We start from the raw sequence: 57671 nt of genomic DNA, 5'->3' as shown, positions 1-57671 counted from the left end.
TCTGCGTTAGGGCCAATAAAGGTTAAGCCAGCTTTTTCACATGCACGTGCGAAGTCAGCATTTTCTGATAAAAAGCCATACCCAGGGTGGATAGCGTCTGCCTGTGTTTGAATTGCAGCGTTTATCACTTTTTCACTGTGAAGATACGACGATGTAGGATCGGCAGGGCCAACGAAAACAGCTTCATCAGCTTGCTGAACGTGTAGCGCGTTGCGGTCTGCCTCGCTATAAATAGCAACGGTAAAAAAGCCTAGTTTGTGAGCGGTTCGAATAATGCGACAGGCTATTTCGCCGCGATTAGCAATGAGTATTTTTTGAATGTTTTTCGTCATAATGTGTTCACTCACACCAAGAAGGTTTGCGTTTTTGAATGAAGGCTTGGGTTCCTTCTACCCCTTCTTCAGACGTCAGCGACTTAACAAACGCCGTAGCAGCGCCGTCAAGGATCTGTTCAAGTGGCGTGTTAGTTAATCCCAATAACAACCGCTTGGTATTTGAGTTTGCTTGCGGTGCGCATTGTTTTATTCGGGTAATCTCTTTGTTTACCTGTTCGGAAATGGCGTTTGTTTGACAAACGCCATGCACTAAACCCAAGCGCAATGCTTGTTCGGCATTTAGCTTTTCACCAGTAAGTGCCAATCTTTTCGTTTGCTCAATCCCAATGCGGCTAGCGACAAATGGCGCTATTTGTGCGGGAATAACACCTAACCCTGTTTCAGGAAGTGCGAAAAAGGCGCTGTCACAGGCAATGGTAATATCTGCTACACAAGCTAGGCCAAAACCGCCGCCAAGTACCGCGCCTTCAACAGCAGCAATGACTGGCGTGGGAGAGTGTTTTACTTGAGTAATCATGCGACCGAAACTACGATTGAAGTGCCAAATAGTGTCGTCTCGTTCAGATTCACTTAACGACGATAAATGCATGTCAGAAATATCGCCGCCAGCGCAAAAGTTGCCATGGCTTCCTTGTATTACGACGACCCGTAAATTATTCATATCTTCAACGCGTTCAAAGCACTGCATAATCTCTTCAACCAACGTTAAATTCATGGCATTTTTTTTATGCGGACGGTTAAACTGAATGTGTAATACGTTGTTAGTAAGTCGTGCGGTAATTTCTTTGAATACCATTGATTCTAAGTGGGGCATCCTGTTGTCCTCTTTAGTCAAATTGAGGCTTATAGCCTGCCTACGCCAAAGCTAGTAGGGTGAAGTTGCTTCGTTTTAGCGTGCTGGCAAATAGAAAGAACGAAAGCAACAATAGAGCGGGTATCTCTTGGATCTATAATGCCGTCATCCCACAAGCGAGCAGAATTAGCGAGGGCACGTGATTTAGCTTCCATTACCGTGACGGTATGTTGCTCTAGTGCGGTGAGCTTTGCCTCATCTACGCTACCGCTTCGCATCATTTTGGCGTGAGCAACGGAGCGCAGCACGCTACCAGCTTGGGCAGGGCCCATCACGGCGACCACTGAGCGGGGCCATGAAAACATAAAGTCAGGCTCGATGCCCCGTCCAGCCATGGCGTAGTTCCCTGCGCCAAATGAACCCGCTAGTACGATGCTTATCTTGGGAACGGTAGCATTGGTAACTGCTTGAATGAGTTTTGCGCCGTGCTTAATAATGCCTGCGCGTTCAGACTCGGTGCCCACCAAGAAGCCGGTGGTGTTGTGTAAAAACAACAAAGGAGTGCCAGCTTGCTCACACAACTGGATAAATTGTGCTGCTTTCGCTGCGCCTTTCGCAGTAATAGGCGCATTGTTGCCTATAACGCCACACGGTTGCCCTTCAATGGCCATGTATCCGCACACGGTGCCCATATCAAACTCGGGTTTAACGTCAACAAAATCCGATTTATCAGCGATACGGGCAATGACTTCGCGCACATTAAAAGGGGTCTTGGCGTCTTTAGGAACGATGCCAAGCAATTCATCTGAAGTATAAACAGGGGCAACATCGCAAGGTGTTGTTGCTTCGGAAAAATCTTTATTCCAGTTCAACATCTCCGTAACTTCACGGGCAATGCGAATACCATCGGCATCGCTCTGAGCAATGAAATCTGCTACGCCAGAAACCTCACTGTGCATCTCTGCGCCACCTATTTCTTCGTCAGTGGCTATTTCCCCTGTTGCGGCTTTTAGTAAAGGCGGGCCTGCAAGGTACACTGTAGATTGATTGCGTATCATAATCACGTAGTCTGACAGTCCAGGCTGATACGCACCGCCTGCTGTGGCACTGCCATGAACAACCGTTATTTGCGGAATACCTGCGGCCGACAAGCGGGCCTGCATAGCGAAACCTGCTGCAGAGAACCCAAACCAATCACCCAGCGAAGTAAGGTCGCCGCCACCGCTTTGCGATAACGCTATCACCGGTAATTTTTGCTGAAGTGCAACGTGATACAAGCGCAGCCGCTTTTTGCTACCAAGTTCGGTTATGCTGCCACCTTTAGTGAGGTAGTCATCAACCATAACAATACAGCGAGTGTTAGCGACATAACCAATGCCGGCTATTACTCCACCACCGGCAGCACTGCCGTCTTTGTCGCCTTCTTGCAGATATCCACATAATGTTGAAAGGGGAAGAAACGGCATGTTGGGGTCAAGCAGTAAGGCCAGTCGATTGCGTGGTGACAGTAGCCCTTTTTCTTCGTAACGCGGTGCTTTTTCTTGCGCGTTTCGAATGACGTTTTGCTCGATAGTGCGAAATTCGGCAACGGCGTCTTCCATAGCGGCGTAATTGTTACTAAACGATGTACTTTTAACGTCAACAGTAGAGTGAAGAATGGCCATGACTTAGCTTCCTGCTTGCGCGGATTGATATTCCGCAACGTGATTAAACAATGGCGTTGTGGCCGCTTTATTGTATTCACCTTCAAGTTGTTCTATCAGGCTATGTACTGATATCACTGAGCGAATACCACTTACGCCATGCCCTGCGCTCCACATATCTTTCCACGCGTTACTGCCGCCTAAGTCTAAGTCGACATTATCTTTACCCTCAATCGACGCTAAGTCTACGCCAGCTCGAGTTACAGAGGGTTTTAAGAAGTGGCATTTGACGCCAGTGAAGGTGTCAGTAAACACAAGGTCGTTTACGTTGGCGTTGACCAACATGGTTTTGTAATCAGGGTCAACTTCGGCTTCGTTCGTTGCTATAAAGCGTGTGCCCATATAGCTGTAATTAGCGCCTAAAATCTCTGCGGCTCTAATTCCGTAACCATCATTAATAGCGCCAGCAAGTACCAGTGGGCCTTGCCAAAACTCTCTCACTTCACGCAGAAGCGCGAAAGGGTTTACCTCTCCTGCGTGCCCGCCAGCACCAGCGGCAACTAAGATTAGGCCGTCTGCGCCAGCTTCAATGGCTTTTCTCGCGTGGGCTACAGTTATTACGTCGTGAAAGACAATACCCCCCCACTGATGGACTGCATCAATAACAGGTTTAGGGTTACCTTGGCTGGTAATAACAAACGGCACTTTATGCTTTTTGACTATCTCGAAGTCGGCATGAAGGCGCTTGTTCGAGGCGTGCACCACCAGATTCACAGCGTACGGCGCCACTTTTGCTGCTGGGTTAGTTCGTTTTTCTTCATCTAAGGCTGCGGTGATGGTGGTCAACCATTCATCTAACGCTGCTTGAGTGCGAGTATTAAAGGCGGGAAAACTACCTACAACGCCATTTTTACACGCGTTAATCACTAAGTTTGGGCTAGAAACTAAAAACATGGGGGCGCAAATTACGGGTAGCCGCATATTTTTGTTCAGCATATCTTGAACTGTTTTCATCATAAAAATACGTCGCTATCTACGTTTTGGGAAAATGTCCATGTACTTTGCAATAATCCCGAGCATCATTTCGTCGCTTCCGCCTGCAATAGATAGGATTCGGGTATCGCGATATGCACGCGCAACAGGGTTGTCCCACATAAACCCCATACCGCCCCAATACTGAAGGCAGCCATCGGTAACCTGTCGCCATAATCGGCCGCTTTTCAGTTTTGCAATTGACGCCAAGTAAGTAGCATCTTTTCCTTCAATATGATCCTGACAAGCCTGCCACGTTAAAGCGCGTAGAGCCTCAATTTCACTTTGCAATTCAGCTAATTTGAAATGGACGGTTTGGTTGTTGATAACAGGCTGACCAAATGTGTGTCGGTCTTTTGCCCACTCGATAGTGTCGCTTATAATGCGTTCCATTCCTTTCAGCGCACTGGCTGCTGCATACATGCGCTCTTCTTGGAATTGCATCATTTGCATAGTGAAGCCTTTGTTTTCATCTCCAATTAAAAAGCGCTTTGGAACGCGTACGTCATCGAAGAAAATTTGGCCAGTGTCGCTGGCGCGCATACCCAGTTTGTTTAACGGCTTTGAAATGGTTATGCCTGGGGTGTTAAGTGGTACAATAATTAATGATTTATTAGCGTGCACTTGCCCGTCGCTTGTGTTCGCTAACAAGCAAACCCAGTCTGCTTGGGTGGCATTCGTGATCCACATTTTTGTGCCGTTAATAATGAAGTCGTCACCATCTGTACGGGCTGTGGTTTTTAAGCCTGCAACATCTGACCCCGCTCCAGGTTCACTCACTCCAATACATGCAACCATGTCACCGGCAATAGCGGGCGCTAAAAATTCACGTTTTAGTTCATCACTGCCAAAGCGCGCTAGGGCAGGGGTGGCCATATCGGTTTGAACGCCGATAGCCATAGGAATAGAGCCGCCATACGCTCGACCTATTTCTTCAGCAAATACCAGATTGTAACTGTAATCTAAACCCGCGCCGCCGTAGGTCTCTGGCTTTTGTATACCTAATAGGCCTAAATTCCCCATTTTTTTAAACAGGCTATGAAGGGGAGCAATGCCTTCGTGCTCCCATTCATCAATGAAAGGGTCCATCTCTTGATTTACAAAATCGTGAACGGTTTTTCTAAGCGCGTTGTGCTCTTCAGTAAATTGCATTTTTCTATCTCTACGAAATTGTGACTAACTTCATAGTAATTTTGTGAAAATAATGTTAACAGTGTGAGTTGGGACATTTGATTGGCCAATCGGGCCAAAGTGGCGAGATCAAAATAGCGAGCTTGAACAGGGAAAGACCATGCTTAAACACGTAACCTTATATGCCAGCGAAAACACCATGGGGCTTAGCATGGGCTTAACCCATGACGTGCTGAAATTTGCGTCAGACCTTCAGCATAAACTGCTAGGAAACGCGATAACGGTAAAGCTAGTGACAATAGACGGTAATCCTACGACAACGTTTAGTGGCCTTGCGATTACCCCAGACTGTGCGTTGGCAGATATTGATGAGACTGACTTGGTAATACTGCACAGTGTGTGGGGTGACATGGAACCATTACTGGCACAACAAGCCGCTCTATACCCAAAGCTACGGCAGTGGCATGGCAAAGGTATTCCAATAATGGCGGCAGCCACCGGCGCTTTTTTTCTCGCACAGGCAGGGCTGCTAAACGAGAGAATGGGCACCACTCACTGGCATAAACAATCACACTTTGCGCGAGCTTTTCCCAAAGTAAACCTTAGGTCTGACAGATTCATTACTGCCACGGGTGAGCTGTATTGTTCTGCAGGGCTAAATGCTGCGTTAGAAATAATTGTCTTTCTAATATCGCGTTTGTCGTGCAAAGCGGTGGGGGAGGCTATAGAGCAGGCGTTTCTGGTAGACTTTCGCCGTGGTGTTACGTCAGAAGCAACGTCGCTCAACCACCAAACCTATCATCAAGACGACGATATTTTAAATATTCAGCAGTGGTTAGAGATACACTTTGCAGAAAAAGTGACGATAGGTGAAATGGCGGCGCGCATCAATATGACCGAACGCACTTTTAAACGCAGGTTTAAAGAGGCTACGGGGGAAACTCCTCTTGGCTACATTCAACAACTTAGAATAGAGCAGGGGAAAGAGTTTCTTAAACACAGCGATAAGAGTGCAGAAGAAATTGCATGGGCAGTGGGCTATCAAGACCCCGGGCATTTTAATCGGCTTTTTAAACGAACTTTTGGGATGAATGTTTCATGCTGGCGAGATACTTATCAGCAAACAACGACTAGGCGTTAATGTAGTTCAGGGCGCTTGTTCAGCAATAACCGGTGAGCGGTTAATACCCCTATTAAACATGCTGCTGCGTGCTACAATAGGTACAGTGCAAACCACCTTAAAGCAGAGCCAAAACCTTGAGTATATTAGTTCGAAACTTACCAAAGACATTCACAAAAGAAGACCTTGAAGACTTGTTTTTTGAATTTGGCACCATAGCATCATGTGACCTTGTAATGGATGATGCCACGGGCTTATCGAAAGGCTTCGGCTTCGTTGAAATGAGCATGCAAGACGAAACCGACAACGCTATTAAAACACTCAATGCGAAAGTCGTAGACGGTAAGAAAATTCGCGTGAAGTGGTCAAACCAAGAAAAGAAACAAGCTGTTGCCTTCGAGCAAACACCAGCGCCTCGCCGAGAGATTCCAGACGATGTGTGGGGAACTGTAAATCGCAGTGAAGTAGACAGCAAAAACGATAGCGATTAATCGTGTTTGTTGATGGTTTTGGGATTTTGGGGCAGGTTAGTTAATATTCCCTTAAGAAGCGCATTTTCTTTAGGTGGCGTTGGCTGTCTTAGCGTGAGCAGGGCATAGAGCTGGCAACGTGAGGTATGAACTTAAGAAACCCTATACAGACGGAACTTCACATGTATTTTTTCACCGATTGATTTCATAAGTAAACTAGCAGCATTGGTGCCACCGCCTAGACTCAACCTTACTCGGTTCTGGTGACCGGCGCAGTATGGGGTGTTTGCGCCAAACAGCAATTTACGTGTGGAGGTCACGGCTTCAAAGCGTGGTAAGAACAGCCCTAGTTTAGCAGAACATCTCAAAGATTCAGATAAACCCTACCACGCTCGCAGTATGTCGTGGGCGCAGAGGCTCAACCGTGTATTCAACATCGATATTACCGAGTGTGAGTCTTGTGAAAGACCAACGTCAAAATTATCGCTTGTATTACCGACCCAACGATCATCTACAAGATAATAATGCATTTATACAAATTAGACTCTCCAATAATTGTCGAGCCCCGCCAGTTTTCGAACCCGTACAAACCTCTATGATTGACGACTACACCATCCAACGAGATTTTGACTTAGGTGCATAAATTACAAAACATGCGAGAGCTTGAGCATGCAATATGTGGAGGCAAGAACTTCCACAAATCTCATTTCGAATTTCAGTACCACAGTTCAGTTCACTTACTTATCTTGACGACAACTCATTTCATATTTTCAAAACACCTATCAGGAAGACGTACAACCAGACTCAAATACAGCTGCCATTATGCCTAGCCTTCAGCGTTAATGTTTTTTATACTCGGATAAAACTATGTCGCCAATAGTACCGAATACCACCGCCATCCCTAATATTGCTCAAAGTGCTTCCAACTTTGCGTCTCCTTTGCTCTTCCACTTTCAACTTACTGTTTAAAGTTATCGAATCAGCACTCAATTAAAGAGTAATAATGTCACAAAAAATTCTTTTACTTTGAATGGTTTTGAGAGGTTAGTCAATTATGGGTGGTGTTCGCGTCGGGTGAACGAGGGAACGCTTGTTTATGCAAATTTAATGGTGGATGTGAGGTGACAGAAAGCCCCAAAAATAATGGAGCTTTAAAATTGGATAGTCTAAAAGTGACTATCTAGCAATATAGCAGATTCTTTGCACCCTTGTATATCCAATTGGTCCAGTATAGCCAGATGTACAAGTTGTTGTGGGTACGGACTGAGAGTAGTCTACAATAAACGCCGTAATTGCGGTTTCGATTGCTGCTCTTTTACTATATTCATTAGGGTCAGTTGTATCAGCAGTAGCGGGGTACTCTACCGCCCAACCACCATCAATGCGAGTGAAAGTTACGCCTTTTACCTCTTCCACTATTTTATCTTCCACAACAACTTGAAATGATACGGGGTATCCATTTTCTGAACGCAGTATTTGGTAAGGTGAGTTTTGTGCGTTTTTATTATCTGAAATAAAGTCGAAAATAGTGTCAATAACCCTTGATCCGGTCTGTACTATTGCGGAGTTTACAAAGGTATTGAAGTAATCACTTTCTCGATCTTCTCTAACTTTTGCTTTGCCCGCGCCAGATTTACTCGCTTTCACTATGCTATCGCTGCCCAATGGCTGAATTGCTTCATCAGATTCCTGTGCTAATTGCAAGGAGGCGCTGCGAATTAAACTAAGGCTGGTATAACAGTCCTCACAGGGAGCTATATCTACATAACGATAGCCTTGTTTATCACGCGCCGCTCTAATGTATTCTTTAAAAACATAGGTGTCAGAGTGGCCTGAGTCGTTATATATCAAAAAGCGTGGAAACCCAGTTTCCCCTGTGATGTCAACTCTAATTTCTTGCCCGGTAGAGAGCTCAAAGTAAAGGGTATCTTGAATACGATTTGCGTTTGCGTTGCACGAGAGTGTTACAAAGAAGGTTAATATTACCAATCTAAAAAATGTCATTATGTTTCCCTACGTAAAATTAAATTGAGCACTCAATGCCCACTAAAATAGTATTTTGTATTTTAGGGAGTGTAAACCCCAAAAAACTAGTGGCATACCTTTTTAGAATTCTCCGTCGCACACTGAGCCAAGAAGGAGAACTCCTTATGGAAAAGTCCCGATACACAGAAACGCAGATCGTAAAGATCTAGAAGGAAGTGGAAGCCGGTAGGTTGGTCAAAGAAGTCTGCAGTGAATACGGCATTTCTGATGCCACCTACTACAACTGGAAAGCTAATACGGTGGTGTGGAGGCGTCGGACATCAAGCGCCTCAAAGAGCTTGAGGACGAGAAAGGGCGGCTGAAGTCGATGTTTGCCGATCTCAGCCTGAAACACCGGATACTCAAAGATATCGTTGAAAAAAAGCTGTAAAGGCAGCGATCATACGTCACTTGTGAATTATGCGCGAGAGCAGCATGGTGCCAGTTTGCGGATGGAGTGTCGCGAAGTTGGCATCAGTGACTCGGTTTATCGGTTTCAGCAGGAAAAAGCGCGCTACAGGCTTTCTTGCTGCTGGCGTCACCACTTTTTTGAAAGCAAACCCTTCATTGCTTCAACTTCCAAAATTTTGTCTGCCAGCATCTTTTTCAGCTTATTGTTCTCCAACTCTAATTCTTTGAGCCGCTTAGCCTCGTTGACTTCCATGCCCGCATATTTGCTTCGCCAGTTATAAAACGTACCGGACGATATACCCATTTCACGGCATATGTCGTCTACCTTGGCACCAGCTTCATGCTGCTTAATTGCCTTGATGATTTGCTCTTCGCTGTAACGTTTTGTCATGTTGAGATTTTTATCGTCTCCAGTTTATTGGAAATCTTTTCAAAGTCATGGTGTTACTTTTGAGGGAAAGGTCACTGGCTAACAATCAAAATTGCATGAAAGAGGTCTATAGTGATTGGGAAGTAGATGACATTACCTATGAGGTTAATGTTTTTAGACTTAGAACGGCTATACCTGAACCTGGTAGCCTTGCTCTCATCAGGATAGGCGTAAAGATGCATGAATTGCGAAAACGAGCCGAAAAGAATAATCAACTAGATAAGTATTGAGTTATTTTTAGCTGATGTGGGCTTCTAGGTCAAATTGAAGAAAGACCATATGACGCACTTTCTAGGTTACTAGCTCAAAACCTGTTAGTTGGCCTTCCTAAAGTAATACTCTCGATATTTAAGATATTGCTGTTTGTTGGAGGCTTCCATAAACACAATTTCTTCATTACGGCCGGGTACAAATTCAATGCTAAGCTCGTTTGGTTGCTCTCCGTTTAACAACGTACTTCGTAAATTACCCCAAGCTAAGTGAAAACTTCCGTCTTCTTTTTGGCTTACGGCAATCTTTCCCAAAGTATCGTGAACAAAGTTGCCGGCAAATTGCGTATCTAAATTATTGTTTTTAACTGGCGCAATGAGGGTTTTATTTTCGTAAAACTTTTTGGCGGCATCTTGTGCATACAATTGACGCTTTTCAACTAAGCTTCTAATCTCTTCTTCCGGCTTGTTTAATGCAATTGCGTATACAATTTTCTCAAGTGCATATGCCAAGTCACCTCCCCATTTATCTTGGTTGCTCAATACTACTAAGCCAACTTTTTGATTGGGTATAAAAGACACATAGGTACTTGCCCCTGCATAACCTCCTCGGTGCTCTAAAATACGTTCGCCAAAAATGTCGCGTAAAAACCACCCCCATCCATACTCTTGTTTAGACCCAAACATTGTGTGGCTGACTAAAGACTGATGAGATTTCTCTATTACCGCTTCTGGAAAGACTTGTTTTCCATTGAACTTGCCTTTGTTGACCTGCATGCGCACAAAATTTGCTAGATCTTTGGCTGTTGTGATTATGCCGCCTGCTGACTGCATACTGTCGTCAGTCTTAGTCAAATATACAGGTTCGGTTGGTTCGTGTGATTTCACCGAGTAACCGCGAGCAAGTAACCAATCGTTTTTCTTTGCATCGCTTATTCTGGCTGATGTGCGAAACATATTAAGCGGTGAGAAAATATTGTCTGCGAGTTGAGTTTGCCAGTTAGTTTCAAATGTATTGTCCATCCAGTGGCTGACAATATTGTAACCTACATTGGTGTAGTGGAATGTGCCCAGGGGAGCATTAGGGTTGATGTATGACTCTTGAATAATTCTTGAGAGCAAATCGTTGTCATGCTGCCCGGTATACGCAGTAACTTGAACAAGAGGCCAATTGTCTATTCCACTGGTATGGCGAAGCAGATCTTTAATAGTTACTCGGTCGCTTTGAAGTGCTGGCTGAAATGGAACAGCTGGGAACATACTGTGAAGTGTTCTTTGGGTATCAACTTTACCTTTATGCTCTAAAAGTAAAGTGTTCAACGCAAAGAAAGCTTTAGTGATGGATGCAATGTAAAACACCGTATTTTGATCAACAGGAGTTTGCTGTTGAATGTCTGCATAGCCAAAATAGCCTTCGTAAACAATTTCATCATCTTTTATCACCGCAACAGCAGTACCAGAATTGAGCTGGATTATTTCTTTGTTTTTGCGAATGTAGTCATCTACTTCACTAAATGAATTTGCCATCGATGAAGTTGACACTAAAGTAGTCAACAGAGAAAAGAATATTGCAGCCTTTTTCATTTTTTTCCTTAAATTTTATATCTGGCTTTTTACGGCTGAAAAACAACGTTATCCAAATCAGAAGACTGAAATAGTTTATCGAAATACAAGCTCACTTTAAGTGCTAAAAACTTCAATGCAGCGTGCTCGGTAATACACACTTTCCATTACCATCAATTTCTTTACTGGTTGCCAAAGGACATATGGAAAAAATAGGGCTGTAATTAAAGCTGAAATTCCAGTCATGTGGCTGACGTTCCGCTGTCATTTTTTTTCAATTATGTCTCATACTAACACTACTTTTTTGAAAAAAGCTTTATTAGTTTTCAACCAATATTTATCAAAAAAATTAGGCGTAATTTATTACGTTGGCCCCAGTATTATCATGCGGTGCGAATATTTTTCTTTTTTCTCACTAAATAAAGAGTTTGCTAAAAAACTTTTTAGTTGAAGAAGGTTTGCAACTTATTCTTTCACCTCTTTTTCACATCTATTGGATTATGTTTCACGCATCAAACTGTCAGAGAATGTGCTATGAAAAAGATATCCTTGTTAGACGTGCTATTTATACTTAACGGATGCGGTGAAATTGGAGGATGGATTCATGAAGATGTTGATCAAGAGTTCGTGCAACGAACGTTCACTCCTCAACAGGTTGCAGAGGTAATTACTACTTGATTGATACTATGGAAGCGAGACACCCTATTTTCAAAGAGCTAGCAGATGTAGAAGCGTTGAAAGCACTAGCTAGTGAACTTAAGTCAAACGCATTATTGCCTATGACACGCAGGCAAGTATTCAATCATATCGGTCAGCTGACGCCGCTTTTCAGAGACAGGCACTCCATAACTTAGCTGATAACGAAGATGGAGCGATAAACTCTTATCAAGGTATTTTGAAAACCATTCCTGCAGAATGTTTATTTGAGATGAAACATGTTTACCTTCATCTGTCTTTTTTTAACTGTAATCTGACGTTGCCCTACATACTGTATGAAAAATTAATGTAGATTGCTATTAGGGAAAAATGATCAAGCGTGGCAATGCTCCCTCCTAATTGAAAGAAAAAATATCTGTTAAGGTTTTTAGTATGGAAGGAAACAGATGAGATTAAGTTTAATTCGTAAAATTTGTATCAACTTGGCCTTAACGGTTGTGACTATCAAATGTTTTGCTAGTCAGACAATTATTTTAGCGAAGGATAGCGAAGCGTTCGATAATTTTGGTTACAGCGCTGTGGTAGATGGAAATACGTTACTGGTAGGGGCTTATAAAGCTGATATTGAAGGGGTGGCAGATGCTGGTGCAGCATACGTTTACGTACTTGGTGACCATGGCTGGACGCAAGAAGCTAAACTGGTAGCAAACCCACATTTCGCAGAAGATACATTGGGTGGAAACGTAGCACTGAGCAAAGATACTGCAATGTTGGGTGTGATGATGAGGGATGACAAGGGGAAGGACTCAGGGGCAGTTATTGCGTTTGAACGTGATAAAAAGGTTTGGGCCCAAACACAGATAATTACAGCACCTGACGCAAATGCTGGGGATGCGTTTGGCCAAAGTATATCGCTTACAGATAAATATCTTGTTGTTGGGGCTCCTAAAAACGACACGCTTGGTAACGACGCTGGGGCTGCTTACATATTTAAACGAGAGCAAAATGCGTGGCGTTATCAGGCTAAAATTGTTGCCAGCGATGGCTTAGCGGGGGATTTATTTGGTGTTAGTGTGGCCATTGACGATGACACTATTATTGTCGGTGCTGATTTGCATGACGAGATAGCGGAAAATGCTGGAGCTGTTTATGTTTTTAGATTAAGCGACAGTCAATGGAAGCAAGAAGCTAAGCTGGTGGCAGCCGATGGTGGAAAGACCGATATATTTGGTGTGAGAGTTGCTATCTCTGAAGACATCGCGATAGTGTCGGCGCGACGAGATGATGTTGAAGGGATTGGTGTTGATGCGGGTTCCGCCTATATTTTTGAGCGCAGTGGCACGACATGGGCGCAAAAAGCCAAATTGACATCGCCAGATGGCAAAGCTGACGACCGATTTGGGCGAGGTGTAGCCTTAGATGGAAATATGGCCATTATAAGCGCCATGAACCATGATGCTAATGGTGCCGATACTGGGGCAATTTATGTTTTCAAGAATACGGCCGAGGGCTGGAGTTTTAATTCGAAAATTACTGCAAAATTGAGCCTTCCTAATGATAGGTTTGGCTGGAATGTGGATTTGTCTGGAGACTTGGCAGTGATTGCTTCACCACATCACGATGGCTCAGGCGAGGATTCAGGTGCTATTTTTGTGCAAACCTTAAGTAACACTTCTAAATAGAATAGTTATTTGTGGAGCTCTGGGGGGGGAGTTTTTTACGTTTGCGCTTGCTTTACCTCATCGAGCCTAGCTGCTATTTCAGTCCCTGAACCTGCTGGTGTAGGTTTAATCGCTTTTGCTCTATTAATGTCTCGCAGGCTTATTAAGAAATGACAAATGAAAAGGTTTAATTCCAAAACAGTGTCGAAACTAAAATGATTAGTTTATGTCTAGAGTAATTAGTAAGCAAAAAAGGATTGGGCGTTTATGCAGAGTAAAAAGAAAACTATAAAGAATAGGCTAACTCTTGTATCTATGTTTAGCTCGCTTGCGTTGATGCTTACTGGTTGTACAAGTTCTGATCCAGAGTCTTTTGGGGAGCTTAGTAGGCAAGAGTGCATCAGCCTTTTAGCGCAAGGGATTTACTGTCAAGATGGCATATATTCATTGAGTGATTCGCAAGTGCACGAAGAGTACTTTGAGCAACTACAACCCATTTACCGGCGCTCGAGCATTTTAGAAATTGAATCGGAAGATTTTAATCGAGGCCGATGAGCGTTAGCCATCGCTCGATTTTGTAAACGCTATTGTTTGAATTTTAACATTTGAATTTAAACGCGCTGCCAAGGCGGGTAGCGTTCGTCTTTGGCTTGATCCTACCAATCGCTTCCCCGTATTGATATCACAGTAATTGCATGTGAACTTGCGACGGGAATTGCCATGAATAAATACGTTAAACGCTATGCAGTGGGAGCGCATTTGCTGCTGTTTTCATCATTAAGTGCTGCAGCAAATTTTGTATGCGATGACAACATCGATACCAGCACGCGAGCAGCAAAACAATCGCAAGTGTTATGGCAACAGACTCTGAGTTATTTGGAAGGAGTAAAAGAGATCCTCACCAAAAATCAAGGGTGTGAGGTGGGCCCATTGGCAATTACTGAAACGAATAACGGCAGCGATAACATTGCCAGAGACTGCACTGCCGACTATCACGATATACAAAAAGTGATTAAGCATGTGAGCCTGGTATTGGCCCATCCCGAAGCTGCAAAAGCCTGCTTCGACAGCCAAAAAAATTATGACGCGCTAGATTTATATACCGCCAATGAGCAGATAAAAACAACCTCAAAAGTGGCAGGCTGGCTCGACAGACCTACCTTAACAGAATTCTACAATAAGAAGACTGGTGACTTGAAAGAGGCGGGGTTAACCCTAGCCAATGAGTTCTGGCCAATTGTAACAAACAGCCAGATGCCAGATTATTTAAGTGCCGACATTACCGCTAACGCATTGCCGGAATTATGGGCCGCTGTTGGGTGGCTGCCTTTCTACGCCGATGCAGAAAAAGCTCACAATGCTCGTTTTCGTGGTGGTTACACTTACGCCGAGGTTATGGGGCCGTGGGGGCTGCTGCGTATTAAGTCAATTGACGGCGAAACGGTGGGCGCAGAAATTGGTATGACTATACAGCTTCAAGATACCTTCTACCCTTATCACTACCATCACCCTCAAGAGTTTTATTTGCCATTAACGGCGCCGTCTTGTGGAACGGAAAATCGCTTTTTTGCTGCGCACACCGATAGTGCTTTGTTCGAACATAATCACGAAGACAACTCATTTATTGTTGATGCTCACGAAGATACCGATCTGCCCAGCTGGTTTATTCAAAAATCGCCTAATGGCAATAATTTTACCTATTTTGAGCGCAATACCATTCATGCGTTTGAAGTAGCTAAAGGCTGTAGCGACGTCGTGTCTGGTATGGTGTCGGTGTGGGGGCGAACTACTGCGCGTGACAATGTGCAAACCACCGAGATTTGCGAGGTGATAGATCAACAAGGTGGCGAGCGTACCGCCGAAGCGCATTCGCGCTACCGCTGTACACCTTCAAAGTGGGAGTATTAGCACAGTAAAGTGCTCACCCTCGTATACCACTACATAACGCCTTTTAGGGAATAGCTAATAGGCGTTAGTGTGCCTTATAAAACGAAACAGCCCTTAAAGCAATTCCCAAATTCATTGCCATATTGGTATTATTCCTTGTATTCAATAGCTTGACGCTAACTCAGCACTACTGCAATTTGCCCCCGGGAATGACCACGGGCGTTTGTGCCTGACAATACAAGGAACATCAGTTTTTGGAAATTAGGAAACTTAATTCACTCAGAGCATTAGCGGCGCTCATCGTTTTCTTCACTCATTTTAGCGATGTAACGAATTGGCTTGGAGGGACTTTGGGGGGTGGCGCTGGGGCATACGGTGTCATGCTGTTTTTCTTGTTAAGTGGTTTTTTGATGTCTTACCTTTATTTGCATAAAGACTTCAATCAAACCACCGTTATGCATTATTTTTTGGCAAGGGTAGGAAGAGTATTACCGCTGTACTTGCTGGTGGTGTTTAGCTCATATTTATTGTCTTCTTCTGGGAATGACAGTCTTTACAACATTCCTGATACAAATACCCTGCTAGGCCACTTATTTTTTATTTACGGTGAGAGCGTGTTGTGGTCGATTCCACCTGAGATTCAGTTCTATTTTATTTTCACTATTTTTTGGGCGCTTGCGAAGAACAGAGCAGGATACATCTACCTTTCTATAGTGGCCGTAATGATTCTGTTGTTTCTAACTAATTTCCCCAGAATTTATGGAGATATTAACGGTATCCCATTCAATGAGTTCAGTGTTTTAAGAACACTACCATTCTTTTTTGTCGGCGCTATTTTGGGCATGCAATATCGCAGTCTAAATATACCAGCGTACCTGCAAAAACATGGGTTCTTACTTACGCTTTTTTTAATACCTTTGATGTACCCAGAGTTTAGTCCAGTAGCCACGGCCGATAAGTCAAGAATGTGGTTGAGCTATGAAGTGCTTTTGGTCATGAGTACGGTTTTCTTTTGTACAGTGTTTTTGGTTCCAGATCACAATGTATTGTTAGCTAATCGATTTGGTGATTTTATCGGGAAGATATCGTATTCGTTATACTTATTACATCTGCCAATAATCACGAAAGTGAATCAGTGGCAGTTACCCGTTGAGATTAAATTGTTACTTTCTTTCGGCTTAAGTGTGATTGCAGCTTATCTATCATATCGGTTCTTCGAAAAACCTATAGCACTTGCCATACGAAAAATGGCACCCAGCAAGCGAGTTCCCATAACCGCCAATTGATGCAAATCTTAGGGCCGACATTACTGGCCCTATGCCATTTCTTTAATTAAAAAATAAACAATTTTCTTGACTTTAAACTGTTCAATATATAGAACGTTCTTTAAATGGAACATTTTGAAGCGAGCCGAGTTTGAATCAATCAACGCTAAATACCCTTGGCAGACATCTACAGAAATTAAGACAAGACAAAGGTGTCTCTCTGTCTCAATTGGCAGCAGGTGCGGGTATTGCTAAATCTAATCTTTCAAGACTAGAGCAAGGCAACGGCAACCCAACGTTAGACACTATTTGGCGACTGGCTAAACAGCTTGATGTGCCATTTGGCGAACTGGTGCAGCCTTTAAGCGCAAGCGTTGGCGAAAATGGTGTTGAGGTTCGTTTGATTGAGCAGGGCAAAGGAACACCCAATGTGGATGCGTACTGGATGTCTGTAGCACCAGAAACATTTCGCGAAGCCGAGGCGCATGCCACAGGCACGCAAGAAACCATAACCGTGGTAAGCGGTACGCTAGAAGCTGGTAATGTTGGCACTACTCGGGTTTTGCGCCCTGGCCAAAGCGTGACGTTTAACGCCGATTTACCCCACATTTATAAAACACAAGATGAATGGGCAACTTGTCTTATTAGCATTGTTTATCACAAAGAGGCAAAGGAATGAGCACTTCTAAGCAAAGCAGTGGATGGAAGCAAGGGATCATTGATGGCTTACCTCTGCTTGGCGGTTATATTCCAGTAGCAATCTCGTTTGGCGTAATTGCAATTCAAGCAGGGTTTACAACGTTAGAAGCTACCCTAATATCGGTATTTATTTATGCCGGAGCGTCACAGTTCTTATTAGTTGCCATGGTGGCATCAGGTTCTCCATTGTGGTTAGCAGTAAGCATGACCTTACTGGTTAACGTGCGCCACGTGGTTTATGCGCCAAATCTAGTACCGTATTTACCAAAAAGCAGAGCATGGCCTTATTTGATGCATGGTCTAACCGACCAAATTTTTGCGCTAGCACATACGCGACTGCCAACAATGGAAGATGATAGCAAAGTAAGCTGGTTTAAAGGCGTATCAATGGTGGCGTGGTTAAGCTGGATAGCAGGAACCGCGTTGGGTGGTATTGCAGGTAACTCACTTACACAGAAGTGGCCTGTGCTTGATAGCGTAATGCCTTTTGCTTTGCCCGCCTTATTTCTTGTTTTATTAGCCCCCAAGTTTTCAAGCAAACTGTGGAGCTTTACATTGCTAGTAACCATGGCCGTTGCACTTTTCATTGCGCAGGGCTCATTCAAAAATGCGGCCATTCCGTTAGCGGCGTTGTGTGGCGCTTTGACATTTTATGCACTTACATCGCACGTTGAAAGGAAGCAGTCTCATGCAAACTGATATCTGGATAGCTATTATTGTTGCAGCGGTGGGTACTTACGCCCTGCGTGTTGGGCCGTTACTCTGGACACAACGACATTTTAATAAACACGAAGCAAACAATACCGAGGCGCGCTTACCCACATGGCTAAGTGTTTTAGGGCCGCTTATGATAGCCGCAATGTTAGGCGCATCGCTAATCCCTAAATCGCCGTCAATGGCCAGTTGGGTAGCAACCCTAGTAGGTACGCTTGTTACTGCGCTTATATGGCGCAAATACAAAACATTAGGGTTGCCAGTGTTTTGCGGCGTGCTGTCATTCGGCTTGGCGTTTGCTTTTATCGCTTAAACGCCATTTTTGGGCTAAGAAAGTCGTTTTACTTCGCAGCGGTTTCGCCCTAGCTCTTTAGCGCTGTAAAGCGCTTCATCCGCTCTTTTAATAACAGCCTCTAAAGACGTATCGGAAGGGTGAAAGTCTGTACAGCCCATGCTTACGCTTATTGGAGGCGCTCCTTCCATGCTCAATTTAAGAGAACGTAATCGCGCTTGAATACGTTCAAATACATTATTCATCACACCACTACTGCTATTCGGCAGCACTATTAACCATTCTTCGCCGCCCCAGCGTCCTAATGCATCCGTTTGACGCAGTTCTTTTGACAATTCACTGGCAACTAAAACCAGTACTTCATCGCCCATATCATGACCAAATCGGTCATTAAACTGTTTGAAGTGATCAACATCTATCATGGCAAAGCACAGGGGGCTATTTTTCTCGCGAGCAGTATCCATGGCTTTTTGCGCAAAAACGCTAATGCTGCGGCGATTTCGAGTGCGAGTAAGTTCGTCTAGTAAGGCGAGTTCTTTAAATTTTTTCTTAGTTTTAATTTGTAAAAATAGGCCAGTGATCACCGCTGCAAGTAAGCACAGCAAAAGAAGAGACACGATAATTAACAGCCACTGGCGAAACTCACGCGCCGCAAGCTCTGACTCTGCCAGTTTTTTCTGGGTGCTGAGAAGCTGATTTTCTGCCTCTGCTTCGGTTAATTCAAACATTGCCTGATAACGTCTTGTCGACTGTTCTTGCGTTGCTGTTAGCTGTTCGTCATTAAGTTTGACCAGCTCTTTGTAGTACTTTATCGATAAGTCTGGCTGATCTGTACTTTCATAAACTTGGGCTTGTGTTCTTACCAGCGCAATTCTGCGTTTTAATGTGGGGTTTTTGGTTAACAATGACGAAGCTACGGCTATATCTTCTTCCCACCCTGATATCTTCAATTGAGCTTTTACCCTTGCTCGTAATAAGTGATTCAAAATCAGCATGCTGGTTATGTTGTGACGCTCAAAAATGGGAATGATGTCATTTACTTGGGCAAGCGCTAGGTCGAATTTACTGGCTTCTTCATCTATATACGCTAATTCATAGCGTGCGAAGGCTGCACCAACAACGTCATTCGCTTGGTTAGCAAGCTGTAAAGAAAGCTCGGCAAACTCCCGCGCTTTCTGGGTCTTTTTCATGTTGCGATAGGTAAGTGCAATATTGTAATAAGTGATGGAGGCTTCGACGCGGTTTTCATTTATGTCGATAAGTTCGAGCGAGCGAAAATGGTAGTCTAGTGCTTGCTGTTGTTGCCCTAATTCATCATACATTAGCGCAATACTGGCAAGTGCCTCAGAGCGATTCTTATTGTCGTTCAAACGGGTAAATACATCGTTAGCTTTAACCATCACTTTCAAGGCGTTTTGAATGGCCCCAGACTCATAATAAACCTGGGCAGCGAGAAGCAACATTTCGCCATGTAAAGCGGTGTCGGGCGCTTTAGTCTGCGCCAAATACAACGACGTTTTAGTATAAGAGGTCGCTTTGTCTGCAAGACCTTCTCCCACCGCAGCAACCGCTAGAACACCCAAGAAGCGAGATTCATACTCAGCGTTGTCATTTTCTTTGGCAAGCTGTAAGCCCAATTCGGCCAACGGCGCTATATTGTCTCGCTGAGACAAGTGGTAATAAGCGCTCGCAAGAAGATAGCGGGTTTGAAGCTGCAGCATGAGCTGGTCTTCACTGGGAGCATCACTTAGAAGAGGCGTGAGTTGTTCAATTAACTCAGTAGGCGCTTTGGCCATAAGTGTTTGATAATATTCTGTGTCCAGCGCGTCATTGCTGAATACGGGGGTACTGAATGCTTGCTGACTGAAACTGAGTAGGCTGATAACAAGTACTACAATAACTCGTCGTACATACCACATGACTTCCACCACTTGTTATTGCAGGAACTTAGCAATGGAGGCCTGGCAAATTGTTCGGGGTGTTTTCCATAACGCTTGCTAGGTTCTCTATGCAGAAGCCTGCTCTTTTTTCCTTTTTGTTTTCATCAGCCTACTATTAATTCGCGTTAGGGGAAATATTTTTTCAGTATATTGGCTATATCAGCTTTTTGATTTACCCATAGCCCTGTCGCCCCAAATCTCTTCTAATCGTTGGTCACGGCCACAGTTCCATCTGTAGAATTTGTAACGAACGGGGCTTTTCTTATAAAAGTCTTGGTGGCCAATTTCATCACCCTTAATCGGGTAAAAAGTAGAGGCATCTAAAATAGGGGTTACCACTTTCTGATTTGGAAACTGAGCGACAACTGCAGCTTTTGTTTCTTCAGCAATGGCGCGTTCTTCGTCGTTTGCAACAAAAATTGCGCTTAAATAGCTTGGCCCTTTGTCACAGAATTGACCGCGGTCGTCAAAGGGGTCAATGTTGACCCAAAAATGGTCGAGAATATCCTTGTACGAAAGTTTGTTTTCATCATAGGTGATTCTTACGGCTTCATAATGCCCTTTGTGATTGCCGTTGTAAGTTGGGTTTGGAGCACTTCCACCAGTGAAGCCCGACACGACATCGGTAACGCCGTCTAATTTCTCAAAATCAGACTCCATACACCAAAAGCACCCGCCTGCCAAAATGGCTTCGTCAGCGTTGGCTAATGGAGTGATAGTGGCAGCGCCTACACAGGCACTCATTAAAAATGCAGAGACAATAGATTTCATTTTTTACCTTTATATTTTGCTACTAGTAGCAACGGGACGGTTTCACAACACATATACGGTTACCTAATAAAGAACGGTTTAGCGTAAAGATGATTTCATCATTGTGCTTCGCATTGATATTTAGTGTGTGAATTCAGCAACCACAATCACTCAGTTAGGCATTATTTGAAGTGCTGCGTAAAAATTTCATCTTACCCTGTAGTCTTCGCATGCTTTGCACAGGTCTGTGAAAATAAAGGTGTGTAAATCAAAAAAACACAGATTGACTAAGCAGCGTTAAAACTCAGTAACAATATCGTGGTGGCACTTTTTTCCTATTCGACTTACAGTTAGCTCACTTTTAGTCAGTTAAGGAAAGGGCATGTACACACTTTACGGTTATCCTAAAACTCGCTCAGTACGCGTAGCGTGGGCATTGGAAGAGCTTGGCTTACCTTTCGATTATAAGCTGGTCGATTTAAAACAGGGGCAGCACTTATCTGATGAATACAAGGCGATAAGCCCAGCTGCAAAAGTTCCAGCATTGGCAACACCTGAAGGTACGTTAACCGAATCTGCTGCAATTGTGACCTTTTTAGCCGAGCGTCACGGTATGCATGAATTTATCCCTGAGCCTAGTAGCTTTGCTCGTGCAAAGTACGAAGAAATGATGTTGTTTCTTACCAGCGAGTTAGAGCAACCAATTTGGAATATGGCCAAGCACACGTTTGCCCTTCCCAAAGAACATCGACTTGAGAAAATGCGCGAAGTCGCTGCGTGGGAATTTAATCGCGCGCTACTCGTGTTTTCTTCCATGCTAGCTGACAAAGAATTTGTGTGCGGCAATATGTTCACCATGGCTGATGTTATCGCAGGCCACATTTTAGCATGGGCAAAAGGCAGTAAACTCAACTTATCCCTAAACGGAAAAGCAGAAAATGTTGCTGCTTATGCACAGCGAGTGTTGGGTAGAGAGGCATATGAGAGGGCATGGCGAAATGAAATGGCCCATTTGTCCGAGTAAAAAATGTAAGTACCGTGGCAAAAAAAGTGCGCATAAGAAAAAAGTTAGGCGACTGACTTAACATGGTCCCCATTAAAATTTATTACGAAAACGACAGGCCCGAAGGGCAATAAAATAGGTATGTAAATGAAAGTATTTAAAACCCTACTGGTAAGTAGCGCAGTTACCATGGCTTTAGGCCTTAGCAGTGCTATGGCGCACGAACATAATCACACAAATGCGAATAACGCTAAAACAGCGTCGTCGGTTGCAAAAGAAGTGTCTGAGCACGACAAACTATTCGCATTGTTTGCAGCGGCAGATCAACGTGATATCGAACTAAGCCCTATTTCGGCTATCTTTCGCGGTGATATGAGCAATGCTGACAGGTTGGGCGACTTCCATACAGATGCACGCCGGATAGCAAGTAAAACGGCGACGCTGTTAAATTTATCAGAGCTTAAGCAAATTGACCGCAGCAAACTAAGCGATACCGATAAGCTAGCTTATGATGTGTTCAAATATAACGAAGAGCGCTCATTAAAAATGTCGTCAGACGAGATTGAAGCGTTAACCGATGTGCGACCTATAAATCATTTCAGTGGTTTTCACACATTCTACCCAACATTCTCTAGTGGCAAAGGGGCTGCACCATTTAACACGGTAGAAGACTACGAAAACAACCTGTCACGTCATAAAGATTACATTGCGATATCTGACCGCGCTATTGGTAAGTTTCGCGAGGGCATGGAAAGCGGTGTCCTTGAAACAAAGCTTACTATTGACCTTGTAATTAAACAATTTGACACGCAGCTGGCAATTCCAATTAAAGAGTCGCAATTCTGGGGACCTATCACCATGTTCCCAGACAGCTTCTCTGATGAAGATAAGGCGCGTTTAACCGAAGAGTATGAAGTCGCAATACAAGAGATTTACAACGCAACAACTCGCATGCGTAATTTTCTTCGCGATCAATACTTGCCTGTTGCTCGCGAAAGTATTGGCTTGAGTGACATGAAAGGTGGCGAAAAGTTGTATCAGCTTATGGTTGAAGGCTCTACCACGCTGCCGATGACGCCAGATGAACTTCACAAGCTTGGTTTAAAAGAAGTAAAGCGTATTAAAAACGATATGCTTGAGATTAAAGACGAAGTGAATTTTGAGGGTACCTTAAACGAGTTCTTCGACTATGTGCGTACCGATCCGAAATTTAAGCCGGAAAGCCGTGAAGCACTCACGCAGAGCTACTATGATATTGGCCGTGAAGTGGATGAAAAGATCGAACAGTACTTTTCGCTTCTACCTAAGTCAGAACTAAGAATAAAACCTTACGACCCCGCTATTGAGCAGTTTAGTGCTGGCGGTTCTTATCAGCCGGGTACACCAGATGGTTCACGCCCTGGAACGTTTTATTTTAATGCCTACGACCTGCCAAGTCGTTTAACCACGGGTAACGTAACCTTGTACCTTCACGAAGGGGCACCAGGTCACCATTTCCAAGTTAGCCTTGCTCAAGAAAATGAAGCGTTACCTTCATTCATGCGCTTCAATTTCTTACCTGCGTTTGGTGAAGGCTGGGCGCTGTATTCTGAAACATTGGGCTATGAAATGGGCTTCTTTGAGGACCCATGGAACCGTTACGGCACGCTTCAAGATGAACAGCTTCGCGCCATGCGTTTGGTTGTAGATACGGGTATTCATGCGAAGGGCTGGACACGTGAACAAGCAATCGACTTTATGCTTGATAATTCAGGTATGACACGCACAGAAGTGGTGGCAGAAGTAGAACGCTACATTGCAATTCCTTCGCAAGCGCTGTCTTACAAAGTTGGTGCGCTTAAAATTCAAGAGCTGCGTGCACGCGCTGAAAAAGCATTGGGTGAAAACTTCGATATTCGCGAATTCCACGCTCAGGTGTTAAATACAGGCGGTATTCCATTGGCTATTCTTGAACAGAAAATTGACCGCTGGATTGCAAGTCAAAAAAGCTAAAGAGCAAGAAATAAGAATAAATTTATTAGCTATCTGTGGACGTCTTAGGAAATCATAGAGTTAGCTGCTTATCTCGATAGATGGGCAGATAACATTCTTTCTATTTTCCGACAAAGAAGTCTTCAGCATGCAAGCATATTAAAGCCAGTAAGTGTTCAGCATTGCTGGCTTTTTTGTATTTGCGACCAATAGCAGTGATCTTGTTGTGCTGCTTTATTAGAGTAATAAACATACAGTATTTGCTGTGGTTTCAGCATGAAATAGGGAGTTTAACCGTGGAACTTGGGCTATTTTCGTTAAGTTTAACTGTGAAGGATATTAGTAAGTCGAAAGCGTTTTATGAAGCATTAGGCTTTGAAGCAATGCCGTCTTGTGGTTCGGTTGAAGATAAGTGGCTTATGATGAAAAACGGCAATACCATGATTGGGTTGTTTGAAGGCATGTTCGACGACAACATTATGACATTTAACCCTAGCGACGTTAGGGCGCTTCAAGCTCAGCTAGTTGAACAGGGTATTGCTTTAGAAGTACCAGTAAAAGGGGATAGTGGACCTGGGCATTTAATTGTTAAAGACCCTGATGGAAACGCGATTATGTTCGACCAGTTTTGATGAATAGTTTTCATTTTTTGCAATGTGTCGCTGTTGATTAGCGGATTTAGTTTAGTAAAGCGCAAGATGTAGTTGATAATCGCTACGGTAACTGCATTTCGCTTGCCGTACTAAGGCGAGGGTTATTCTGGGTTAGCGAAAGTTTACTTTATGCAAGGTAAGATGGTGCACGCAGAAAGTATGATGGAGAAGGCTGTGTCGCTTACGTTACCGTCTGAAAATCGAGAGCTCTACACTGCTACATTGAACGCTATTCAAAATAGCAGGTAGTGCTTAGGTAGGTTTTGCCAGTCAGCACGTATTAAATACGTGCTGCCAGCTCTGCCCCTTGGCGAATTGCGCGCTTAGCATCAAGTTCTGCCGCGACATCTGCTCCCCCAATAATGTGCACGGTAAAACCTGCCTCTTCAAGTGGCTGCTGTAATGGCTTAAATGGCTCTTGGCCTGCGCAAACAATCACATTATCTACGGGTAACAATTTTGGCGTGTCGTTTATCAGTACGTGAAGGCCCTCGTCGTCAACTTTTTCATAGCTCACGCCGTTTATCATTTGTACGTTGTGATGTTTCAACGATTGTCGGTGGATCCAGCCTGTTGTTTTGCCTAGTCCTTTGCCCACTTTCGATGTTTTACGCTGAAGTAAATAGACTTCACGCTCAGAAGGTTCAATTGCTTTTTCTTTAAGAGCGCCTGGCGCTGAGTATTCCTTATCTATGCCCCAATGCGCTAGCCACTTCTCTTTATTTTCAGCTAAGTGTTCATGCTCAACTAAGAATTCTGCTACATCAAAGCCTATACCTCCGGCACCAACAATAGCCACTTTCTTCCCAACGGGTTTATGATCTCGAAGCACGTCTAAATACCCCATCACCTTAGGATGGTCATGGCCTTCAATCGAAAGACTACGTGGGCGAATGCCAGTTGCTAATATAACTTCATCGAAGTCATTCCCCGATAGGCTGTCTACACTTACTTCAGCATTAAGGTGAATGTTAACGCCATAGCGCGCCAGCTGATTGCTGTAAAAGCGCAAGGTTTCGTAAAACTCCTCTTTGCCGGGAACCTGCTTGGCATAGTTAAATTGGCCACCAATTTCTGCGGCTTTATCGTATAAATGTACGTCGTGCCCACGTTCGGCTGCATACATGGAAAACGCGAGTCCAGCAGGGCCTGCTCCGACAACAGCCAGTTTCTTCTTGTGTTGTGCAGGGGTGAATGTGAGTTCGGTTTCATAACAGGCTTGAGGGTTAACCAAGCAGCTTGCGCGCTTTTGTTCAAATGCGTGGTCAAGACACGCCTGATTACATGCAATACAGGTATTGATAAGGTTTGATTCGTCGCGCATGGCTTTCGCAACAAAATGTGCATCGGCAAGAAAAGGGCGCGCCATCGACACCATGTCTGCATGACCATCTGCTAGTACCGACTCTGCAACCTCAGGCGTATTTATTCGGTTAGTTGTCACTAATGGAATCGACACTTCCTTTTTCATGCGCTGAGTTATCCACGTAAATGCTGCACGCGGTACTGATGTAGATATGGTCGGCACGCGGGCTTCATGCCATCCAATACCTGTATTAATTAGCGTAGCGCCAGCCTTTTCAATTTCTTTGGCAAGGTACACCACTTCGTCCCATTTGGCGCCGCCTTCAACCAAGTCCAGCATAGACAGTCGATATATAATGATAAAGTTAGTACCCACTTTCTCACGAACGCCTTTAACTATCTCGATAGCTAGGCGCGCTCGATTTTCTAAGCTACCACCCCATTCATCGCTTCTATGATTGGTGCGTTCGCAGAAAAACTGGTTGATGAGGTAGCCTTCAGAACCCATTATCTCAACGCCGTCATAGCCAGCATCCTGCGCCAGGCTTGCACACTTAACATAGTCTTTAATAGTGCTTCTTACGCCACGAGAAGAAAGTTCTCGCGGCTTAAAAGGCGTAATAGGAGATTTCATCGGTGAGGCTGATACCGCAAGAGGGTGGTAACCATAGCGGCCCGAGTGCAGTATCTGCATGCAAATTTTGCCATTCTCTTTGTGAACGGCATCAGTTATCACGCGGTGTTTCTTGGCATGACGGGAACGAGTCATTCTGCCAGCAAACGGCGCTACCCATCCAGAAATGTTTGGGCTTATGCCCCCCGTTACGATAAGTCCAGCGCCACCTTTGGCACGTTCTGCATAGAATGCGGCTAGTTTATCAAAGCCGCCTTTCTCTTCTTCAAGGCCGAGATGCATGGAGCCCATCAGCGTTCGATTTCTCAGTGTAGTGAACCCTAAATCAAGAGGGGCGAGTAAGTGAGGGTAAGGTGTTGTCATTATTGTTAGCATTCTTTGGTTTGTTTTACTTGATGCTAACACTAAATAAAAAAGTTGCCAGACCCACGAGATAGTCTGGCAACCGAAAAAGGGAGCCAGGGAACGGCCTCCCTTAACTGGTTCAATCAGTAAGGGGCGACCTTGCCGATGATTATTCTTTTGCTGCGTTTGATCAGAGAATAAACGGTGTCGAAGGCACCATTTATTTCGTCTTTTGAATATTTTTTACCGAGTGCTCGTAAGAATTTGACATCATCTTTCGTTCTGGAAAATTCAAACTGCTCCCCTGGGTTGGTGGCAGGGTAAATAACCATGTAGCCATATTCACCAGTCGTCATTGAGTAAAGCGTGGGTACTGGCACCTCGGCTAGCTTTGACCCTTCAATAAAATATTCAGTAACTAAGCTTTCAAATTTCTCTTCTTGCCCAGTTTCTACGTCAAAAAAGTACACCATTGAAAAGTCGGTAATATCGTTTTTTTCTGGCGCAAGGTTGTCTAGGTAGGCTTTCCATTCATCGCTCGATAATTCGTTTTCCTTGGTTTCTTCTTGTGAATATAGGCATGTGCTAAACACACTTAATAAAATTGTGATACCGCAAAATGTCGCAAACTTTTTCATGATTTTTCCTTTGGCTGTGTTCTTTTACACCGAAAAATTTAGTGCGAATTGGCAGTTAAGAATTGAAAAAAACATGAAAAAAAGTTGAATTCCGCCTTTTTAGACTGTTTTGCGAGCAAAGTGTGAGTGTTTTACGAAGGATGAATGTGTGTTTTAACAAAGCATCAATTTTGTATGGGTGCTTCACAAGCCAACCTTTAAGCTAGGTTAAGCCCGCAGCAAATAAGACACTACTTGTCAGGAATTTCTGTTAATAATTGATTTACGGCAGAGCGCCATGTTCTAAAATACGGTCATGAAAATGCTTAAGTGAGAAATTATCACCCATTCTCTCCTTCATTTGCTTTCGCCTTAAACTATTTATACTTTTGTGTAGTTGTTTAACTCCAGAACACTTGCTACTTTAGTATTAATAAAATCAAGACGCTACGCTCAGGGATGAATACTTCAAACCGACAATTTAGTATTGGTGCATTACTCATCGACCCATTAGCCAATACACTAAATTTCAATTCTCAAACTGAAAAACTCTCTCCAAAAGTAATGGAAGTATTCTGCACCTTGTATCAAGGTAATGGCGTTGTGGTGACGAGAGAACAGTTGCTTAACTCGGTTTGGGCAAACCGGTTTGGAGGCGACGAATCACTCTCTCGTGCTATTTCAGAACTTCGAAAGTCGCTATCTCGATTGCTCGATACAAATAAAAAGTTAATTACAACAATTCCTAAAAGAGGTTATCGCCTTGAGCTGTCACTTCTGACAGAACTTTGTCAGCTAGAAAGTCCCCTTGTTCCAGAAGTGCCTGTAATGTCGTTCTCTGAGCCAGCTCAGAGAACGAAACATCGTTCGCTAATCATCTACTCGCTAATTTTTACAGCGGTTTTCATTATATTTGTCACCGCGATATTTAGTAACATGAGTGACAACTCGCACAAGGCATATCGAGTGCTGGTTATCCCTTTCGACGTTACAGACAGTGATGATAACGACGAACGTACACTAGCGAATGGCCTACTTGAGCTGTCTCTGACACAATTGTCTCAAGTTGATAACTTTAAAGTAGCGAGTAGAACGTCGAGTGCTTACTTTAAAACTCACAAGCACAGTTTAAAAGAAATTCAATCGTTGCTGCCCGTCGACCTAGTTGTTGAAGGGGCTGTAAGGCGTGACGGAAACACCCATATTGTTACTTACAGGCTCATAGAGGTTGATTCGGGGTTTACTCTATTTTCTGATAGCCAAGACGTAGCATTGTTAAATATGCAAGATGCAGTTAGCAACCTAGTTATCAGTACAACTGCACACTTAGGAATTGAACATAAGCTAATAGCGCCTAGTCCTCAGTCTAATGAAGCCTACCGCCTTTATTTGTTAGCCATGGATATTCTTAATCGAAATTATAATCTTGAAGCGCTTCAAAATGCTCAAGCTTACCTTATTAGGGCCAATGCTCAATCGCCTGCAGACCCGTTAATTGTCGAAGCGATAACAAGTAATTATCTAGAGATGATGAATCTAACATCGGGTGAAGAGCAAAAAGTGGTAATTAACTCAGCTCAGGCCTTTCTTGAGCAAAGTCATGAGCTTGGAATTTCAAGTGGCACATTGTCTTTTTTCGAAGGTATGCTTCACATGCCGTTAATCAGTGATCCAACCAGAGGGAACACACAAAAAGCGCTAGAGCATTTTGCCAAAGCCAAGAAGTTGGGTGAGAAGAGCTTTAACTTTTATTTTAACTACACCTACTTACTCACAATTCATCACAAATATAAGATGGCGCTTGCAATAGCTGAAGAGGGGATTGTTTCTCACCCACTTTCCTACCGACTTTATGGAGGGCTCGCCTTCGTTAACTTACTGATGGGAAATGACCAAGTAGCAGGTTTAGTCTTCGAAAAAATGAATGAAATAGCGCCTCAAGACCCGACAACAAGGTGGATGGAAGCGCTAGCGGCTACTGTGTCAGGGCAGTATCAACATACACTAGATTGGACCAGCCAAACACGAGAAGACAATCCGCTAGTACAAACCTTAATGCTTGATTTAAGCGTTCTGATTGCTGCAAAAAACGAAGATTCTCTAGCACGTTTATGGGCGCTATGTGAAGACGGCGCGGGGTCAACTAAGTTAACCGAAGCGGATTGTTTTCACATCACATTCGCTCAAGCGATTTATAATAAAGACATCTCCGCACTGTTACTACACCTAAGAGATGCAGAAAATACAGATCTTAGTTCCCCTTACATTAGATCAATGATTGGGCAAGCACTATATATGCTGCCCGGCCACCTTTTAGACGACCACAAAGAATTATTTGGGAATCTTATTTCTGGTGAATTGAACGGTGGGGGGTTATCGAACTTAGAGTCGCTTAATTTACTAACAGCTCTTCATTTTGCTCAGCAGGGGAGCGAGATATTTTCGATAGACGAGATCAATGCAAATGTCGCATTAATTTACAGCGAAAAAGAAATGCCTGACTCTTTCAAAGCCGAATACTCAGCACAGATAGGAGACAGTGAACGTGCATTGATGTTATTGCAGTCATTGGTCGACGGTGATGAAGTGATACCGGTTGGACGAAAATATGCTTATTTTGATAGTCCTGCTTTTTCTTTGCTGAAAGAAGAAAGGCGTTTTCTTGATTTAAAGATGCAGTACAACCGTAACCTAGCTTCAACTTACAAGTCACTCGAATGGCAATTTTAATACAAGGAAAAAGAGAAAAAACTCATATAAATTTCTTATTTTTTTCCAGATAAAAACAACGTTCTGTTTCATTCTTTTCTACGTTGCATCGCTTTAGTTGGCAACGCTACTGCCCACAATATAAAGGAAAGGTTATGAAACAGTTGACGATTAAAATAGCACTTTTGACTGTGCTTATGATGGGGTCTTTAAAGGTTCTATCAGCCCCGCTCTCTACTACTTACATAGATGACTATTATGAACACCTTCAAGAACGCTACTACACGGTTAAGTCGCCGATGCGTCGATTCTCTTTCAATACATATCCAATTGAACCATCACCCATAAGGCCAGTGTTGCCAGGTCCTGTAATACCGAAGAAGCCTGTAAAACCTGAAACACCACCACCTATTCAAGATGTCCCCGTAGTTAATTTACCCAAGCAAGGCACGAACAAGGGTACATGGCCATCAGCCTATAAAGGTACCTGGATGCTAAACGTTCAGCCATATAATCAAAACTCGGATGTATTACTAATGATGCGTGTATTTGACAGTGCACAGATTGATGTAATCGCTCAAGATGGCAGTAAGCAACTGGGCGTACTAAAAAATGTGAAGAAAGACACCTACACCATAAATACAGTCACAATGTGTGGTTGTGACAATACCGGTAAAAGTGGCGTAGCTTATTCCATTCACTCTTACTCTGTTTCATTTAATCGTTTTGATGAGTTAGAAGGGAAGTACACGGCTTATCATTACACTGCTGACGGAAGTACAGTGTCTTTAGAATCGGGTGATGTTAATGGCACCTTATTCAATTTCGATGCTAGTAGGTAGTTTTGTAAATGCAGATAAGACTATCAGTCTTATCTGCACAAACTGTGTTAAGTAGAAATGATGTTACTCGTCCACATACATCTTCTGTTGGAACTTCAATGTTTGTTTGTCCGCTCCTTTTTGAACGTCAATCTCGAACCTAAATGTTTCTTGATCGCGAAAAGGCAAAGCGGCTAAATAGTAAATAGCATCGCCATCCTCTACCTTTTTGAAGGTGAGCTTTCGCGAATTACCTAGCAGGTTCTTTGCCGTGCCAGATACGTCAACGCGCTGCGCTTTTCCCGACGTTTTGTCTAGCACAGAAATATTGACTAGTGCGTTAAACTTGCTTCGGACAATGCCATAACTTGCTGCCACTTCCGGGGTTAAAAACGGCGTGCTGAACACTATGTAATGCACGTCCCAGTCACCCAGCGTCTGTTTTTGCTCTGCAAAAGCAGAAAAGCTTAAACACGAGATAACCAATGCTATAAGTGCCATGTAGCTTAATTTTATTTTCTTCATGATAAACCTAACCTTTGCTTTCATCTTAATGTTTGTGTTTACCTTTAACGCCTCAGCGAACTTCACTGCCCGATTCAAGGTTCACCATCTATTGCCATTAATTAGATAGGTAAGGTGTCTTGGATCAGAAGCTGTAGAAACTGTAATGCGATAATAGCAACGAGCACTGACAAGTCGAGGCCTCCTAACGGAGGGATGACTTTACGAATAGGTGCTAAAAACGGTTCTGTTAGTTGGTGCAGTACATAGTCTATTGGAGACTGGCCTTGCGACACCCAACTTAAAATTGCGCGAAGTAGCAATACCCAAAACATGAGAGAGAGGGTTTCTTTCACAACGCCAATCACTGACAAAATAGCAATACCAATTGGGTTTAGGTTGCCACCAAACATAAGCCCAAGCGTAACCAGTTTTAGTGCGCATACAGCCACGGCCAGTACAAAGGTGGCGGTATCGAATCTGCCAATGGATGGGATAACACGGCGCAACGGCCCCACAATTGGGTGGGTTGCTTTTACTACAAATTGACTGAGTGGGTTATAGAAATCTGCCTGAACCATTTGTAACCAAAGGCGCAGAATGACCACCATCAAATAAAGGCTAAATAAGGTATCAACCAAAAATACCGTTGCATTCATGTTGTGCTTTTCCTAAATCGTTATAGCTGTTTTGCCATTTCTTCAGCACGCGCCACTGCTGCGCGCATTGATTTACTGACAATATCTTTTAAACCTTCATTAATGAAAGTGTTTACGGCTTCTGCGGTAGTGCCGCCCTTAGACGTAACTTGGGCGCGAAGCTCGCTTAATTCAAGTTCAGGGTTGTTACAAACCATTTCGGCCGCGCCTAACATGGCTTGTTGAACCATTAAGCGTGACTGTGCTTTGTCAAATCCCATGCTCATGGCTTCTTCTTGCATGTTTTGTAGGAACAAGAAGAAATACGCTGGGCTGCTGCCAGCTGCGGCAATAACACCGTTAATGCCATCTTCTTTTTCAACCCATACTGTTTCGCCCACGCTGTTCATCACATCGTCAACGTATTGTCTGTCAGATTCAGACACAGTGTCGTCGGCGTACATGCCTGACATGCCCTTACCCAATAAGCTTGGGGTATTTGGCATAATGCGAACAACAGGGTATTCGCCGCCTAGCATTTCTTGTAGTCGAGAAACAGGCAAACCAGCAGCAATGCTCATAAACAATTTACCCGACAGGTCGTTGTTTTTTTGCAGTTCGCCACACATGTCGCCCATTATTTGTGGTTTTACCGCAAGCACTATGGCATCAGCAAATTGGCAAGCTTCATCATTAGACTGCGTGGTATGAATTCCAAATTCGGCTTTCAAACCGTCTAACTTGGGTGTTGAAGGGTTTGCTGCAAGAATGTTTTCTTTCGCGTACCCTGATTTGATAAGACCACTGATGATGCTGCGGCTCATGTTGCCCGCGCCAATAAATGCTAATTTTTTCTGTTGCATGTAAATCCTATTCGTTGGTTGCGTTTAAGTCTGTGTAGTGAAGCGATGTTCTATCCGTTAGGATAGTCTCGTTTACCGAAAATAGCGGTACCGATTCGCACCATAGTAGAGCCATTTTGAATTGCTTCTGCCATATCACCACTCATTCCTACGGATAGGGTATCAAAATTGCTCAGCGATGTATGGTAGTGGTCGAATAATTCTTTGAGTTTAGTCAGCGTTTCACGCTGCTGCTGTTCACTTGGGTTAGCTTTAGGAATCGCCATCAACCCTCGTAAAATCAGGCGTTCTTGCGATTCAATAAATGCTACAAGGGCATCTAATTCACTTAGCGCTACTCCTGATTTACTGTCTTCGTCATCAATATTGACCTGAATACATACATTTAAAGGCGGCAGTGAACCAGGTCGTTGCTCGTTTAACCTGCGGGCAATCTTTTCTCTGTCTATCGATTGAACCCAAGTAAAATGTTCAGCCACCACTTTAGTTTTGTTCGACTGAATAGGGCCAATCATATGCCACTCTATATCGTTAAGATGCGAAAGTTCCTGAACCTTTTCAACACCTTCCTGAACGTAGTTTTCACCGAACATACGTTGTCCCGCTTCATACGCTTCCATGATATCTGATACGGGTTTTGTTTTGCTAACCGCTAGCAATTTAACGGAATTTGGTGGACGATGTGCACTGGTAGCGGCTTGGTCTATTCCTTTTCGTGCGGAATGTAGTCTTTCTGCTATTGTTTGCATTATTCACCTTGTTTTGGAGAAGTGGTTGTGGATATTACCGAACTTTTGGCTTTCAGTGTTAAGAATAACGCCTCAGATTTACACTTATCGGCGGGCCTGCCCCCCATTATTCGTGTAGATGGCGAAATGCGTAAACTGAACGTTCCTGCCCTCGATCACAAGCAAGTACATAGTCTCGTGTATGAGATTATGAATGACATGCAGCGCAAAGAATACGAAGAAAACCTGGAAACCGATTTTTCTTTTGAAGTAAATGGCTTGTCGCGTTTTCGTGTGAATGCATTCGTTCAAAATCGAGGCGCCGCGGCCGTATTACGTACCATTCCTAGCAAGGTGTTAACATTAGACGACCTGGGCGCGCCTGAAATATTCAAAGAGATCATAAACCAGCCAACGGGAATTGTGTTGGTTACAGGTGCTACAGGTTCGGGTAAGAGTACCACGCTCGCGGCCATGGTCGACCATATCAATACGCATAAACGCGAACACATTCTTACCATTGAAGACCCTATCGAATTCGTTCACGACAACAAGCTTAGCTTGGTAAACCAGAGGGAAGTACACCGCGATACCCACTCGTTTAACAACGCACTGCGCTCAGCGCTTCGTGAAGACCCCGACGTTATTCTAGTAGGTGAGCTGCGTGACCTAGAAACCATACGTCTTGCCATTTCAGCTGCCGAAACCGGCCACTTAGTGTTTGGTACGCTTCACACCAACTCGGCACCTAAAACCATTGACCGTATTATCGATGTTTTTCCTGCTGAAGAAAAAGCCATGGTGCGCTCTATGTTGTCTGAATCATTGCGCGCAGTTATTTCACAAACCTTGCTTAAGAAAGTGGGAGGCGGGCGTGTTGCTGCCCATGAAATCATGGTAGGCATTCCTGCTATTCGTAACCTTATTCGCGAAGACAAAGTGCCACAAATGTACTCGGTAATTCAAACCGGTCAGGCGCACGGAATGCAAACCATGGATCAGTGTCTTCAGCGATTAGTGGCAATGGGCGTGATCACCAAACAAGACGCGGCAGCAAAGTCAGTTGATAAACAGTCGATGAACAGTTTCTAGAGGCCGTCATGTTAGATTCATTACTTCAAAAAATGGTCGATACCAATGCGTCGGATTTATTTGTAACGGCAGGGTTTCCGGTAAGCGCCAAAATTAACGGCAAACTTACCCTTGTTACCGAAAGCACCACATCAGAAGAGGCTTCGTTAGCGCTTGTTCACGAAGCGATGACCGAAAAGCAGCAAAATGAGTTTCATACATCGAAAGAGTGTAACTTTGCGATTGTTCGAGAGGGCATTGGGCGCTTCCGTTGCTCGGCGTTTTGGCAGCGCGATCAGGCGGGTATGGTTATTCGCCGCATTGTAACGCAAATTCCAAAGGCCGATGATTTGGGGCTTCCGCGGGTATTAAAAGAAATTATTATGGCTAAACGCGGTCTTGTTCTATTTGTCGGTGGAACAGGCACGGGTAAGTCGACATCATTGGCTGCGCTTATCGGGCACAGAAATGAGAATTCGCATGGGCATATTCTAACTATTGAAGACCCCATTGAATTTGTGCACGAGCATAAAAACTGTGTGGTTACACAACGCGAAGTGGGTATTGATACCCAATCATTTGACGATGCACTTAAAAGCTCGCTACGTCAGGCGCCTGACGTCATTCTTATTGGTGAAATTCGCTCAATGGAAACCATGGAGTATGCCATGTCGTTTGCCGATACGGGGCACTTGTGTGTAGCAACGTTGCACGCAAACAACGCGAACCAAGCTATTGAACGTATTATGCATTTAGCGCCTAAAGATCAGCACGACAAGCTGCGCTTTGACTTAAGCTTAAACATTCGCGCCATCGTCGCCCAGCAGCTAGTACCTACGCCAGATGGCAAGGGTAGGGTAGCGGCCATCGAAATCTTGCTTAACTCGCCGTTAGTCCGCGACCTTATTCAGCGCAATGAAATTGGTGCGTTGAAAGAAGCAATGAAAAAAGGAAAAGAGCAGGGCATGCAGAGTTTCGATATGGCACTTTATGACCTGTATAAAGCAGGCAAAATTGACATGGACCAAGCGCTGCATCACGCCGACTCGCCGAATGATCTGCGTTTAATGATTAAGCTTGATACCAGTGACGGCTCTAGCTTAGGTACATTATCCAACGTATCAATTGATATGGATGACTAGACGCTTTCGTCAACGGTTGAAGCTTTGCGTGAAGAAGCAATACTGAAGTAAGCAGGAAGCATTTTCACGTTTTTTGGACGACAAGCAGCCGATAGGCTGCTTTTGTGTTTATGCTTAAATCGTTACGCTTTTATACCAACTGAGCAGGGTAAACGTTGAAAAAACTATTCTCGTCACAAGATGCTTTTGAACTTCAAGCCATACGTAGCGAGCTAGACGCGCTGTCTATTCCTTACATGGTGAAAAATGAGTTTGCCGGTGGCGCAATTGGCGAACTGCCCTGGCAAGATTCTCAACAAGAAGTGTGGCTTGTTGATGATAGCTGGTACGCCAGAGCGTCTAAGGTCGTTAATGCGTTTATTCAAAAAGCCAATGATGCGCCAGTTGCCAGTGAAGACTGGCGCTGCAATAACTGCGGTGAAGAAAACGGTAGCGCGTTTGAGGTGTGCTGGCAATGTGGTGAAGGGAAGTAAAAGCGGCAAGTGGCCCAGTCGCTTTATTCGTACTGACTTTCGCTCCAGCTGGCAAAAATAACACACGCCGACACGCTATCTACTTTATCTTTAGTCAGTTTCTTATAACCACCCAACTCAAATAACATAGATTTGGCGTCGGTGGTGGTAAGGCGCTCATCACAGGTTTCTACTGCAACACGAAAACGCCCATGAAGTCGGTTTGCAAACTTGCGGGCGCGTTGGGTCATTTCTTGCTCTGTACCGTCCATATTAAGCGGCAAGCCAACAACAACCACATGCGGTTGCCACTCATCGTAGAGCTTTTCAATCAAGGTCCAATCTGGAATACCGTCACGTGCTTTAAGTGCGGGAAGAGGTGAGGCTGTGCCAGTGATTTCTTGCCCAACCGCCACACCAATACTTTTAGTACCAAAATCAAACGCAAGTACAGTGCGATTTCCTACATCAGGCATGACCGGCCCCGGGCGCAAGTTGCCATACATCCACACCCAGTTTATTCACCGTGGCTTGCCATTTTTTATGCATAGGCGTGTTGAATAATATTTCTTCGTCGGCCTCAATGGTCAGCCATGCATTTTCCTGCATTTCTTTTTCAAGCTGCCCAGCAGTCCAGCCCGCGTACCCCAAAGCAATCAATACATCTTCAGGGCCTTCATTATTGGCAATAGCAGTCAAAATGTCTTTTGATGTTGTAACCATAATTCCAGGCGCAAGCTTCAGGCTAGAGGCCCACTCTTTTTGCGACGAATGCAGTACAAAACCACGTTCTTGACTTACGGGGCCACCAGCTAAAACAATTTGTTCTGCTTTGTCATCAGACACTTTTAGCTCTTTATCAGTTTGCTCAAGCAGCTGTTTCACGTTCATGGTAGAAGGCTGATTTACCACAATGCCCATCGCGCCTTCAGCGTTGTGTTCACAAACATAGATAAGTGAACGAGAAAAGTACGGATCGTCCAAGCTCGGCATGGCGATTAGAAAGTGATTTTGTAGGCTTTTTAATTCCGTCATAGTTTGTTTGTCATTTTTCTTAAACTTTTTGCTTGTTTATTTAGTCAATGGACGAGACAAGGTCATTGCCATCGTTTTACTCATTGTAACCACACTAAATTTATAACATGCGACTTTAAATAGGGCGTAAGCTGATCGACGTACTATTGATACGTTCTTTTTACGTTCAGGTTTAATTTAGCAAAGGGCTACGAGTAAACGTTTTTATCTTTGGTAAATCCACAAGTACATAGTTGGGGATTCTTAAATTTAATCTACTTTACTGATGTTGACGGTCGATATCTTCGCTACCCCTAATTCTTACATAATAGTTGGGGCTTTCTTATGAAAAACAACGGGGTTGTTCCTTTTTGGGGTTGGTAAACGATAGCGCTTTTTATTCGCTAACGTTGAATAGGCAGTTTGAAGAGCAATAAACACATTCACCTTTTCCTTTCCTGCACTTTTTGAATAGGCTTGTAGTGATGAAACTAAAAGTCGCCATAAAGAGGTGCTTCTACTTTAAATTTATGATTTAGCAAAAATAATGGTAGCATTGCAACCCAAAATTTAGCTGATAGATACGGGCAATGTCAGTAATCAAACCAGAAATAGATCTAGGTAATCATCAATTAAAAAACAGAGTTCTGTTGACGTTAAGCGTCGTCATATTGTGCTCGTGTTTTGCCACAGGCATTCACAACATTACTTCTAATGAAATTTCCGCAAAGTGGGTGGCGGCTTCGCAGTTTTTGCTTGGGGGATTCTTTGCGTTTACCAGCATTAGTTTACAACGAGGCAAAGAAAGACCGTGGTTTAATTGGTCGATAGTTTATGCCTATATTGGTTTAATTGCGTTCGCTGTATTATCCTTTGGTGTCGAGAAAAGTGTTTCCATGTGGTTCTTCTCAGTTCCTGTTGTTAGCTATTTTATATTCTCCCGTCTTCATGGCTTTATCATTTCTTTATTAGTTCTTGCTCTTTTCATCTACTTGCGTATTGACTACAACCTCTATGACGCAAGTGAAGTGTGGCAGAGTACTTTGATAAACATTGTGCCGCCATATGGCATCATAATGGCGTTAGCTAATGCTTATGAAAACGTGCGTTTACAGAATGAATGGGAGTTAAGTGAGTTTGCGTTAACCGACCCTTTAACTAGCTGTTATAACAGGCTAGCGTTGAAGTCTATCTATTCATCTTTACAGTCTGCTAAGCAACCTACGGCTATATTATTAGTGGATATAGATCATTTTAAACGCGTTAACGATTGCTACGGCCACGAGGCTGGTGATGAAGTGTTAAAGGCATTATCAAATTTATTTACTAAAGAACTGGGCGAGAAGTCGGTTTTTCGTATTGGGGGCGAAGAGTTCTTGCTGGTGCTTACCGACGAGAAAGAAAACTTTAAGTCTCTTGCTGAGGGTATTCGTTCTAAAGTTCAAAATATGGATTTTTACTACGGCGAAGAGCAGATACAGCTTACTTTCAGTGGCGGCTGTGAATCTATTACTTCAGATACGGCCTTAACCGATGCGTTGAAAAAAGCAGATGAAGCTTTGTATAGCGCTAAGTCACAGGGGCGCAACAAAATTGTTTATATATAATTGCAAATTAGCTTTTTGTTTTGCCGTTTAAAGTGGATGTTGATTTTAGGCATACCATTTTAATATTGGCCCTGTACAAGCAGGGCCAACATATAAACCAAAGAGCAGCTTGTGTTAAGCTGCAATGCTTAAGCAACAAGTCCTAAGCAGCAAGTATTAAGCTATCATGGCAAAGCGTTGTTCAAGCAAAAAAGAGAGTTTGCCGAACAATTACTTAGCTAACCGCGCTTCAATGGCATCGAACAGCTTACTCATAATATTAATATCATAAGCGGCTTCTATTTCTCTTACACATGTGGGGCTGGTAATGTTTATTTCTGTAATTTTGCTGCCAATCACGTCGAGACCAACAAACAGAATATTGTTTTCTTTGAGCTTAGGCGCAATAGCTTCAGCTAACGCGCGGTCAGACTCAGATATTGGCTGCGGACGTCCTGTTCCTCCAGCAGCTAGGTTGCCTCTGGTTTCGCCTTTCGTCGGTAATCGTGCTAGGCAGTAAGGCATAACCTCACCATCAACAATCAGAACGCGCTTATCTCCGTCTTTAATCTCGGGTAAATACTCTTGAACCATCATATAGCGCGTTCCTAACTTAGTTAGCGTTTCAATGATAACGCCTAAGTTATTGCCATCGGGCTTCACCCTGAAAATTGAGGCACCACCCATGCCATCAAGGGGCTTACAAATGATGTCTTGGTGTTTAGCGTGAAATTCGCGAATTAACGCTTGGTTATTCGTTACTAATGTATTGGGAATATGCTCTGGGAAGTATGAAGTGAAGAGTTTCTCGTTGTAGTCACGAAGTGCTTGCGGGTTGTTTACCACTAGTGCGCCAGCATCTTGTGCTAATGATAGAACCTGAGTGGCGTACAGGAACTCGCTATCAAAGGGGGGATCTTTGCGCATTAGCAATACATCAATATCACCCAGGTTAAAGGTAGATTCGTCTTCAAATGCGTAGAAATCGGTTGCTTGGTCTTTTACCGACACGGTTTTACCCAGCCCCATGGGCTTGCCGTTATCTAGATACAAGTCTTTCAATTCAAAATAAACGATTTTTGCACCGCGGCGCTGAGCTTCAAGCATCATCGCAAAGCTTGTGTCTTTATGAGGCTTAATACTTGCGATGGGGTCCATAATTACGCCAACGGTATATTGCATAATGTTCTCACCTTGAATAGTTAAAAATGCCGGCACAAAAGCCTTACTGGTTGCTCTGTATATTGGGGCGTAGCTAAATACTTCAAGTTAGCAGCGCTGCTTCACCTTTCGATTTCAATATGCCGAGTTAGAAATCACCGTGTTGAGCTTGAAGTATGCTTAAGCTGGTAATTGCGGCCGTTTCGGTGCGCAAAATACGTGGGCCTAAACTTACAGACTGATAACCATTTTCGTTAGCTTGGTGAATTTCTGCTTCAGATAATCCGCCTTCTGGGCCTATTAATAAGCGAAACCCTTGCGTATTGTAGGGCTGTTTTGCCAAGCTTTGTTCAGCCCCTGGTGCTAGCACCAATCGTGTAGTGTTCGTCGAGGACGATAGCCATTGATTCAGGTTTACTGGGGCATTTAGGGAAGGAATGATATTGCGACCGCTTTGCTCACAGGCACCAATGATAATTTTCTGCCATTGCTGAATTTTTTTCTCCCAACGAGACTCGTCGAGTTTTACTGTACAGCGCTCGGTAATCACTGGTGTTATCTCGGTTACGCCAAGCTCCACGCTTTTTTGTAACACCGTATCCATTCTATCACCCTTTGAAACGCCTTGACCTAAGTGCAGGTGAAGCGGTGACTCCTTTGCCAAAGAAAGACAAGCATCGGCTTCAACCGTGACCTTTTTTCGTTGCACGCTGATAATTTGTGCGCTGTATTCATTACCGTCGCCGTTGAATAATACAATTGGACGATTAGGTTTTATGCGCAAAACAGTCGCAATGTGATGCCCTGCGTCTTCGGTTAACTCGAACTCTTGTTCTAACGGAATTGGGTTGGGGTAGTAAACTCTTGGTATACGCATTAGTAGATTAGGTGTATGGCTTTAACGCGTATAATACGTGTGTAAATACAGGTTGCAATGCTGCCGACCACATCGCGTGAATAATTGAATAAAAATCCACACGATCGGCAGCATGCTGCCTATATAAAGATCACTTGACTCGCTTTTCCTACGCTGCAAAAGGCGAAGAGTTGTTCGAAGTTGACTTCAACGTAGAGGTTGATGGCTTCGACTGAGGTGCTGGGCGGTGCTCCGCTCTTGCATACTTAGTATGTTTTCCTTTATCGGTGCGCAGTGAATATAAAAATAAACAAAGAACAACCGAAAACAAGGTTATAAGAAGCAACATGCGTTAATCCTTTAAGTAACATAGTTTGCTAAAGCTTTTTCATGCGCTACATCTCTCTTTACGCAACTTAATAAAACTGAGTAAAGAATGATGTATACATGAGACTTTAGTCTAAAACTTTGTGGCTAAAAAAGCATCAAAAAAAATGTCTTAAAACTCGGTAACTTCCAAATTAATTGGAAAACAAAAAGCGCATTGCGGCTTCACAAGAACATGATGCATTTTTAGAGTGACAATCGTGTGACATGATATAAAAAAATCATTTTCAGACTATGAAAAGTGAGAAGAGGAAATTGGGCAAGCGCGACTGCTAAAAACACTAACGCTCTCAAGTATCTTAATACATTTTATCTAGGTGCCTTAGACTTTAGCGCAAATTTGCTGCGTTTGAAGCCACATTGTATTGGTCTTGATTAAAATAGCTGCTACCGTAATTGAGTGAAATACAACTCATTATAACAAGGACCATTTTATGGAAGAGAAACTTACGCTTTTTTCTGCAAGCGATGTTGAAAGGTACATAAACGATTACGCAATTCCTTGGGGTATCAACATTGCCATGGCAATTGCAATATATGTCATCGGTAGGATTGTAGTTGGGCTTCTATTATCAGTGTTTAAAAGCTTAATGGCTAAATCTAAGTACGACACAATGCTTGTCGATTTCTTAGAATCAATTCTCAGCGCTATTTTAATGCTGTTTGTTATCGTGGCATCTCTTGACCAATTAGGCGTAGATACCACCTCATTAGTTGCCATTTTAGGTGCAGCAGGTTTAGCAATTGGTCTTTCCTTACAAGATTCCCTAAAGAACTTTGCTGCGGGTGTGATGCTTTTAGTATTTAAGCCATTTAAAGCAGGTGATTTTGTTGAGGCAGCAGGTACAGCGGGCTCAATTGTAAAAATAGGTATTTTTACAACAACCATGAATACGCCTGATAACAAAGAAATTATTGTACCAAATGGCAATATTTATAGCGGTAACATAACGAATTATTCAGCAAGAGATACTCGCCGCGTTGATATGGTTGTGGGCATTGGCTATGACGCTGATCTGTTAAAGGCGAAAAGAATTCTTGAAGAAATGGTTGCCGCCGATGAACGCATACTCGCTGAACCAGCCCCTAAGATTGCCGTGTCTGAATTAGCAGATAGCAGTGTTAACTTTGTTGTTCGCCCGTGGGTTAATGCCGTTGACTTTTGGGATGTAAAGTTCGACTTCACTGAAAATGTTAAGTTGCGTTTCGATGAAGAAGGTATTTCAATTCCATTCCCTCAAATGGATGTACACCTGCACAAAACAGACAGCGAATAATAGTTTCTGTTTTACACAAAAAACGCTGCACAATCTGCAGCGTTTTTTTGTGACTAAATAGGTCTTATTCGAATTATCGAATTTTACTCATTGCGATTTATCGACAATTCGGACGATAGGCCGTGGCTTGGTAGTCTGCATACGCAGCGGGCATATTCGCTTGAAGGTTGTTTATGCGAGACTGTGACGCTGGGTGAGTTGACAGCAGCTCCATCGGGCGATTGCCTCCACTTGCTGCATCCATATTTTGCCATAAATTTACTGATTGCCTGGGGTCAAAGCCTGATTTTGCCATCAGCTGAAGACCAATGACATCAGCTTCAGATTCATGGGTTCTGCTAAACGGCAGTTGTACCCCAACTTGTAAGCCCAAACCGATTGCGGCCATAATCGGCCCAGACTGCGGCACTTCATTGGCGGCAAGTACTTGACCTACAGCTTGGTTGCCCATGTTAATTAGCGTAGATTGAGACATACGCTCGTTGCCGTGCTCTGCAATGACGTGGCCAACTTCATGGCCAATAACAGCTGCAAGTTGATGTTGATTTTCAGCAACATTTAACAGGCCAGTGTACACACCAATTTTACCACCGGGCAGCGCAAACGCGTTAACTTGCTCGTCATCAAACACAACAACTTCCCATTGACCATTAAAGACACTTGCTGGTACTTGGGCAGTAATCGCATTTGCAACGCATTCTACATAGGAGTTTTGCACCGCTTTTCTCGAAATCTTTAATTCTTCTTTCATTCCTGTGAAAGCTTGGTCACCCATTTGTGCAAGTTGACTTTCAGAATAAAGAAGTACTTGGTTTCTTCCAGTAGGCGAGGTGGCACAAGCGGTTAAAGTGAGCGCTGCCACAATAGCTGCCGACAATTTGAATTTCAATTTCATGGTTAATCCTTTCAATAGCCGAGCGTAGTGCATTAACGCACTTAAGTGCATCAAAACAATCGATAGTTCGGTTTATACATCTATTAACCAATATTAGTATCAGATAGTACTTATAAAAAAAACTATAGCCTTGCGAATTGTCGACAAAAAATAGCTTCGTCTGAATAGAAAACTAGAAATATGTGCGTTAACAAAATGTAAAGCATCTTGGCAGCATTAATTTCGGCATAAATGTTTGTCTTTATTAGAGAAAAAACTTATGCCTTTGCCTATTTAATATTTGTGTCATAATCTGGTTCTAATTTATACATAGAAGTTACATAAATTTTCTGGTGTACTAGGTTTAGTCGATCTTTGTAGTTAACCAAAAAAGGTCAACAGACCCTTAGGTTTGAAATCACCGTTTTCCCTCGCGCTTTTCAGGAAGTAGCGGAAAATTTTCTGATTTCTAAAGCCTTGTGACGTGCGACAAAAATATAAATAAAAAGGAAATCAAATGGCAGTGCGTAATAAGTTTAGATATGGGTTAATCGCATTTTTAGTTTCAGCTGCGCTTACTGGTTGTGGTCTAGATGGTGACGACGGTGAGCAAGGAGAAACGGGGGCTCAGGGACCTCAAGGCGAACAAGGCGAGCCAGGCGCTGATGGAAGTGATGGTACAGACGCGTCAGTCGGAATTGCAATGGATATCGTTGGCCGCGCTTTCTTGGAAGACCGAAATGCGGCTGAAATTGTTCAGTTCCACGCTGAAACTAATACGATTTACGCTACAAATGGTGTCGACAACACAATCGCGGTGATTGATGCCTCGAGTGTCTCGACCACCGTTATGCCCGATCCAATCAATACCATATCGCTTGTTGCTACCAGTATCGCCATACCTGCCGATATCGACGGCGTTGCGCTTGGCAGTGTCACCAGCATTGCCATTAGTGGTGATCTTATGGCAGTTACCGTTCCAGCAAGTGTTAAGACAGACAATGGTTATGTACTGTTTTACAACGGGTTAGATAGCTCATCTCCTGCATTCTTAGATTCTATCGAAGTTGGCGCACTGCCTGATATGGTTACCTTTACTCCAGATGGCGGAAGAGTGCTGGTAGCGAACGAAGGTGAACCTTCTGACGACTACACCATTGACCCTGAAGGCTCGATTACTGTTATCAATATCCTTGCCAGTGGAGAACCTGAAGAAACAGGCACTACTATTGGTTTCAGTGCGCTAAACGGAAGCGAAGCAACCTTAATGGCGCAAGGAATGATGTTCCCTAATCCTGCAGGGCGCACGATCAACGGCACCGCTATAACCTCTTCGGTAGCAAAAGACCTTGAGCCAGAATATATCTCGACAACAAACAGCGTAGCTTACGTGAGTCTTCAAGAAAATAACGGTCTTGCTATTGTCGACTTAGAAGAGCTGACAGTAGACGTCGTTGGTTTAGGCACCAAGTCTTGGGCTGGCCTTAACATCGATATTCAAGAGAATAATGCGGTTAGCTTTGGTCAGTATACCGGTCTATATGGTGTTTATCAGCCTGATACCATCGCTAACTTCACATGGAAAGACGCGACCTTTATTGTAACTGCTAACGAAGGTGATGCACGGGAGTATTTCTTTGACGCTGCCGATGCAGCGGCGTGTACCGCAGCTGGGGGCGTGTCATTTGATGAAGATGACGGATGTTTAGCATATACAGACGAGACGACGGTTGCAGCGCTTACCGCAGAGGCAAATTCCGAATTAGCGACGCTTCAAGCGACAGGAGAAGCTGACGGTCTTCGAGTGACAACGGCGATGGGTGATGCCGACGGCAACGGCCAGTTCGATGCAGCTTATGCATATGGCGCACGTTCATTTACTATTTGGGATCAGAACGGGCTGGTTGTATACGATTCTGGAGATGATTTTGAACGTATTACGGCGTCAGTCCACGGTGCACAATTTAATAATGGCGACGACGAAAACGAAGGCGATTCGCGCTCAGAAAATAAGGGGCCAGAGCCAGAAGCTTTAACAGTTGGTCAAGTTGGCGATCGTACTTATGCGTTTATTGGAACAGAGCGTATGGGCGGCATTTTCGTTTATGACGTTACCAATCCGTACGACGTACAGTTTGCAGAATACGTTATTAACCGTGATCTTACCGAAGGGTTAACAGCACAGAATGTGATAGGCGATCTTGCTCCTGAAAGCCTAGTATTCGTTAGCGCAGAAGATAGCCCAAGCGGTGTTCCACTTCTTGTTGTTGGCAACGAGGTAAGCGGTACAGTAACAGTGTGGCAAATTAATCAACTGTAACGAAAACCTTTAACTCAGTTCTAAAAACCCGCTTTTACAAGCGGGTTTTTTTATCTGATAACGAAAGGGTTTCATCGTAATTCTTCCCATTTCTTACAGCCAAACTAATGAAAGGTACTCCCGATTCACTCACTATGGTTACACCGAAAGAGGATTGAGGTAAGCTATAGGTCATAAATCGCGGTCTATTTAATAGTGTAATGTGACGGCGAAGCTTAATTGCACTGGTATTAATGCGTTCAGGACACAAAGTAACGCAATGCTTAATACAGCGTGTGGTCTAAACAAATAATAGAGAATGCTTATGTCTCAACAAGTTGTGATTAGTGGTGTAGGTGTATGGCACCCTCAAGACAGTATTACGAACGAAGAACTAGTAAATAGCTACAATGCTTACGTTGATGCGTTTAACGAAGAAAATAAAGCGCAAATTGAAATCGGTGAAGTTGCTGCCATGCCTTATTCAAGTGCAGAATTTATCGAAAAAGCGTCTGGGATAAAAAGCCGCTATATCTACCAAAAGGAAGGCGCGTTAGACATCGCTCGGATGAAGCCAAAAATTGATCCGCGCGGTGATGATGAACTTTCTCATCAGGCTGAAATTGCCGTTGAAGCTGCGAAATTAGCATTAGCATCTGCTAATTTAAATGCTCAAGATATTGATGCCGTCATTGTGTCGTGTGCTTACACGCAGCGAGCGTACCCCGCTATTGCCATTGAGGTACAAGAAGCACTGAATATTGAAGGTTTTGGCTTTGATATGTTAGTGGCTTGCTCGGCGGCTACTTTTGGTATGCACCGCGCGTACGAAATGCTATGCGCAAAGAACGCGACTCGCGTATTGGTAATAAACCCAGAGTTAGTTTCACCGCAGATTAACTACGCTGATCGCGACAGTCACTTTATTTTTGGTGACGTGGCAACAGCAACAGTGCTTGAATTAGCAGAAACCGCCAAAAGTGACCACGTTTATGACGTGCTCAGTACTAAGGCGCTGACAAAGTTTTCTAACAACATCCGTTCAAATTTCGGTTACATGACCCGCGCTGAAGATGTTGACCCCTATGGTCCAGACAAGCTGTTCCACCAAGCAGGTCGAAAGGTATTTAAAGAGGTATGTCCTTTGGCAGCCGCACACATTGAAGCTCATTTGGCAAGTCACGATATTACGCCAGAAGGTGTTAAACGCTGGTGGTTACACCAAGCGAATATCAATATGAATACCTTAATTTGTAAACGACTTTTAGGGCGTGATGCAGACCGAACAGAGGCGCCTATTGTATTAGACGAATTTGCTAATACTGCGTCGGCTGGCTCGATCATTGCCTTTGGGTTAAATCATGAAGATCTTGTAGCTGGTGATATTGGCGTACTGTGCTCGTTTGGAGCAGGTTACTCTATAGGTTCATTGGTTATTCGTAAAAGATAGGAACGAAGCGCAAGCGTGCGCTGCGCTCACTAAGACACCGTTAGAATAGGGACGTTGCTATAGTGCGCGCCCCTCATTGTATTCTCTATAACAATGATAGTAAGGGGCAGTAAAAAGGATGATTTCAGATATAGGCTATGCGTTAAATAGTCTGGCGCACTTAGCCCTTTTATTATTGTTATTAACGGTGCGAAAACCTGGCGTGGCCAAACATTTACTGGTGTTGGCCACTGCCGCTACTTTCTTGTGGTCCTCAAGTTTAATCACGTCGCTTTTCGGTCCCATTTCTCTTAGCTGGCTGCTGAGTGTAGACGTACTAAAACAATTGGCGTGGTTACTTTTCTTAGCGGGTTGTATACATACCAGTTTCAATTCTATTTTTGATGTTCTTAGGCGCCCTGTTACCCTTATAATCCTTGCGCCTGCTGCTATTGCGCTTTTCGCGCCCTACCTGTTGGTGGTTAATCCCGCTTGGAGTTTCTTAGTTCTCATTGTACTTTCTTTAGAAGTTCTTGTTCTTCTTGAAGTTGTCTATCGTCAGGCTGGCAGAGAGCAATGGGCTTTTAAACCTATTATTATTTACCTTGGCGCAACCAACTTGTTTGAATTTGTTACGTACGCCAATGCAACTATGATAAACCAAGTTGAGGTGGGCTATATCGCCGCGCGTGGCTACATCTATTTCCTATTAATGCCACTGTTAGTGATTTCTATACGACGCATTCACCATTGGGGAATTGATATCTTTATCTCCCGTGACGTTGTGCTGCATAGCTCGTTGCTATTGGTTGCTGGCGGATATCTCTTTGTAATGGCTGTGGTGGGCTATGCCATTAACTATATGGGGGGAAACTGGGGGGCGACGGTTCAAATTATATTGGTCGTCATGTCGTTTGCCTTGTTGGCAACCGTGTTCTTGTCAAACGCCTTTAGAACAAAAATAAAAGTCTTCATTACGAAACACTTTTTTGCCAATCAGTTTGACTATCGCGTTGAATGGGTAAAGTTAACGAAGTGGCTAACGCGTGCGGGTGATGCATCTTCTGATGTATATCACGCGGGGCTTACAGGAATGCTCAATGCAGTTCAGTATGAGTCTGGCATGCTGTTTAAAGTTACGCAAAATGGTTATGAATGTGTGGCTGAAGCATCACCCATAGCAAAAGAAAACGACGATACCTGTTCTACGCTTGAAGTATTGGCCCGATACAGCGATAAAAACGGTTGGATCATTGATACCGATGCATACCAAGTTAAACCCTTCGATTATGAAGGGCTAAAGCTAGATAGAAATGCTTTAAAGCAGTGGGGCTATCAACTTTTTGTTCCTTTTTTGAAAGACGGTGGCTTGTGGGGGTTTGCAGTTCTTGCTTCTGGCGATAAAGAAAAAATCAGTCTGAATTGGGAAGTTAAAGACTATTTAACTGCAGTTTCTGAACAGGTGGGTACGTACATGCAGCATCACGAAGCGGCTCAAGTGGTTGCTGAAAATGCCCAATTCGCGGCTTTTAATCGCATGTCTGCGTTCGTTCTCCACGATTTGAAAAACGTGCTCGCGCAGGTCGATCTTATTTTAGCCAATGCCCAGCAACATAAGCACAACCCTGAATTTATTGAAGACACCTTCGAAACCTTGGAGCATACTAAGGCAAGAATGGAAAAGATGCTTAAACAACTCACCGATAAAAAAGCCGTTGAAGAAGGTATTAATTCAGAATTTCTACTTTCAGAAATTGCCAACGACGTTGTGAGCCACCGCTGTTCTGGACTTCGCCCTTTGCCATCAGTGCATGTGGTAAAGGAAAGCGCGGTATTGGTTGATAGAGAAAAAGTTGCCAATGTGCTTTATCATCTAATCAGTAATGCACAACAAGCAACGTCTGATGACGGCGAAGTAGACGTGGTGATTACCGCTAATTCAGATAGTAAAACGCAGCTTGTGATGATTGAAGATACGGGAACGGGTATGGATAAAGCTTTTATTGAGGAGCGTTTGTTCAAACCGTTTGACACTACCAAAGGCAATGCAGGTATGGGAATTGGCGCCTATGACGCTAAAACCTATATTGAATCTATTGGCGGCAAACTCACCGTTCAAAGTGAGCCAGGTCGCGGCAGCTGTTTTACACTGTATTTTCCGATAGGATAAGGTATATAACAAAGAGGTGGATATTCGCACCCTCAAATCCACGCTCCTTATATGGATGAAGTAAAATAATAGGATGATGAAATGACAGATACCATTTTGGTAGTAGATGATGATTTAGGTATCCAAAAGCAACTTAAATGGAGTCTTACAGATTACAATGTTGTATTCGCTGACGACCACACATCTGCAATAGCACAGCTTCGTCGTTTTGAGCCTAAGGTGGTGACTCTCGATTTAGGGTTGCCGCCTGACCCCGCTAATGCTTCAGAGGGTTTGCGCATACTGCACGACATAATCGCACTAGCGCCACGAACTAAAGTTATTGTTGTCACTGGCAATAACGACAAACAAAATGCACTCAAAGCGATCGACTTTGGGGCCTACGACTTCTATCAAAAACCTATCGACTCAGACACTATAAAGCTACTTGTCCATCGTGCCCTTAACTTAGCCAAGTTGGAACATGAGAACAGTATTTTAGCGCGCACACGCTCGGGTATGTCACGAATTGTCGGTAATAGCGAAGCTATTCAGAAAGTGGTGCGTCGCGCTGAAAAAATTGCCAATACTGACATTAGTACTTTATTACTTGGCGAAAGTGGTACGGGTAAAGAAGTCTTTGCTCGTAGTATTCACGAACATAGCCCTAGAAAAGACAAGCCTTTTGTGGCAATTAACTGTGCGTCTATTCCTGAAAACTTACTTGAAAGTGAATTGTTCGGTTATGAGAAAGGTGCGTTTACAGGGGCTAACAAAACAACGTTAGGTAAAATAGAGACGGCGCAAGACGGCACCCTTTTTCTAGACGAAATTGGAGATATGCCCATTGGCCTTCAAGCAAAAATGCTTCGTTTCTTGCAAGAACGGGTGATAGAGCGTGTAGGTGGGCGAAACGAAATACCCGTTGATATTCGCGTAATTTGCGCAACCCACCGTGACTTGCAAGCCATGGTCGCGCAGGAAACGTTCAGGGAAGATTTGTATTACCGAGTGGGGGAAATGCCAATAATGATTCCGCCACTTCGAGAACGCGACCAAGATATTATTTTGCTGGCCCGTACCTTTTTAAACATTTATCGCGAAGAGTTCAAAGCCAAGGCGAAGAGTTTTTCCGAGGCGGCAGTTAACGCTATGTTGGCCCACAAATGGCCCGGTAATATCCGTGAGATGCAAAACAAGTTGAAATCTGCAGTGATCATGGCAGAAGGCTCTGTTATTCAGCCCGATGATCTTGGTTTGATGCCAGTGGATGCACAGGATGAGCCGGAAACCCTTAACTTACGTGAAGTGCGAGAAATTGCAGAAAGTCGCGCCATTCGAAGAGCTTACCAAAAGGCAGAAACTAATATGTCAAAAACGGCAGAGCTATTGGGAGTGACTCGACCCACACTGTATTCACTGATTGATAAATACCATATGGAAGATATTAAGAGCAGCGACTAGTCGCTGCCCGAATGTAGGCATGGAAGCCTTCAACGTTACGTGCTCATTCTAGAAAGGAGAGGCATAGCTTTCACCTCGCTTAACGTGCTCGATAAATGGCTGAGCTTTTTGTTTATGCCTTTTAAAGCATAAATTGACGGTGAGGCTCAGCAAGCGCGTCGTGCCCGCTAAATGTTACTTCTACCACCACCTTACGTGGGCTATGCTCAACAAATATTACGCTTCCGCACACATTACACACATGGTGTGTTTCACCATTGGCTTGGTGAAGGGCTGCCAGTGATGATGGAGCGCCGTCTATAACAAGCTTCTCTTTTTCAACCGTAACACTAAACTTACTGGTGTCTGAATGCGTGAGTGTTTCGTCGTCAGCATCAAGTTCTCCAATGTGGTCTATCTCAAACTGAATGGTGTGGCAACTGCAGCTTCCTCTATACATAACGCTATTCCTCTACTGCTCATTATCGAGGGTGTCTGGCCACTTTATGCTTGCAACGTTGTTAAATGACGTCGCTATTCGTGAACCAGTGAAATTAAACTTGGTGTCGAGTGGAGTCAGGTATTCGCTAGGTTTGCTCAATGTTTCGATGACGCCTACCCAGCCATCTCTGCCTGACAATTTAGTGGCGTAAAGCGCGTAATCGATCACCGCAAAGGTTCGTTCCCACGCCACATCAAAATTATCTTCTTTATTAGGCGGAAGCAGTGAAAACCCGATACTACAAGTAATATTAATGGGTTTTTCTAAGCCTATATCGAATGGCGTGCTAGAAACCAACTCCCGACATCGCTCAGCAAGTTCAGGAAGCTCCTCGCGATTAGACTGCCTACATACTACTAGAAACTCTTCGCCTCCCCAACGAATGATTAAGTCGGTCTGTCTAAATACCTCTTGCAAAACCCGGGCGAAAGACGATAAGACTTTGTCACCAGCAATGTGCCCATAGTCGTCATTAATACGTTTAAAATGATCAATATCGATAAGTAAGCACAATAGATCTTGCTTGCCTAACCCAGAGTTTTGGTTCTGTTTTGCAGAAAACTGGCTTCGCCTGATTTCACCTGGAAGCTGGGATTCAAGATAGTGGCGATTGTACAACCCTGTAAGAGGGTCACGTAGGCTCACCTCTTCAAGGGTTTTGTAGGCTCTCTCTAGTTCTTGATTTTTTTCTTGCAGGTTGAGGGTTTGTTGCCGAACTTCACGACGCAAAATAATCGTTTGCTGACGTTGTTTGTATCTGCTCCAAACTAAAAACGTCAATAAAAGTACAGCTAATGACACACTCCAAAACAGGGTGGCTTGCAAGTTTTCACGCTCAGCCTGAGCAAGCGCTAATTGTTTAGATTCTTCAAGTTTTTCTAATGTGCGAGACTGCCTTACAAGTTCAATTTCGGCTTGAAGGCCCTCTATTGCAGATTTGTTTTCCGAGTCGAGTAATACTTCGCGAAGTTGCTGAATAACCGATTGGATGTCCAAGGCTTTTTTAAACTCACCCAACGACACAAAAGCGCTGAGTTGTATAGACAAGAAACTAAGCTGCCCTCGCACATCTCTGTTCTTTCTCGCGTCAATCGTTCCCGTGCGAGCTTCTGCCAAGGCTCGCTCAAAGTTCTGCTCCTTCATGTACGCTTGAGCAAGAGCCAGACGTCCCTCTTTCATTAGTCTTGCTTGACCTGATGAGCTGGCAAACTGCATTGCTTCCTGTAACAGCTCTCTGCCAACCATTGTGTCGCCATTTTCAACAAGCGCTTTGCCCATCAGCATTTTTGCTTGGGCGATGGCCCCAACATCATTGGTTGTGAGCAGAAGCTCTAGTCCATCATTTATTGCTTTTATTGCGTTGTCGACAGCGCCTGCTTTTAAAGACAGTGCGCCAATGCGCGTTTTAATAATGCCAAGCAGCCGAGGTTCATTTGCCCCTTCTAAACTGTCAAATGCATCTTGGAAATATGTGTGAGCCAGCGTTGCCTGATTTAACAAGCTGTAGATTTCGCCAATGTGAAGTAACGACAAACTCATTTCGTTTGCCATGTTGTTTTCACGAAAGTAGCTCATTGCCTGTTTTAAAGGTTCAAGCGCAGTTTCTATTTCACCATGTTCTTGCTGAATAATACCAAGCTCAAGGTGTAACCGAGCTTTAAGTAGTTCATTATGCTCAATTTGTGCGATAGACATGGCACGACGAACATACGTCAGTGCAATGCTGTAATTAGATAAATGTCTTTCTGATATGGCTAACTGCAGTAGCGTTAAAGCCATTTTATTAAGTTCACCGTTGCTGGTGTATCGTTCTAAGGCGGCATTGAAAATGGCCTTCGATACTTCGAAACGCGACGCATTTTGAAGTAACAGTCCCAATGTAGAGAAGGTGTCTGCGGGTAGTTTTTGCTGCTGTAGCGCTTGTTCTAGCAGTAAAAGAGCTCTGCTATCAGCATCGGAGTACTGCTTTGCTTTTAATAAACTCTCAACATCAGCAATTTCAGAATCATAAAGCTCAAATGCTTTTGCGTGTGCGAAAGGCACTGCAAGTATCAGGGCACACAACAGCACGCGAACAGTGCTAAATCCTCCACGGCCCATTCGATTGTATCTCCTATACGCTATCTGAATTTGCAGTTAATGAGTATCTCAGTTGGCTAATGCCAGGGCAACAACATTGCCTGTTGTTCTTTGTCGTACAATCAAGAACAACAGGCTCTGTTATTGTGAAGGATAAAACGAATTAAGTATGTATTTGGATTTATACTTTAGTCTAAATTTTTGCTGTTTTGTTCAATCCATTCGCGTATCAACGCAGACTTAGCCTTTCCTGACTTTCTAGCGATTTCAGCCAACTTTTCTATGCATACTGGAGTAAGGGTAAAAGTAGCATGTCGCATACCTTCCGTTTTTACCGGCTTTCTTATCGGTACTACGCTTTTGGCGTTGACGTGTGTGGCTGCTTGCTTAGCTGTAGAAGCCCCTCTTAGCTCTACTTTACCCTGAGCATACAGAAGCGCGTCATCAATAAAATCTTCTATTGAGCGAAGGTTTGGTCTAGCTAATGGCTTCGACTTTTTGAGGTTGAGCAAACTCATAAGCATCCTCCACTTTGCCAGCTAGTAGCTCTTCAAACAGGGTCCTTATTTCGGTCGCAGCTTTGCCTTCTGGTTCGCTTTCAATGACCGATTGCCCAGATTCTTCTGAATCGTCATACATGTTTCGGCTAAAGGTGACCGAGTTAAGAACTGGAATGCCGAAAGAACGACACACTTCTTTTGCTTCCAAAATACGGCTAGCAAGGCTTGGAAGGGAAGGACACTGGGTAATTACAAATGCAGCATTCATTTTGGGGTTGACCATTTTACAGGTAGATAAAATATCTTCCATGTGTGGTACCGTTTTGAGGTCCCGACGTTTCGGCCTTAGCGGTATGAGGATATGGTCGGCAACAGCCATGGACGAGCGCAGGGCTAAGTTGTCTTGCCCACCACAGTCAATGACTACATAGTCATAATATTGTCTTAGGCTGAGTAATTCATTACGTATTTTTCCGTATAACTGAACACAGTTGATTTCAGCAAGACGAGGGTTAGCTTTGCGCTCTTGAATCCAGTCAGAGGTCGTTCGCTGTGGGTCGCAGTCTACCATCAAAACCTTGGCGCCTTTTTCAGTGCGAAGATACACCGCTATATTTTGTGCCAAGCAGCTTTTCCCGCTACCGCCCTTTTCTCCACCAACTAGAATAATCATGGTGTTTACCCTCGAATATCGCTTTACGTTAAAATTATGAGTATTGAGTAAGCCGTTAATTGCTGTACGGACGTACAAGTTGTTAAATAAAAGCATAGGCAGGGAGTGAGCTAGATTCAGCATCAAAATCAATATTAACGAATGTAAGGCAATACCTATTGATTTGTGCCAAAACTCATTCTAGTCTTCTAAAGTCTGCAAACCCTTGGTGTAATTCCAAGATTATTCATGAAATCATTGATAAGAGGTTTTTATGTCAGAAAGTCGCTTCACTTCCAAAGAAGGCCAAAAAGTTCCTAGCGTGTCATTTCCATGTAGAGAAGGTGAAGCATGGGTAACGAAAACGACCGATGAGATATTTTCTGGCAAAAATGTCGTTGTCTTTTCCCTTCCAGGCGCGTTTACGCCTACCTGTTCTTCTACGCATTTGCCTCGTTACAATGCTTTGGCGAAGAAGTTCGCTAAACACGGTATTGACGACATTGTATGCATGTCGGTAAACGATACCTTCGTTATGAACGCGTGGGCAGCGGATCAAGAAGCTGCAAATATTACGGTAATTCCTGACGGTAACGGCGAGTTTACCGACGGCATGGGAATGCTGGTTGATAAAGCTGATTTGGGCTTCGGCAAAAGAAGCTGGCGTTACTCCATGCTGGTTAAAGACGGTGTTGTAGATAAAATGTTTATTGAGCCAGATGTTGAAGGCGACCCGTTTGAAGTGTCTGATGCAGACACCATGCTTGCCTATATTGCGCCACAAGAACAAACTAATGCGCCCGTTTCAATAATTACCAAACCTGGCTGTCCGTTCTGTGCTAAAGCTAAAAAGCTTCTAGATGAGAAAGGTTACGAGTTTGAAGAGATTGTACTAGGTAAAGATGCGTCGTTAACTAGCCTAACCGCTATCAGTGGCCGCGAAACGGTACCGCAAGTTTTCATTGGTGGTAAGCACATTGGTGGCTCTGATGATTTAGAAGCCTACTTTAGTTAATAAAATGATATGATTGGGCGATGTTGAATCGTCTGTTTGAACGGGAGCATGGTCTTAAATCTAGCGCTCCCGTTTTTTATTGAAAACCCAAAGCGGAGAAGATTGGTGTCATTGAAGTCTTTTGTAAAAATGCTCACAGGTGTTGTTGCACTCTTAGGTACAAGTGTAGCTGTTGCCGATGGCAGCAGTGTTAAAGAACAGCAGAAGCAGTTTAAAGCATTTTACGAACAAGAATGGGGCCAAACGCAACCCTGTCGAGAAACATCGCTTAATCGCTTTGCTGTATGTAGCAATGTACTTCGCAATGAAGGTAATGCTCCTTTCATGCTCACTAACAAATCAAGTGACAAAGTAGCAGTGCTTATTCACGGGCTCAGTGATTCTCCTTTTTTCATGCGGGAAATCGCGAATATTCTATTTGAGCAAGGCTTTTCGGTAGTTGTGCCTCTTCTTCCAGGGCATGGTAAGCGAGACGCTGAAGATGATATGTCTGATTGGGATTTAGCTGAACGATGGCAGCAACATGTTGACGAGGTTATCAAGTTAGCCGACGGCATGGGGGATACCTTGATTGTTGGCGGATTTTCCACAGGTGGGGCATTAGCGGTAGAGCACTACCTAGACGGTGCTGAAAGTATCGATGGGCTAATGCTGTTCTCTGGCGCCATGGCGCTTTCTGATAATGCCGAAGGTATGTCTCGAATTTGGGGCATTAAGCTTCTAGCTAGAATCATCGATGGCAACTATGAAACTCATGGCCCAAATCCCTATAAGTATCCAAACGTTGCGGGCTTCGCCGGTTTGGAGTTGATGGACTTAATCAACACCATTCGCGAAAAAGTAGCAGAAGGCCAGCAAATTGACGTGCCGCTTTTTGCTGCTCACTCTCAAGCTGATGTCACCACCCCTATTCAAGGCGTAGAACAGCTGATGGAGGCCAGCAAAGGTCCTAACACGTTTTTTGTTGTTGATGAATCATACTCGCTTTGCCACGCCGATTTAGTAGTGAATACAGACCTACTCAACGACATGAATTTCAACGCTACTATGGTGAATCAACAAGAAGAATGTGCGATACCCAAAGCTAACCCACTGTTTTCTACAATGAGCCTAATGTTGCGCGATTATGTGTCTCAGTTTTAACAGTTGGAGGGCAGCTGGCTTTACTGCTTAAATACAACACGCTATTATTTTGTACAAATAATGTAAAAGATACCCTAAACCCATTGAGTGGTGTGACTTGAACAAGTTTCAGCTTCGCTTAACGCCTAAGCGTCAAAAGCTTAAAAGCGCTAATTCGTTAGTGCTCATTGTTATGTTGATGATGGCCCTTGTGTCGTCAGGCAATGCTGTATCTATTACACACGCTCATGAACGTGGCCATTCAATGTCTGATATGGCTTTCGGTATAGCGTCAGCCTCCTCTTCTTACGCGGTTCACCGCACTGATAGTATGGGGGGCAGTACTCATGCTAACGATAGCGCTTTCGAAAGAAAAAGCGATGCTGTTGCAGAAATAGCATCAACCTCTGAATCTGTTGGTTCCCACTGCCAGCATCAAGGTATGTCCTCGCGCAGCGTGCAGACACCGCAAAACACAGCGCATGTCGAAGTAGAGGACGTGGCGCTTGAAGATGATATGGATTGCTGTGAAGAGGAATGCAGTTGCCCTGCAGACCTTTGTTTTAACTTCAGTTCCACCGCACTACTACAGCCTTCAATTGAAACAGAAATTTTGGTTGCAAGGACAGCGGCCGCAAGCCTTATTGTGGGGCAATGTTCAACCCTTCATTTCGGGCAATTTCGCCCACCTAAATCACGTTTAGCAGCATAGATCTATCTCGCGAGCCTGTATTGAATTTGAAACTGACCTATCAAGATGATGTTTAAACTTCAATTTTAGGCGCTTTCAAACCCGAATATTTATGTGATCCGTGATGTTGTTGCTTTCTTTAATTGTTTTCT

At 43.8% G+C, this 57671-nt stretch carries 53 protein-coding genes and 2 pseudogenes (1 of these 55 cut by a window edge); 28 read left to right on the top strand and 27 right to left on the bottom strand.

Annotated elements, in window-relative coordinates:
* The 5 genes in view from ACHUFN_RS06340 to ACHUFN_RS06320 are tightly spaced (at most 29 nt apart) and all read right to left on the bottom strand, a layout consistent with a single transcriptional unit that may run on beyond the window.
* A protein-coding gene (locus ACHUFN_RS06340; protein WP_394221463.1) for an acetyl/propionyl/methylcrotonyl-CoA carboxylase subunit alpha crosses the window boundary here: on the bottom strand, positions 1-332 show its start. The gene continues 1687 nt to the left of window position 1, outside the view; only the first 332 of its 2019 coding nucleotides appear in the window; the start codon lies at positions 330-332; the stop codon falls past the left edge of the window.
* A gap of 7 nt (positions 333-339) precedes the next feature.
* The gene (locus ACHUFN_RS06335; protein ID WP_394221462.1) at positions 340-1149 is read right to left on the bottom strand and encodes an enoyl-CoA hydratase/isomerase family protein; all 810 of its coding nucleotides are present in this window, start codon (positions 1147-1149) and stop codon (positions 340-342) included.
* A 29-nt stretch (positions 1150-1178) separates the two neighbouring features.
* Entirely contained in the window at positions 1179-2792 is a 1614-nt protein-coding gene (locus ACHUFN_RS06330; protein ID WP_394221461.1) for an acyl-CoA carboxylase subunit beta, read from the bottom strand.
* Between the two features lie 3 nt (positions 2793-2795).
* Positions 2796-3785, bottom strand: coding sequence for an NAD(P)H-dependent flavin oxidoreductase (locus ACHUFN_RS06325; protein ID WP_394221602.1), 990 nt, complete (start codon positions 3783-3785; stop codon positions 2796-2798).
* Positions 3786-3800: 15 nt separating this feature from the next.
* A complete protein-coding gene (locus ACHUFN_RS06320) occupies positions 3801-4955 on the bottom strand; it encodes an acyl-CoA dehydrogenase family protein (protein ID WP_394221460.1) in 1155 nt (384 codons plus the stop codon).
* A gap of 139 nt (positions 4956-5094) precedes the next feature.
* Between ACHUFN_RS06320 and ACHUFN_RS06315 the strand changes: the two genes are divergently transcribed.
* Together ACHUFN_RS06315 and ACHUFN_RS06310 are read left to right on the top strand one after the other, a co-directional pair.
* Positions 5095-6075, top strand: coding sequence for a GlxA family transcriptional regulator (locus tag ACHUFN_RS06315; RefSeq protein ID WP_394221459.1), 981 nt, complete (start codon positions 5095-5097; stop codon positions 6073-6075).
* 116 nt (positions 6076-6191) lie between these two features.
* A complete protein-coding gene (locus tag ACHUFN_RS06310) occupies positions 6192-6545 on the top strand; it encodes an RNA recognition motif domain-containing protein (RefSeq protein WP_394221458.1) in 354 nt (117 codons plus the stop codon).
* A gap of 1155 nt (positions 6546-7700) precedes the next feature.
* Here the strand turns inward: ACHUFN_RS06310 and ACHUFN_RS06305 are convergent.
* Positions 7701-8528, bottom strand: a complete 828-nt coding sequence (locus tag ACHUFN_RS06305) for a hypothetical protein (RefSeq protein WP_394221457.1) — start codon at positions 8526-8528, stop codon at positions 7701-7703.
* Between the two features lie 197 nt (positions 8529-8725).
* On the opposite strand from ACHUFN_RS06305, the pseudogene ACHUFN_RS06300 reads away from it, so the two are divergent.
* Positions 8726-9055, top strand: a pseudogene (locus ACHUFN_RS06300) (transposase); the annotation flags it as partial.
* A 38-nt stretch (positions 9056-9093) separates the two neighbouring features.
* On the opposite strand, the pseudogene ACHUFN_RS06295 reads toward ACHUFN_RS06300, so the two are convergent.
* Both ACHUFN_RS06295 and ACHUFN_RS06290 read right to left on the bottom strand, forming a co-directional pair.
* Positions 9094-9351, bottom strand: a pseudogene (locus ACHUFN_RS06295) (transposase); the annotation flags it as partial.
* Positions 9352-9704: 353 nt separating this feature from the next.
* Positions 9705-11183 carry a serine hydrolase domain-containing protein gene (locus ACHUFN_RS06290; protein ID WP_394221456.1) on the bottom strand — a complete coding sequence of 493 codons (1479 nt, stop codon included), beginning with the start codon at positions 11181-11183 and terminating at the stop codon, positions 9705-9707.
* A gap of 513 nt (positions 11184-11696) precedes the next feature.
* Here ACHUFN_RS06290 and ACHUFN_RS06285 point away from each other — a divergent pair.
* The 8 genes from ACHUFN_RS06285 to ACHUFN_RS06250 all read left to right on the top strand — a co-directional run bounded on the left by ACHUFN_RS06285 (position 11697) and on the right by ACHUFN_RS06250 (position 18358).
* On the top strand, positions 11697-11840 hold the full coding sequence (locus tag ACHUFN_RS06285; RefSeq protein WP_394221455.1) for a hypothetical protein: 144 nt from the start codon (positions 11697-11699) through the stop codon (positions 11838-11840).
* A complete protein-coding gene (locus tag ACHUFN_RS06280) occupies positions 11837-12016 on the top strand; it encodes a hypothetical protein (RefSeq protein ID WP_394221454.1) in 180 nt (59 codons plus the stop codon). The genes ACHUFN_RS06285 and ACHUFN_RS06280 overlap by 4 nt, the downstream gene beginning before the upstream one ends.
* Positions 12017-12265: 249 nt before the next feature.
* Positions 12266-13501, top strand: a complete 1236-nt coding sequence (locus ACHUFN_RS06275; protein WP_394221453.1) for an FG-GAP repeat protein — start codon at positions 12266-12268, stop codon at positions 13499-13501.
* A 699-nt stretch (positions 13502-14200) separates the two neighbouring features.
* Positions 14201-15388 (top strand): dimethylsulfonioproprionate lyase family protein, encoded by a 1188-nt coding sequence (locus tag ACHUFN_RS06270; RefSeq protein WP_394221452.1) that lies wholly within the window; start codon positions 14201-14203, stop codon positions 15386-15388.
* Positions 15389-15621: 233 nt separating this feature from the next.
* The gene (locus ACHUFN_RS06265; RefSeq protein ID WP_394221450.1) at positions 15622-16653 is read left to right on the top strand and encodes an acyltransferase family protein; all 1032 of its coding nucleotides are present in this window, start codon (positions 15622-15624) and stop codon (positions 16651-16653) included.
* Positions 16654-16783: 130 nt separating this feature from the next.
* On the top strand, positions 16784-17311 hold the full coding sequence (locus ACHUFN_RS06260) for a helix-turn-helix domain-containing protein (RefSeq protein WP_394221449.1): 528 nt from the start codon (positions 16784-16786) through the stop codon (positions 17309-17311).
* Positions 17308-18030, top strand: coding sequence for an AzlC family ABC transporter permease (locus ACHUFN_RS06255; protein WP_394221448.1), 723 nt, complete (start codon positions 17308-17310; stop codon positions 18028-18030). The genes ACHUFN_RS06260 and ACHUFN_RS06255 overlap by 4 nt, the downstream gene beginning before the upstream one ends.
* Entirely contained in the window at positions 18020-18358 is a 339-nt protein-coding gene (locus ACHUFN_RS06250) for an AzlD domain-containing protein (RefSeq protein ID WP_394221447.1), read from the top strand. Before ACHUFN_RS06255 ends, ACHUFN_RS06250 begins: the two co-directional genes overlap by 11 nt.
* A 14-nt stretch (positions 18359-18372) precedes the next feature.
* On the opposite strand, the gene ACHUFN_RS06245 is transcribed toward ACHUFN_RS06250, so the two are convergent.
* Positions 18373-20256, bottom strand: coding sequence for a diguanylate cyclase (locus tag ACHUFN_RS06245; RefSeq protein ID WP_394221446.1), 1884 nt, complete (start codon positions 20254-20256; stop codon positions 18373-18375).
* Between the two features lie 180 nt (positions 20257-20436).
* Positions 20437-21048, bottom strand: coding sequence for a peptide-methionine (S)-S-oxide reductase MsrA (gene msrA / locus ACHUFN_RS06240; protein ID WP_394221445.1), 612 nt, complete (start codon positions 21046-21048; stop codon positions 20437-20439).
* Positions 21049-21409: 361 nt separating this feature from the next.
* Between msrA and ACHUFN_RS06235 the strand changes: the two genes are divergently transcribed.
* Entirely contained in the window at positions 21410-22051 is a 642-nt protein-coding gene (locus ACHUFN_RS06235; protein WP_394221444.1) for a glutathione S-transferase family protein, read from the top strand.
* A 126-nt stretch (positions 22052-22177) separates the two neighbouring features.
* The gene (locus ACHUFN_RS06230; RefSeq protein WP_394221443.1) at positions 22178-24022 is read left to right on the top strand and encodes a DUF885 domain-containing protein; all 1845 of its coding nucleotides are present in this window, start codon (positions 22178-22180) and stop codon (positions 24020-24022) included.
* Between the two features lie 100 nt (positions 24023-24122).
* On the opposite strand, the gene ACHUFN_RS06225 is transcribed toward ACHUFN_RS06230, so the two are convergent.
* On the bottom strand, positions 24123-24254 hold the full coding sequence (locus ACHUFN_RS06225) for a hypothetical protein (protein ID WP_394221442.1): 132 nt from the start codon (positions 24252-24254) through the stop codon (positions 24123-24125).
* A gap of 43 nt (positions 24255-24297) precedes the next feature.
* Between ACHUFN_RS06225 and ACHUFN_RS06220 the strand changes: the two genes are divergently transcribed.
* Positions 24298-24633: a VOC family protein gene (locus ACHUFN_RS06220; protein WP_394221441.1), complete on the top strand. Its 336-nt coding sequence runs from the start codon at positions 24298-24300 to the stop codon at positions 24631-24633.
* A gap of 301 nt (positions 24634-24934) precedes the next feature.
* On the opposite strand, the gene ACHUFN_RS06215 is transcribed toward ACHUFN_RS06220, so the two are convergent.
* A complete protein-coding gene (locus ACHUFN_RS06215; protein ID WP_394221440.1) occupies positions 24935-26956 on the bottom strand; it encodes an oxidoreductase in 2022 nt (673 codons plus the stop codon).
* Positions 26957-27081: 125 nt separating this feature from the next.
* Positions 27082-27576: a hypothetical protein gene (locus ACHUFN_RS06210; protein ID WP_394221439.1), complete on the bottom strand. Its 495-nt coding sequence runs from the start codon at positions 27574-27576 to the stop codon at positions 27082-27084.
* 438 nt (positions 27577-28014) lie between these two features.
* Here ACHUFN_RS06210 and ACHUFN_RS06205 point away from each other — a divergent pair, with 438 nt between their 5' ends.
* Both ACHUFN_RS06205 and ACHUFN_RS06200 read left to right on the top strand, forming a co-directional pair.
* Positions 28015-30285 (top strand): winged helix-turn-helix domain-containing protein, encoded by a 2271-nt coding sequence (locus ACHUFN_RS06205; RefSeq protein WP_394221438.1) that lies wholly within the window; start codon positions 28015-28017, stop codon positions 30283-30285.
* A gap of 134 nt (positions 30286-30419) precedes the next feature.
* Positions 30420-31106 (top strand): hypothetical protein, encoded by a 687-nt coding sequence (locus tag ACHUFN_RS06200; protein ID WP_394221437.1) that lies wholly within the window; start codon positions 30420-30422, stop codon positions 31104-31106.
* Positions 31107-31169: 63 nt separating this feature from the next.
* Here ACHUFN_RS06200 and ACHUFN_RS06195 read toward each other — a convergent pair whose 3' ends face one another.
* The 4 genes from ACHUFN_RS06195 to ACHUFN_RS06180 form a co-directional block, all read right to left on the bottom strand.
* Positions 31170-31634: a DUF4426 domain-containing protein gene (locus tag ACHUFN_RS06195; protein WP_394221601.1), complete on the bottom strand. Its 465-nt coding sequence runs from the start codon at positions 31632-31634 to the stop codon at positions 31170-31172.
* Positions 31635-31711: 77 nt separating this feature from the next.
* Positions 31712-32248 carry a YggT family protein gene (locus ACHUFN_RS06190; RefSeq protein WP_394221436.1) on the bottom strand — a complete coding sequence of 179 codons (537 nt, stop codon included), beginning with the start codon at positions 32246-32248 and terminating at the stop codon, positions 31712-31714.
* Positions 32249-32268: 20 nt separating this feature from the next.
* Positions 32269-33090 carry a pyrroline-5-carboxylate reductase gene (gene proC, locus ACHUFN_RS06185; RefSeq protein ID WP_394221435.1) on the bottom strand — a complete coding sequence of 274 codons (822 nt, stop codon included), beginning with the start codon at positions 33088-33090 and terminating at the stop codon, positions 32269-32271.
* A gap of 50 nt (positions 33091-33140) precedes the next feature.
* Complete coding sequence (locus ACHUFN_RS06180) at positions 33141-33839, bottom strand: YggS family pyridoxal phosphate-dependent enzyme (RefSeq protein ID WP_394221434.1); 699 nt, start codon at positions 33837-33839, stop codon at positions 33141-33143.
* A 27-nt stretch (positions 33840-33866) separates the two neighbouring features.
* Here ACHUFN_RS06180 and ACHUFN_RS06175 point away from each other — a divergent pair, with 27 nt between their 5' ends.
* The 3 genes from ACHUFN_RS06175 (at position 33867) to ACHUFN_RS06165 (ending at position 36504) form a co-directional block, all read left to right on the top strand.
* Entirely contained in the window at positions 33867-34910 is a 1044-nt protein-coding gene (locus tag ACHUFN_RS06175; protein WP_394221433.1) for a type IV pilus twitching motility protein PilT, read from the top strand.
* 8 nt (positions 34911-34918) lie between these two features.
* The gene (locus ACHUFN_RS06170) at positions 34919-36031 is read left to right on the top strand and encodes a PilT/PilU family type 4a pilus ATPase (protein WP_394221432.1); all 1113 of its coding nucleotides are present in this window, start codon (positions 34919-34921) and stop codon (positions 36029-36031) included.
* 155 nt (positions 36032-36186) lie between these two features.
* Positions 36187-36504, top strand: coding sequence for a putative signal transducing protein (locus ACHUFN_RS06165; RefSeq protein WP_394221431.1), 318 nt, complete (start codon positions 36187-36189; stop codon positions 36502-36504).
* Between the two features lie 23 nt (positions 36505-36527).
* Here ACHUFN_RS06165 and ruvX read toward each other — a convergent pair whose 3' ends face one another.
* Positions 36528-36959 (bottom strand): Holliday junction resolvase RuvX, encoded by a 432-nt coding sequence (ruvX, locus tag ACHUFN_RS06160; protein ID WP_394221430.1) that lies wholly within the window; start codon positions 36957-36959, stop codon positions 36528-36530.
* Entirely contained in the window at positions 36952-37518 is a 567-nt protein-coding gene (locus ACHUFN_RS06155; RefSeq protein ID WP_394221429.1) for a YqgE/AlgH family protein, read from the bottom strand. Before ACHUFN_RS06155 ends, ruvX begins: the two co-directional genes overlap by 8 nt.
* A gap of 569 nt (positions 37519-38087) precedes the next feature.
* Here ACHUFN_RS06155 and ACHUFN_RS06150 point away from each other — a divergent pair.
* Positions 38088-39104 (top strand): GGDEF domain-containing protein, encoded by a 1017-nt coding sequence (locus tag ACHUFN_RS06150; RefSeq protein WP_394221428.1) that lies wholly within the window; start codon positions 38088-38090, stop codon positions 39102-39104.
* Positions 39105-39314: 210 nt separating this feature from the next.
* Here ACHUFN_RS06150 and gshB read toward each other — a convergent pair whose 3' ends face one another.
* Together gshB and ACHUFN_RS06140 are read right to left on the bottom strand one after the other, a co-directional pair.
* Positions 39315-40265 (bottom strand): glutathione synthase, encoded by a 951-nt coding sequence (gene gshB, locus ACHUFN_RS06145; protein ID WP_394221427.1) that lies wholly within the window; start codon positions 40263-40265, stop codon positions 39315-39317.
* A gap of 127 nt (positions 40266-40392) precedes the next feature.
* Positions 40393-41121 (bottom strand): 16S rRNA (uracil(1498)-N(3))-methyltransferase, encoded by a 729-nt coding sequence (locus ACHUFN_RS06140; protein ID WP_394221426.1) that lies wholly within the window; start codon positions 41119-41121, stop codon positions 40393-40395.
* A gap of 800 nt (positions 41122-41921) precedes the next feature.
* Here ACHUFN_RS06140 and ACHUFN_RS06135 point away from each other — a divergent pair.
* Complete coding sequence (locus tag ACHUFN_RS06135; RefSeq protein WP_394221425.1) at positions 41922-42764, top strand: mechanosensitive ion channel family protein; 843 nt, start codon at positions 41922-41924, stop codon at positions 42762-42764.
* Positions 42765-42861: 97 nt separating this feature from the next.
* Here ACHUFN_RS06135 and ACHUFN_RS06130 read toward each other — a convergent pair whose 3' ends face one another.
* Positions 42862-43659: a M48 family metallopeptidase gene (locus tag ACHUFN_RS06130; protein ID WP_394221424.1), complete on the bottom strand. Its 798-nt coding sequence runs from the start codon at positions 43657-43659 to the stop codon at positions 42862-42864.
* A gap of 496 nt (positions 43660-44155) precedes the next feature.
* On the opposite strand from ACHUFN_RS06130, the gene ACHUFN_RS06125 reads away from it, so the two are divergent.
* Positions 44156-45958, top strand: coding sequence for a choice-of-anchor I family protein (locus ACHUFN_RS06125; protein WP_394221423.1), 1803 nt, complete (start codon positions 44156-44158; stop codon positions 45956-45958).
* 34 nt (positions 45959-45992) lie between these two features.
* On the opposite strand, the gene ACHUFN_RS06120 is transcribed toward ACHUFN_RS06125, so the two are convergent.
* Positions 45993-46133 carry a hypothetical protein gene (locus ACHUFN_RS06120; RefSeq protein WP_394221422.1) on the bottom strand — a complete coding sequence of 47 codons (141 nt, stop codon included), beginning with the start codon at positions 46131-46133 and terminating at the stop codon, positions 45993-45995.
* Between the two features lie 129 nt (positions 46134-46262).
* On the opposite strand from ACHUFN_RS06120, the gene ACHUFN_RS06115 reads away from it, so the two are divergent.
* The 3 genes from ACHUFN_RS06115 to prsR all read left to right on the top strand — a co-directional run bounded on the left by ACHUFN_RS06115 (position 46263) and on the right by prsR (position 50979).
* Positions 46263-47387 (top strand): beta-ketoacyl-ACP synthase III, encoded by a 1125-nt coding sequence (locus ACHUFN_RS06115; RefSeq protein WP_394221421.1) that lies wholly within the window; start codon positions 46263-46265, stop codon positions 47385-47387.
* Positions 47388-47505: 118 nt separating this feature from the next.
* A complete protein-coding gene (gene prsK / locus ACHUFN_RS06110) occupies positions 47506-49536 on the top strand; it encodes an XrtA/PEP-CTERM system histidine kinase PrsK (RefSeq protein ID WP_394221420.1) in 2031 nt (676 codons plus the stop codon).
* 81 nt (positions 49537-49617) lie between these two features.
* Positions 49618-50979, top strand: coding sequence for a PEP-CTERM-box response regulator transcription factor (gene prsR / locus ACHUFN_RS06105; protein ID WP_394221419.1), 1362 nt, complete (start codon positions 49618-49620; stop codon positions 50977-50979).
* A gap of 121 nt (positions 50980-51100) precedes the next feature.
* Here the strand turns inward: prsR and ACHUFN_RS06100 are convergent, their stop codons facing one another.
* The 4 genes from ACHUFN_RS06100 to ACHUFN_RS06085 all read right to left on the bottom strand — a co-directional run bounded on the left by ACHUFN_RS06100 (position 51101) and on the right by ACHUFN_RS06085 (position 54712).
* Complete coding sequence (locus ACHUFN_RS06100; RefSeq protein ID WP_394221418.1) at positions 51101-51418, bottom strand: GFA family protein; 318 nt, start codon at positions 51416-51418, stop codon at positions 51101-51103.
* 12 nt (positions 51419-51430) lie between these two features.
* Complete coding sequence (locus ACHUFN_RS06095; RefSeq protein WP_394221417.1) at positions 51431-53560, bottom strand: diguanylate cyclase; 2130 nt, start codon at positions 53558-53560, stop codon at positions 51431-51433.
* Positions 53561-53727: 167 nt separating this feature from the next.
* Positions 53728-54057 (bottom strand): replication protein RepA, encoded by a 330-nt coding sequence (locus ACHUFN_RS06090; RefSeq protein ID WP_394221416.1) that lies wholly within the window; start codon positions 54055-54057, stop codon positions 53728-53730.
* On the bottom strand, positions 54017-54712 hold the full coding sequence (locus tag ACHUFN_RS06085) for an AAA family ATPase (RefSeq protein ID WP_394221415.1): 696 nt from the start codon (positions 54710-54712) through the stop codon (positions 54017-54019). The genes ACHUFN_RS06090 and ACHUFN_RS06085 overlap by 41 nt, the downstream gene beginning before the upstream one ends.
* Positions 54713-54965: 253 nt before the next feature.
* Between ACHUFN_RS06085 and ACHUFN_RS06080 the strand changes: the two genes are divergently transcribed.
* The 3 genes from ACHUFN_RS06080 (at position 54966) to ACHUFN_RS06070 (ending at position 57540) form a co-directional block, all read left to right on the top strand.
* Positions 54966-55706: a glutathione peroxidase gene (locus ACHUFN_RS06080; protein ID WP_394221414.1), complete on the top strand. Its 741-nt coding sequence runs from the start codon at positions 54966-54968 to the stop codon at positions 55704-55706.
* 102 nt (positions 55707-55808) lie between these two features.
* Positions 55809-56849 carry an alpha/beta hydrolase gene (locus ACHUFN_RS06075; protein ID WP_394221413.1) on the top strand — a complete coding sequence of 347 codons (1041 nt, stop codon included), beginning with the start codon at positions 55809-55811 and terminating at the stop codon, positions 56847-56849.
* A 97-nt stretch (positions 56850-56946) separates the two neighbouring features.
* A complete protein-coding gene (locus ACHUFN_RS06070; RefSeq protein ID WP_394221412.1) occupies positions 56947-57540 on the top strand; it encodes a hypothetical protein in 594 nt (197 codons plus the stop codon).
* Positions 57541-57671: the final 131 nt, after the last annotated feature.

The organism is Alteromonas gracilis, from assembly GCF_043642145.1.
Classification (GTDB): Bacteria; Pseudomonadota; Gammaproteobacteria; order Enterobacterales; family Alteromonadaceae; genus Alteromonas; species Alteromonas gracilis_B.
This window is presented reverse-complemented; position numbering and strand designations above follow the sequence as displayed.

Bases quoted from the DNA above. Each gene is read 5' to 3' on its own strand.
- ACHUFN_RS06335 (WP_394221462.1), bottom strand. From the start codon at position 1,149: ATGCCCCACTTAGAATCAATGGTATTCAAAGAAATTACCGCACGACTT.
- ACHUFN_RS06330 (WP_394221461.1), bottom strand. From the start codon at position 2,792: ATGGCCATTCTTCACTCTACTGTTGACGTTAAAAGTACATCGTTTAGT.
- ACHUFN_RS06325 (WP_394221602.1), bottom strand. From the start codon at position 3,785: ATGAAAACAGTTCAAGATATGCTGAACAAAAATATGCGGCTACCCGTA.
- ACHUFN_RS06320 (WP_394221460.1), bottom strand. From the start codon at position 4,955: ATGCAATTTACTGAAGAGCACAACGCGCTTAGAAAAACCGTTCACGAT.
- ACHUFN_RS06315 (WP_394221459.1), top strand. From the start codon at position 5,095: ATGCTTAAACACGTAACCTTATATGCCAGCGAAAACACCATGGGGCTT.
- ACHUFN_RS06305 (WP_394221457.1), bottom strand. From the start codon at position 8,528: ATGACATTTTTTAGATTGGTAATATTAACCTTCTTTGTAACACTCTCG.
- ACHUFN_RS06290 (WP_394221456.1), bottom strand. From the start codon at position 11,183: ATGAAAAAGGCTGCAATATTCTTTTCTCTGTTGACTACTTTAGTGTCA.
- ACHUFN_RS06285 (WP_394221455.1), top strand. From the start codon at position 11,697: ATGAAAAAGATATCCTTGTTAGACGTGCTATTTATACTTAACGGATGC.
- ACHUFN_RS06275 (WP_394221453.1), top strand. From the start codon at position 12,266: ATGAGATTAAGTTTAATTCGTAAAATTTGTATCAACTTGGCCTTAACG.
- ACHUFN_RS06270 (WP_394221452.1), top strand. From the start codon at position 14,201: ATGAATAAATACGTTAAACGCTATGCAGTGGGAGCGCATTTGCTGCTG.
- ACHUFN_RS06255 (WP_394221448.1), top strand. From the start codon at position 17,308: ATGAGCACTTCTAAGCAAAGCAGTGGATGGAAGCAAGGGATCATTGAT.
- ACHUFN_RS06250 (WP_394221447.1), top strand. From the start codon at position 18,020: ATGCAAACTGATATCTGGATAGCTATTATTGTTGCAGCGGTGGGTACT.
- ACHUFN_RS06245 (WP_394221446.1), bottom strand. From the start codon at position 20,256: ATGTGGTATGTACGACGAGTTATTGTAGTACTTGTTATCAGCCTACTC.
- msrA (WP_394221445.1), bottom strand. From the start codon at position 21,048: ATGAAATCTATTGTCTCTGCATTTTTAATGAGTGCCTGTGTAGGCGCT.
- ACHUFN_RS06235 (WP_394221444.1), top strand. From the start codon at position 21,410: ATGTACACACTTTACGGTTATCCTAAAACTCGCTCAGTACGCGTAGCG.
- ACHUFN_RS06230 (WP_394221443.1), top strand. From the start codon at position 22,178: ATGAAAGTATTTAAAACCCTACTGGTAAGTAGCGCAGTTACCATGGCT.
- ACHUFN_RS06225 (WP_394221442.1), bottom strand. From the start codon at position 24,254: ATGTTTATTACTCTAATAAAGCAGCACAACAAGATCACTGCTATTGGT.
- ACHUFN_RS06215 (WP_394221440.1), bottom strand. From the start codon at position 26,956: ATGACAACACCTTACCCTCACTTACTCGCCCCTCTTGATTTAGGGTTC.
- ACHUFN_RS06210 (WP_394221439.1), bottom strand. From the start codon at position 27,576: ATGAAAAAGTTTGCGACATTTTGCGGTATCACAATTTTATTAAGTGTG.
- ACHUFN_RS06205 (WP_394221438.1), top strand. From the start codon at position 28,015: ATGAATACTTCAAACCGACAATTTAGTATTGGTGCATTACTCATCGAC.
- ACHUFN_RS06200 (WP_394221437.1), top strand. From the start codon at position 30,420: ATGAAACAGTTGACGATTAAAATAGCACTTTTGACTGTGCTTATGATG.
- ACHUFN_RS06195 (WP_394221601.1), bottom strand. From the start codon at position 31,634: ATGAAAGCAAAGGTTAGGTTTATCATGAAGAAAATAAAATTAAGCTAC.
- ACHUFN_RS06190 (WP_394221436.1), bottom strand. From the start codon at position 32,248: ATGAATGCAACGGTATTTTTGGTTGATACCTTATTTAGCCTTTATTTG.
- proC (WP_394221435.1), bottom strand. From the start codon at position 33,090: ATGCAACAGAAAAAATTAGCATTTATTGGCGCGGGCAACATGAGCCGC.
- ACHUFN_RS06180 (WP_394221434.1), bottom strand. From the start codon at position 33,839: ATGCAAACAATAGCAGAAAGACTACATTCCGCACGAAAAGGAATAGAC.
- ACHUFN_RS06170 (WP_394221432.1), top strand. From the start codon at position 34,919: ATGTTAGATTCATTACTTCAAAAAATGGTCGATACCAATGCGTCGGAT.
- ruvX (WP_394221430.1), bottom strand. From the start codon at position 36,959: ATGCCTGATGTAGGAAATCGCACTGTACTTGCGTTTGATTTTGGTACT.
- ACHUFN_RS06155 (WP_394221429.1), bottom strand. From the start codon at position 37,518: ATGACGGAATTAAAAAGCCTACAAAATCACTTTCTAATCGCCATGCCG.
- ACHUFN_RS06150 (WP_394221428.1), top strand. From the start codon at position 38,088: ATGTCAGTAATCAAACCAGAAATAGATCTAGGTAATCATCAATTAAAA.
- gshB (WP_394221427.1), bottom strand. From the start codon at position 40,265: ATGCAATATACCGTTGGCGTAATTATGGACCCCATCGCAAGTATTAAG.
- ACHUFN_RS06140 (WP_394221426.1), bottom strand. From the start codon at position 41,121: ATGCGTATACCAAGAGTTTACTACCCCAACCCAATTCCGTTAGAACAA.
- ACHUFN_RS06135 (WP_394221425.1), top strand. From the start codon at position 41,922: ATGGAAGAGAAACTTACGCTTTTTTCTGCAAGCGATGTTGAAAGGTAC.
- ACHUFN_RS06130 (WP_394221424.1), bottom strand. From the start codon at position 43,659: ATGAAATTGAAATTCAAATTGTCGGCAGCTATTGTGGCAGCGCTCACT.
- ACHUFN_RS06125 (WP_394221423.1), top strand. From the start codon at position 44,156: ATGGCAGTGCGTAATAAGTTTAGATATGGGTTAATCGCATTTTTAGTT.
- ACHUFN_RS06120 (WP_394221422.1), bottom strand. From the start codon at position 46,133: ATGACCTATAGCTTACCTCAATCCTCTTTCGGTGTAACCATAGTGAGT.
- ACHUFN_RS06115 (WP_394221421.1), top strand. From the start codon at position 46,263: ATGTCTCAACAAGTTGTGATTAGTGGTGTAGGTGTATGGCACCCTCAA.
- prsK (WP_394221420.1), top strand. From the start codon at position 47,506: ATGATTTCAGATATAGGCTATGCGTTAAATAGTCTGGCGCACTTAGCC.
- prsR (WP_394221419.1), top strand. From the start codon at position 49,618: ATGACAGATACCATTTTGGTAGTAGATGATGATTTAGGTATCCAAAAG.
- ACHUFN_RS06100 (WP_394221418.1), bottom strand. From the start codon at position 51,418: ATGTATAGAGGAAGCTGCAGTTGCCACACCATTCAGTTTGAGATAGAC.
- ACHUFN_RS06095 (WP_394221417.1), bottom strand. From the start codon at position 53,560: ATGGGCCGTGGAGGATTTAGCACTGTTCGCGTGCTGTTGTGTGCCCTG.
- ACHUFN_RS06090 (WP_394221416.1), bottom strand. From the start codon at position 54,057: ATGAGTTTGCTCAACCTCAAAAAGTCGAAGCCATTAGCTAGACCAAAC.
- ACHUFN_RS06085 (WP_394221415.1), bottom strand. From the start codon at position 54,712: ATGATTATTCTAGTTGGTGGAGAAAAGGGCGGTAGCGGGAAAAGCTGC.
- ACHUFN_RS06080 (WP_394221414.1), top strand. From the start codon at position 54,966: ATGTCAGAAAGTCGCTTCACTTCCAAAGAAGGCCAAAAAGTTCCTAGC.